General features: G+C 60.4%; 51 protein-coding genes (1 of these 51 running past the window's edge). 27 read left to right on the forward strand and 24 right to left on the reverse strand.

Annotated elements, in window-relative coordinates; translation table 11 throughout:
• On the reverse strand, window positions 1–460 hold a 460-nt coding region (locus VR71_RS19180), incomplete at its 3' end, for an IS110 family transposase (protein ID WP_045686212.1).
• 589 nt (window positions 461–1,049) lie between these two features.
• Window positions 1,050–1,469 (reverse strand): SDR family oxidoreductase, encoded by a 420-nt coding sequence (locus VR71_RS19185; RefSeq protein ID WP_296430632.1) that lies wholly within the window; start codon window positions 1,467–1,469, stop codon window positions 1,050–1,052.
• Between the two features lie 168 nt (window positions 1,470–1,637).
• On the opposite strand from VR71_RS19185, the gene VR71_RS19190 reads away from it, so the two are divergent.
• Window positions 1,638–2,546, forward strand: coding sequence for a LysR family transcriptional regulator (locus VR71_RS19190; RefSeq protein ID WP_045686213.1), 909 nt, complete (start codon window positions 1,638–1,640; stop codon window positions 2,544–2,546).
• Between the two features lie 135 nt (window positions 2,547–2,681).
• On the opposite strand, the gene VR71_RS19195 is transcribed toward VR71_RS19190, so the two are convergent.
• The gene (locus VR71_RS19195; protein ID WP_045686263.1) at window positions 2,682–3,629 is read right to left on the reverse strand and encodes a DMT family transporter; all 948 of its coding nucleotides are present in this window, start codon (window positions 3,627–3,629) and stop codon (window positions 2,682–2,684) included.
• 157 nt (window positions 3,630–3,786) lie between these two features.
• Here VR71_RS19195 and VR71_RS19200 point away from each other — a divergent pair, with 157 nt between their 5' ends.
• Complete coding sequence (locus VR71_RS19200; protein WP_045686214.1) at window positions 3,787–4,929, forward strand: HPP family protein; 1,143 nt, start codon at window positions 3,787–3,789, stop codon at window positions 4,927–4,929.
• 169 nt (window positions 4,930–5,098) lie between these two features.
• Here the strand turns inward: VR71_RS19200 and VR71_RS19205 are convergent, their stop codons facing one another.
• Window positions 5,099–6,223 (reverse strand): zinc-dependent alcohol dehydrogenase family protein, encoded by a 1,125-nt coding sequence (locus VR71_RS19205; RefSeq protein ID WP_045686215.1) that lies wholly within the window; start codon window positions 6,221–6,223, stop codon window positions 5,099–5,101.
• 467 nt (window positions 6,224–6,690) lie between these two features.
• Here VR71_RS19205 and VR71_RS19210 point away from each other — a divergent pair, with 467 nt between their 5' ends.
• The 7 genes from VR71_RS19210 to VR71_RS19240 all read left to right on the forward strand — a co-directional run bounded on the left by VR71_RS19210 (window position 6,691) and on the right by VR71_RS19240 (window position 13,684).
• Entirely contained in the window at window positions 6,691–7,992 is a 1,302-nt protein-coding gene (locus tag VR71_RS19210) for an ABC transporter substrate-binding protein (RefSeq protein ID WP_296430634.1), read from the forward strand.
• A 74-nt stretch (window positions 7,993–8,066) separates the two neighbouring features.
• Window positions 8,067–8,972: a branched-chain amino acid ABC transporter permease gene (locus VR71_RS19215; protein WP_009816063.1), complete on the forward strand. Its 906-nt coding sequence runs from the start codon at window positions 8,067–8,069 to the stop codon at window positions 8,970–8,972.
• Between the two features lie 59 nt (window positions 8,973–9,031).
• The gene (locus VR71_RS19220; RefSeq protein ID WP_045686265.1) at window positions 9,032–10,003 is read left to right on the forward strand and encodes a branched-chain amino acid ABC transporter permease; all 972 of its coding nucleotides are present in this window, start codon (window positions 9,032–9,034) and stop codon (window positions 10,001–10,003) included.
• Window positions 10,000–10,749, forward strand: coding sequence for an ABC transporter ATP-binding protein (locus VR71_RS19225; RefSeq protein WP_045686216.1), 750 nt, complete (start codon window positions 10,000–10,002; stop codon window positions 10,747–10,749). The genes VR71_RS19220 and VR71_RS19225 overlap by 4 nt, the downstream gene beginning before the upstream one ends.
• Complete coding sequence (locus VR71_RS19230; RefSeq protein WP_045686217.1) at window positions 10,749–11,429, forward strand: ABC transporter ATP-binding protein; 681 nt, start codon at window positions 10,749–10,751, stop codon at window positions 11,427–11,429. Before VR71_RS19225 ends, VR71_RS19230 begins: the two co-directional genes overlap by 1 nt.
• A complete protein-coding gene (locus tag VR71_RS19235; RefSeq protein ID WP_009816059.1) occupies window positions 11,426–12,892 on the forward strand; it encodes an aldehyde dehydrogenase family protein in 1,467 nt (488 codons plus the stop codon). The genes VR71_RS19230 and VR71_RS19235 overlap by 4 nt, the downstream gene beginning before the upstream one ends.
• A gap of 42 nt (window positions 12,893–12,934) precedes the next feature.
• Window positions 12,935–13,684 (forward strand): SDR family oxidoreductase, encoded by a 750-nt coding sequence (locus VR71_RS19240; RefSeq protein WP_045686218.1) that lies wholly within the window; start codon window positions 12,935–12,937, stop codon window positions 13,682–13,684.
• 44 nt (window positions 13,685–13,728) lie between these two features.
• On the opposite strand, the gene VR71_RS19245 is transcribed toward VR71_RS19240, so the two are convergent.
• The 9 genes from VR71_RS19245 to VR71_RS19285 form a co-directional block, all read right to left on the reverse strand.
• Window positions 13,729–15,234, reverse strand: a complete 1,506-nt coding sequence (locus tag VR71_RS19245; RefSeq protein ID WP_009816057.1) for a fumarate hydratase — start codon at window positions 15,232–15,234, stop codon at window positions 13,729–13,731.
• On the reverse strand, window positions 15,231–16,040 hold the full coding sequence (locus VR71_RS19250; protein WP_045686219.1) for a CoA ester lyase: 810 nt from the start codon (window positions 16,038–16,040) through the stop codon (window positions 15,231–15,233). The genes VR71_RS19245 and VR71_RS19250 overlap by 4 nt, the downstream gene beginning before the upstream one ends.
• A 36-nt stretch (window positions 16,041–16,076) precedes the next feature.
• On the reverse strand, window positions 16,077–16,529 hold the full coding sequence (locus tag VR71_RS19255) for a thioesterase family protein (RefSeq protein ID WP_045686220.1): 453 nt from the start codon (window positions 16,527–16,529) through the stop codon (window positions 16,077–16,079).
• 178 nt (window positions 16,530–16,707) lie between these two features.
• Entirely contained in the window at window positions 16,708–17,736 is a 1,029-nt protein-coding gene (locus tag VR71_RS19260; protein WP_045686221.1) for an extracellular solute-binding protein, read from the reverse strand.
• 29 nt (window positions 17,737–17,765) lie between these two features.
• Window positions 17,766–18,569 carry an ABC transporter permease gene (locus VR71_RS19265; RefSeq protein ID WP_045686222.1) on the reverse strand — a complete coding sequence of 268 codons (804 nt, stop codon included), beginning with the start codon at window positions 18,567–18,569 and terminating at the stop codon, window positions 17,766–17,768.
• Window positions 18,556–19,458: an ABC transporter permease gene (locus VR71_RS19270; RefSeq protein WP_045686223.1), complete on the reverse strand. Its 903-nt coding sequence runs from the start codon at window positions 19,456–19,458 to the stop codon at window positions 18,556–18,558. Before VR71_RS19270 ends, VR71_RS19265 begins: the two co-directional genes overlap by 14 nt.
• Window positions 19,459–19,460: 2 nt before the next feature.
• Window positions 19,461–20,528, reverse strand: a complete 1,068-nt coding sequence (locus VR71_RS19275) for an ABC transporter ATP-binding protein (RefSeq protein WP_296430649.1) — start codon at window positions 20,526–20,528, stop codon at window positions 19,461–19,463.
• 116 nt (window positions 20,529–20,644) lie between these two features.
• The gene (locus VR71_RS19280) at window positions 20,645–22,294 is read right to left on the reverse strand and encodes an amidohydrolase (protein WP_045686225.1); all 1,650 of its coding nucleotides are present in this window, start codon (window positions 22,292–22,294) and stop codon (window positions 20,645–20,647) included.
• Window positions 22,295–22,438: 144 nt separating this feature from the next.
• A complete protein-coding gene (locus tag VR71_RS19285) occupies window positions 22,439–24,421 on the reverse strand; it encodes an FAD-dependent oxidoreductase (RefSeq protein ID WP_045686226.1) in 1,983 nt (660 codons plus the stop codon).
• Between the two features lie 143 nt (window positions 24,422–24,564).
• On the opposite strand from VR71_RS19285, the gene VR71_RS19290 reads away from it, so the two are divergent.
• Window positions 24,565–25,518, forward strand: a complete 954-nt coding sequence (locus VR71_RS19290) for a LysR family transcriptional regulator (protein WP_296430636.1) — start codon at window positions 24,565–24,567, stop codon at window positions 25,516–25,518.
• A 115-nt stretch (window positions 25,519–25,633) separates the two neighbouring features.
• Entirely contained in the window at window positions 25,634–26,602 is a 969-nt protein-coding gene (locus tag VR71_RS19295) for an N-acetyltransferase (RefSeq protein WP_296430638.1), read from the forward strand.
• Window positions 26,603–26,634: 32 nt separating this feature from the next.
• On the opposite strand, the gene VR71_RS19300 is transcribed toward VR71_RS19295, so the two are convergent.
• Both VR71_RS19300 and VR71_RS19305 read right to left on the reverse strand, forming a co-directional pair.
• Window positions 26,635–27,924 (reverse strand): FAD-binding oxidoreductase, encoded by a 1,290-nt coding sequence (locus VR71_RS19300; RefSeq protein WP_045686228.1) that lies wholly within the window; start codon window positions 27,922–27,924, stop codon window positions 26,635–26,637.
• Window positions 27,925–27,939: 15 nt separating this feature from the next.
• Entirely contained in the window at window positions 27,940–28,605 is a 666-nt protein-coding gene (locus VR71_RS19305; protein ID WP_045686229.1) for a haloacid dehalogenase type II, read from the reverse strand.
• A 487-nt stretch (window positions 28,606–29,092) separates the two neighbouring features.
• On the opposite strand from VR71_RS19305, the gene VR71_RS19310 reads away from it, so the two are divergent.
• From VR71_RS19310 to VR71_RS19345, 8 genes are all read left to right on the forward strand, one after another.
• Entirely contained in the window at window positions 29,093–29,938 is an 846-nt protein-coding gene (locus tag VR71_RS19310) for a GNAT family N-acetyltransferase (RefSeq protein ID WP_296430641.1), read from the forward strand.
• A gap of 17 nt (window positions 29,939–29,955) precedes the next feature.
• Window positions 29,956–31,329 (forward strand): aspartate aminotransferase family protein, encoded by a 1,374-nt coding sequence (locus tag VR71_RS19315; RefSeq protein WP_045686231.1) that lies wholly within the window; start codon window positions 29,956–29,958, stop codon window positions 31,327–31,329.
• Complete coding sequence (locus tag VR71_RS19320) at window positions 31,329–32,240, forward strand: glyoxylate/hydroxypyruvate reductase A (protein WP_045686232.1); 912 nt, start codon at window positions 31,329–31,331, stop codon at window positions 32,238–32,240. The genes VR71_RS19315 and VR71_RS19320 overlap by 1 nt, the downstream gene beginning before the upstream one ends.
• A 238-nt stretch (window positions 32,241–32,478) precedes the next feature.
• Window positions 32,479–33,210 (forward strand): HAD-IA family hydrolase, encoded by a 732-nt coding sequence (locus VR71_RS19325; RefSeq protein WP_045686233.1) that lies wholly within the window; start codon window positions 32,479–32,481, stop codon window positions 33,208–33,210.
• Between the two features lie 68 nt (window positions 33,211–33,278).
• Window positions 33,279–34,892: an ABC transporter substrate-binding protein gene (locus VR71_RS19330; RefSeq protein WP_045686234.1), complete on the forward strand. Its 1,614-nt coding sequence runs from the start codon at window positions 33,279–33,281 to the stop codon at window positions 34,890–34,892.
• Between the two features lie 75 nt (window positions 34,893–34,967).
• Window positions 34,968–35,927: an ABC transporter permease gene (locus VR71_RS19335; RefSeq protein ID WP_296430642.1), complete on the forward strand. Its 960-nt coding sequence runs from the start codon at window positions 34,968–34,970 to the stop codon at window positions 35,925–35,927.
• Entirely contained in the window at window positions 35,924–36,784 is an 861-nt protein-coding gene (locus VR71_RS19340) for an ABC transporter permease (protein WP_045686236.1), read from the forward strand. Before VR71_RS19335 ends, VR71_RS19340 begins: the two co-directional genes overlap by 4 nt.
• Complete coding sequence (locus tag VR71_RS19345) at window positions 36,784–38,451, forward strand: ABC transporter ATP-binding protein (RefSeq protein ID WP_045686267.1); 1,668 nt, start codon at window positions 36,784–36,786, stop codon at window positions 38,449–38,451. Before VR71_RS19340 ends, VR71_RS19345 begins: the two co-directional genes overlap by 1 nt.
• Window positions 38,452–38,460: 9 nt before the next feature.
• On the opposite strand, the gene VR71_RS19350 is transcribed toward VR71_RS19345, so the two are convergent.
• Entirely contained in the window at window positions 38,461–38,955 is a 495-nt protein-coding gene (locus VR71_RS19350) for an Lrp/AsnC family transcriptional regulator (protein ID WP_045686237.1), read from the reverse strand.
• 160 nt (window positions 38,956–39,115) lie between these two features.
• Here VR71_RS19350 and VR71_RS19355 point away from each other — a divergent pair, with 160 nt between their 5' ends.
• Window positions 39,116–40,441: an FAD-binding oxidoreductase gene (locus VR71_RS19355; protein WP_045686238.1), complete on the forward strand. Its 1,326-nt coding sequence runs from the start codon at window positions 39,116–39,118 to the stop codon at window positions 40,439–40,441.
• A gap of 2 nt (window positions 40,442–40,443) precedes the next feature.
• On the opposite strand, the gene VR71_RS19360 is transcribed toward VR71_RS19355, so the two are convergent.
• Complete coding sequence (locus VR71_RS19360; RefSeq protein ID WP_045686239.1) at window positions 40,444–41,550, reverse strand: FAD-binding oxidoreductase; 1,107 nt, start codon at window positions 41,548–41,550, stop codon at window positions 40,444–40,446.
• A 109-nt stretch (window positions 41,551–41,659) separates the two neighbouring features.
• Here VR71_RS19360 and VR71_RS19365 point away from each other — a divergent pair, with 109 nt between their 5' ends.
• The 5 genes from VR71_RS19365 (at window position 41,660) to VR71_RS19385 (ending at window position 48,367) form a co-directional block, all read left to right on the forward strand.
• Window positions 41,660–42,544 (forward strand): LysR substrate-binding domain-containing protein, encoded by an 885-nt coding sequence (locus tag VR71_RS19365; protein WP_045686240.1) that lies wholly within the window; start codon window positions 41,660–41,662, stop codon window positions 42,542–42,544.
• 100 nt (window positions 42,545–42,644) lie between these two features.
• On the forward strand, window positions 42,645–44,720 hold the full coding sequence (locus VR71_RS19370; RefSeq protein ID WP_045686241.1) for a hydantoinase/oxoprolinase family protein: 2,076 nt from the start codon (window positions 42,645–42,647) through the stop codon (window positions 44,718–44,720).
• Window positions 44,713–46,701: a hydantoinase B/oxoprolinase family protein gene (locus tag VR71_RS19375; protein WP_045686242.1), complete on the forward strand. Its 1,989-nt coding sequence runs from the start codon at window positions 44,713–44,715 to the stop codon at window positions 46,699–46,701. The genes VR71_RS19370 and VR71_RS19375 overlap by 8 nt, the downstream gene beginning before the upstream one ends.
• Window positions 46,698–47,018, forward strand: a complete 321-nt coding sequence (locus VR71_RS19380) for a (2Fe-2S)-binding protein (RefSeq protein WP_045686243.1) — start codon at window positions 46,698–46,700, stop codon at window positions 47,016–47,018. Before VR71_RS19375 ends, VR71_RS19380 begins: the two co-directional genes overlap by 4 nt.
• Window positions 47,015–48,367, forward strand: coding sequence for an FAD/NAD(P)-binding oxidoreductase (locus tag VR71_RS19385; protein WP_045686244.1), 1,353 nt, complete (start codon window positions 47,015–47,017; stop codon window positions 48,365–48,367). The genes VR71_RS19380 and VR71_RS19385 overlap by 4 nt, the downstream gene beginning before the upstream one ends.
• 468 nt (window positions 48,368–48,835) lie before the next feature.
• Here VR71_RS19385 and VR71_RS19390 read toward each other — a convergent pair whose 3' ends face one another.
• The 7 genes from VR71_RS19390 to VR71_RS19420 form a co-directional block, all read right to left on the reverse strand.
• Window positions 48,836–49,489: an LUD domain-containing protein gene (locus VR71_RS19390; RefSeq protein WP_045686245.1), complete on the reverse strand. Its 654-nt coding sequence runs from the start codon at window positions 49,487–49,489 to the stop codon at window positions 48,836–48,838.
• The gene (locus tag VR71_RS19395; RefSeq protein WP_045686246.1) at window positions 49,486–50,910 is read right to left on the reverse strand and encodes a lactate utilization protein B; all 1,425 of its coding nucleotides are present in this window, start codon (window positions 50,908–50,910) and stop codon (window positions 49,486–49,488) included. Before VR71_RS19395 ends, VR71_RS19390 begins: the two co-directional genes overlap by 4 nt.
• Window positions 50,907–51,683 carry a (Fe-S)-binding protein gene (locus VR71_RS19400; RefSeq protein WP_045686247.1) on the reverse strand — a complete coding sequence of 259 codons (777 nt, stop codon included), beginning with the start codon at window positions 51,681–51,683 and terminating at the stop codon, window positions 50,907–50,909. Before VR71_RS19400 ends, VR71_RS19395 begins: the two co-directional genes overlap by 4 nt.
• Window positions 51,683–52,633 carry a lipoyl synthase gene (lipA, locus tag VR71_RS19405; RefSeq protein ID WP_045686248.1) on the reverse strand — a complete coding sequence of 317 codons (951 nt, stop codon included), beginning with the start codon at window positions 52,631–52,633 and terminating at the stop codon, window positions 51,683–51,685. The genes VR71_RS19400 and lipA overlap by 1 nt, the downstream gene beginning before the upstream one ends.
• 59 nt (window positions 52,634–52,692) lie before the next feature.
• Window positions 52,693–54,126: an NAD(P)(+) transhydrogenase (Re/Si-specific) subunit beta gene (locus VR71_RS19410; RefSeq protein ID WP_045686249.1), complete on the reverse strand. Its 1,434-nt coding sequence runs from the start codon at window positions 54,124–54,126 to the stop codon at window positions 52,693–52,695.
• Between the two features lie 13 nt (window positions 54,127–54,139).
• A complete protein-coding gene (locus VR71_RS19415; RefSeq protein ID WP_009815597.1) occupies window positions 54,140–55,714 on the reverse strand; it encodes a Re/Si-specific NAD(P)(+) transhydrogenase subunit alpha in 1,575 nt (524 codons plus the stop codon).
• A 128-nt stretch (window positions 55,715–55,842) separates the two neighbouring features.
• Window positions 55,843–56,325: an isoprenylcysteine carboxylmethyltransferase family protein gene (locus VR71_RS19420; protein WP_009815598.1), complete on the reverse strand. Its 483-nt coding sequence runs from the start codon at window positions 56,323–56,325 to the stop codon at window positions 55,843–55,845.
• A 73-nt stretch (window positions 56,326–56,398) separates the two neighbouring features.
• On the opposite strand from VR71_RS19420, the gene VR71_RS19425 reads away from it, so the two are divergent.
• Both VR71_RS19425 and VR71_RS19430 read left to right on the forward strand, forming a co-directional pair.
• Window positions 56,399–57,151, forward strand: a complete 753-nt coding sequence (locus VR71_RS19425; RefSeq protein ID WP_045682085.1) for an SDR family NAD(P)-dependent oxidoreductase — start codon at window positions 56,399–56,401, stop codon at window positions 57,149–57,151.
• Window positions 57,152–57,341: 190 nt separating this feature from the next.
• Window positions 57,342–57,671, forward strand: partial view of a Hint domain-containing protein gene (locus VR71_RS19430; protein ID WP_045682087.1) — the 5' portion only. 1,923 nt of this gene lie beyond the right edge of the window; only the first 330 of its 2,253 coding nucleotides appear in the window; the start codon lies at window positions 57,342–57,344; its stop codon lies beyond the right edge, outside the window.

Raw genomic sequence — 57,671 nt, forward strand, 5'->3', positions numbered from 1 at the left:
GGATGCCAAATATCTTCAGCAATCCGCGCACCTCGTTGGCCAGATCGATGGTCTTGCTGAGCAAGGCCTTCCGCGTGCTCAAAAGAGCCCGAACCCCATGCGCCTCCCGGCTCTTCATGTGAACGGGGCTGAACCAACCCGTCCGCAAGATCTGGGCGATGCCGCGAGCATCGTTGCGATCCGTTTTGTTGCGCATAGCGGACAAAGCGGCGCTCACCTGGCGCGCTTCCATGCACACGACGTCGAACCCTTCTGCCTTCAATCCGTAGAACAGATGCTGGCTCAAGGTGCCGGACTCAAACCCGATACGCTCGATCGTAACGGGAAGCGCAGTCAGGTACCCCGCGATCTCTTCGATCTCGCAAGGCAGGTCTCGCTCGTACAGAACCGTGCCTTTGCCGTCGACAACACAAACCGCGCAGGACCGCAACGATACGTCCAAGCCAGCATAATACTCCATTCGAAATCTCCCTTGTTCACAGATGTCCTGTGATCTTACAGGGAGCTCGACCTCAGTTCAGGGTCAGCCCAATTACGCATGCTTTGAGCCGGGAGTGTCTGTGATCATGTCTCCGCCTCCGTCAGGTTCGCGCCAGTGCTGCGCATGCTCGGTTTGAGCCCAACCTGCTTGTTCTAGATTTCTCAGCGAATGTCATTTATTCACCTTTACACTCGGCGGGAAGGCATCCCGCAGTGCTACTGCGTTTGACGTTATCGGTATTCAAGGCCGTTTGGCACGTCTGGGTATCATATGGGTATCATTTTCGCCGTGCTTGGCTGGCACGGTACAAGGTAACTTGAGATGGTTTGCGGCACCAAAGAGGCGTCAATTCAATCGCTTGCGGACGGTTTGAAGAGGGATGCCTCAAGTTGCATAGATTCAAAGACTTATTGAAAATCCTCGTGTCGGTGGTTCGATTCCGCCCCCGGCACAAATTTTTCCAAGTAAATACAATGCCCTAGCGTCTCGGCCGCTCTCCCTGTATAAATACGCTGTCCGCGTGGCTCTGAATCAAGCCGTCGGCACAGTCCCTCTTTCGATGACCGCTTCAGCCCCAGTGATGGTTGCCGCTCGGCCGGGCGCAAGGAGGGCGATCAGGATGGCAACTTCGGACGGCTTCGAGGGGGCCGATTGGTATGCCCCCGAGCGCCTCAATCATCATCCGCTTGCCGCCTTCGAGATCCGTGCCGGATTCTTGCGCCAGACGCTCGGCCAGGCCAACCTTGGCTTTCGTCTCGATCCAGCCAGGTGCCACACGCACGACGCGCAGTCCCTTGGGTGAGACTTCCTGTGACAGGCTCTTGCTATCGACAGAGAGCGCCGCCTTGGCTGTGACGTAAGCCGTGGTCGCGTCGGGCAGTAGCCATTGGCGCTGGATAGAGGCCAGCTGGATCACAACACCCGCGCCCTGTGCGACTAACCCCGGCCCATGCGCGCGGCTTGGGCGCACGGCAGGGAGCAGGTTCACTTCGGCCCGCCACGTCGCCGCGCCAAGTTTGCGAAACAGGGCGACGGTCGCCGCCCCTGCGCCCTATCTGCCGCCGGTGATCAATGTTGTGCTGCCAACACCATAAAGGTCGACCTCAGCCATGATAATCAGGATAAATTGGCATCTAAAGATGACTGAATCGGGACAATCAGAGACACTGGTTTAAGGGAGCTGGAGGCAGTGCTGGCCATCGCACGCCATGGATCGTTCCGGGCGGCTGCACTCGACCGAGGTATGTCGACCACGACCCTGTCCCATACCATCGGTCGGCTGGAAGCCGACCTCGGTGGGCGGCTGTTCAATCAGACGGCACGCAGTGTGTCGCTCACCGATACGGGGCGGGATTTTGTCGGGCGGAAATCCCCGGCGGTTGCTGAGATCCGTGCTGCGATGGACGCAGCCCGGTCACAGCGCGAGACGCCGTCGGACCTGTTGCGCATCAATGCGTCGGTTCAGGGGGCGCGGCAGATCGCACCACTGATGCTAGAGTTCCTGCGGCGTTATCCCGAGGTGCAGGTCGATCTGGTGACAGAAGGCAGGCTGGTCGATATCGTCGGTGAAGGCTATGATCTGGGCATTCGTCCTGCCGATTTGGAGCGCCGTGACACGATAGCACTGCCCTTGGGGCAGCCGCAGCGATATGCTGTCGTCCCCGCACCAACTTGGTTGAAAACCCACACCGCGCCGATGAGTCCTGCCGATCTTCCAGCGCAGGAATGCATCCGTGTTTACCTCCCAAACGGAGCGCTGTTTCGCTGGCAGTTCGAGCGAGATGGAGAGGTGATGCAGTTCGAAGCCAAGGGGCGTCTGACGTTAGACGACGCCTCAATCGCTCGCGCTGCGGTGTTGGATGGCGTCGGCGTCGGCTTTTTTATCGAGCAGGATGTTGTCGATGACATTTCAAGGGGTCATTTGATCCATCTGTTGGAGGATTGGACCCCACCCCGCGCGGGCTTCTGCTTATATTATCCCGGGCGTCGCAACCCTTCCGATGGCTTCGCGGCGTTCCTCGCACTGGCGCGAAGCATGGCTACGAGACACCTGCAAAGCGGGTGAGAATGATCGAGGCATGCCTCAAGTCTCGATGCGGCCGAACAGTTTGCGCGTGTTGAACCAGCCGGTGATACCTCGTCCTAACATACCAAGAGGTGCGGCAGGTATGCTCTGCCACTCACTCAGAGCCATGCCACCTCAGATCGGCGGCGCGGCGCGTTCGGTCATCAACTGGCGGGCCGTGACCCGCTCGCGGTGGATCATATAGAGCCCCGCGCCGATGATGATGGCGATGCCCGTGAGCGTGAGCGCGTTGGGGAAATCGTGGAACACCAGATAGCCGAGCAATGTCGCCACCGGCAGTTCCAGATATTGCAGCGGCGCCAGTGTGGCTGAAGGGGCGAGCGAGAGCGCATAGGTCATCATCATATGGCTCAGCGTCGCGAAAAACCCAACCCCCAGCAACCAGAGCCATGCAACCCCTTCAGGCCAGACCGGATCGAGCATCTCAATCCCTGTGCCCTCGGCCAGGATCATCACCGGCAGGCAGAGCAGGCTGGCAATGAGGCCGGTGTGAAACTGCAGGGTCACGGGATGCACCCGTCGCGATAGGCCGCGTGTCACGAGGATATAAAAGGCGAATCCGACCGCCGTGCCGAGCGGAAACAGTGCCACTGCGCCAAAGGCCGCGAAACTGGGCTGGATCACGAAGAGGACGCCAACAAAGCCCACCATCGCGGCACCCACGCGGCGCGGGCCGACATCTTCACCCAAATAGAACTTGCCCACCAACAGCACGATGAACGGGGCGACAAAGACAATCGCCAGCGCATCGGCCAGCGGCATCACCCGGATTGCGGCGATGAAGCAAAAGGTCGCGCCAAAGAGCAGCACTGCGCGAGACAGGAGTGCCAGCCATTGCTCCCGTGGTACGCGCAACGACAGCCCCATGATCCAGACAAACGGCGCCATAAGGGCGCATTGCACGATAAACCGCGCGGCGGTGATCTGTCCCACTGGCACGCTGGTGGACGCGAGCTTGGCCGCCACATCCAAGAGGGGGGCGGTCACGCAAAACCCCAGCATCAGAGCGACACCGGCAAGGATGCGGTCGGTGGGCGGGGGGACGGAGATGGTGCTTGTCATGGACCCCGCATAGGGTGTCACCTCGGGCGCGTCTATCCTTTTCACGACCCTTGATCTTGCCAAAGAGGTCAAACAATCGGTGCCAATCAGTGTCGATTGATTGAACATTTCGCAAACTGGTGAAAGTCTGCGCAGATCTGGTAGGGGAGCCGCGAATTTGCATATTCTGAGATCACTTGGTCCCGCTGTCCCTAGGGTTTCTGGGATCGAAGCCCTGCGGGCGGGCCTTGGGGCGCTGATCGGATTGGGGCTGACGGGGCTGTTTCTTTTGTCGCCAAACATTGATCTCGCGTTGGGTTTCTACCTTGTCGCGCCCTTTGGTGCGTCGGCTGTCCTGCTCTTCGCCGTCCCGAATAGCCCGCTTGCGCAGCCATGGTCCGCGATTGTCGGCAATACGGTTGGAGCCCTTGTCGGGGTGGCCGTATGCCTAGTTGTCGGAGACGTCGTCCTGCGGGTCGCCCTAGCTGTGGGTCTTGCGATCACCGCCACAATCCTGTGTCGTGCGCTCCACCCCCCTGCCGGTGCCGTCGCAATGACCGCCGCCATGTCTCCAGATGCCGTCGCACAATTAGGTTTCTGGTTCGCCCTCGCCCCCATTGCCATAGGAACGACGGCCCTTGTCGTGCTTGCGACCGGCTACGCACGGCTGACCGGGCGACATTACCCGTTCCGTCAATTCGATGACCCGAGCAAGCACCGAACAGAAGACCGAAATCCGACGGAGCGTCTCGGCCTTTCGGAAGACGAGCTGACAGGTATTCTCGAACGTTACAGCCAATCGTTCAACCTCGGGGTCGAGGATCTGGCCCGGTTGATCGGTGCTGCGGAACTGCAGGCCGCCGCGCAATCGACCGGCCCGCTGACCGCTCAGGACATCATGTCCCGTAATCTTGTCACGGCTCTCCCGGATACAACGCTTGGCGAGATTGCGGATATCTTCAGAAAACATCGGTTCACGTCGCTGCCGATCGTAGAGTCCGATACCAAGTTCTTGGGCGTCATCTTTCAGATACATCTCATCAGCCAAGCCCGAGAAGACGCGCTGCGTCTGCATCGCGGCTACCTGCCTGCCTTGAGACGGTTATTGGATCGAGATCGGGAGAAGCCTCTGACCGCGAGCGACATCATGAGCGTCGCAGTTCCCCGCGTCACGACAAACACTCCGATCGGAGCGCTGCTGCCAATGATGGCGGACGGCGATACAGATGCTGTGCCCGTTGTCGAGTATGGAAAAATCGTCGGTATAGTCACGCGAACGGACCTTATCGCCGCACTTGCGCGGCGAGCGGCTCGATCCTGACACACAAACTGACACGGTACTTGTGCCGCGATGGATCACCATCCAAGAGATACGAGGTCCAAGCGCGTCATCCATACCTTTGCCGCAGAATACCGCGAGGGAGGTCCGCGTCGTTCATCGTCGCGTGTCCCGGCAAACGCGCCGACGTATGATCCCTCGCGGCCCGTTCTCAACCGAATTCGATCACCTGTCGGATTGCCGTGCCATTCTCCAACTGATCCATCGCCAAGTTGATCTGATCAAGGCGCAAGCGGTGGGTGAGCATCTTTTCCACCGGTAGTTTGCCTTGTTGGTGCAGCGAGAACATACGCGGCAAGTCGCGTTGCGGCACGCACGAGCCGATGTAGCTGCCTTTGAGGCTGCGTTCCTCAGCGACCAGTTTGAGCGCGTTGAGCGGCATTCTTGCATCGGGATGTGGCAGGCCCGCAGTCACGGTCATGCCGCCCCGGCACGTGCAGTCATAGGCGGTTTCCAGCGCTTTGACCGAGCCTGCCAATTCTATGGCATAATCAACGCCACCATCGGTAATATCACGCACGGCCTGCACGGTGTGCGCGTTCGATGTCACCGCATGGGTGGCCCCCATGCTGAGCGCGGCGTCTAGCTTGGATTGAAAGGGGTCGATCACGACGATCTGTGCCGCGCCAGCGGCCAAGGCCCCCAACACCGCCGAAAGACCGACTCCGCCCAATCCCAACACGGCGACCTTGCTGCCGGGCATGACCTTGGCGGTGTTGAAAACGGCCCCCGCGCCGGTCAGCATCGCACAGGAGAAGAGGGCCGAGATATGCGTGGGAATGTCGGCCTCGACCTTGACCAGAGAGCGACGGGCGAGAACCGCATGGCTGGCAAAGGCAGAGACACCGACATGGTGATTGACCGGCTTTCCGTCCATCGACAAGCGGCGATGGCCGGTCATCAATTCCCCGACCCCGTGATGTTTGGCTGCCCGAGTGCAGAGCGCCGGACGACCTTCGGCACAGGGCTGGCAGGTGCCGCAACCCGGGGCAAAGATACAAACAACGTGATCGCCGGGCGCGAGATCGTCGACGCCCGGCCCAACCTCTTCGACAATTCCCGAGGCCTCATGGCCAAGCACCATCGGCATAGGTCGGGGACGGGTACCATTGATCACCGAGAGGTCAGAGTGGCAGACACCTGCGGCAGCAATGCGGATCAGAACCTCATCGCGTCCGGGCGCCTCGAGATCGACGTCGCGCACGGTTAGTGCCTTGGTCGCCTCGAAATCACTCTGGATGTTATCGCGTTCAAGAACCGCTGCCTGTATTTTCATGGTGTCATTCTCCCGTAAATTGCTCTTCGAACCTGTATAGCTCTGATAGCTGAGGCGCGGGCCTTCACGGGCGCGGGTTGCTCGTGCGGCATGCCGCGGCCATCCTATCGGCGTTATAAGGCGCTGTCGTCGTGGTTTGTACCGTGATAGTAAGAACCTATGGCCGGAATAGCGTCAAGGTATTGGCCGAGCCTTTGGCTCTCGGTCTACCATCTTTGATAGGCCAGATGGGAGGGCCTTCGCATGATGCGCCAGTCAACGACACCCTTTGTCATCATCGGCTGCTGCCTGACGGAGGGCGTTGGTGCTTCCGACAGGATTTTTGCCTCCCCGTCGCGCAGCCCGTCGAAGACCGTGCTGCGCCCCACTCACAACGGGGAACATGCCAGTCTAGAGGGCATCGTCAGATGTTCACCACCCCAATCGCAATACGCTGATTGGCTAAACTGAAAAGGGAGGACTTAATAATGAAAAACCTATTCGTGACACGCGCTGCCGCCGCCATGGTGGCCGCTGCATTGCCTCTTGCGGCAGGTGCCGCAGATAAACCCGAAAGCCTCAAGATCGGGATGACGGCCTTTCTGACCGGCCCTGCGTCGGTTTTTGGCGTCCCGGCCCGCGATGCGGCCGAGATTCTCATTGAGAATATCAATGCGGCTGGTGGCATCAACGGTGTCCCGGTCGACATCTCGTTCATCGACGAGGGTGCCGGCGCCGAGGCGCTGACTTCGGAGTATCGCCGCATGGTGGAATCGGGGGGCGCCGAGGTGATGCTGGCGGCGATTTCGTCGGGCAATTGCCAGACGCTCGCACCACTCGCCGAGGATCTGCAAGTGCCTAATCTGATGTGGGACTGCGGCACGCAGCGCATCTTTGAAGAGAACGATTACAAATACGTCTTCCGCACACAGGCCAATGCGACACCGGAAATGCTGGCGACGGTGCTCTACCTGCTCAAGACCAAGCCCGATTTCAAAACCATCGCCGTGGTGAATCAGGACTACGCTTGGGGGCGTGACAGCTGGGATATCTTCATCACGGCGCTCAAAGCAATGAAGCCCGATGTCGAGGTCGTGGCCGAGTTCTTCCCCAAGTTCGGCTCGCCCGACTTTTCCACCGAAATCTCGCGTCTTCAGGCCATGCAGCCGGATGTGATTCTGTCCACCTCCTGGGGCGGCGATCTTGACACCTTTGTGCAGCAGGCGTCGCAACGCGGGCTGATGAACACGTCGACCTTTGTTTTGCCGCTGGCGGAATCGTCGCTGGAGCGGCTGGGATCGGCGCTGCCGGACGGGCATATCATCGGTGCACGCGGGGATCACTATTTCCTCCACCCCGAGCGCCGCAATGACGAAGACTTCAAGGCCTTCATGACGCAATATGAGGAAAAGACCGGCGACGTGTCCGTCTATCCCGTGTTCCACGCCAGCCAGGCCATCGCCGCGCTCAAGGCTGCCTATGAAAAGGCCATCGCCGACAACAGCGTTGATTGGCCCAGCGAGGATCAATTGCTAGCGGCGCTTGAGGGTCTGACCTTTCAGGGGCTGGGACGTCCCGTCACCCTGCGCGAGGACCATCAGGGTGTCGAAGATCAGTTGATGGGAACGAGCGTGCAAACCGGCGAATATCCCTTTGCCACCATGCAGAACATCATGATCTTTGACGGTAACGAGCTAACAACGCCCGTTGGGCAGAACTCGATTGAATGGGTGGGCGCGCTTGATGCGGGCTTTGTCGAGAGCGTCACGGTCGATACTTTCGAGAACTGAACCACGCTTGTAAACTTGACGGAGAGGGCCATAGATTGCCCTCTCCGTGTCCTTGAAATACCCGGGATCAGCACATGAATTTCTCGATCTTCCTGCTCGCCCTGTTCGACGGTGTGGCCTATGCCGCGCTAGTGTTCATTGTGGCGCTCGGTCTCACCCTGATCTTTGGCGTCATGCGTATCCTGAACGTCGCGCATGGTTCGCTCTATGCGATCGGCGCCTATACAACGGTCTCGTTGGTGGGATATTTTCTGGCCCTCGGTTTTGCTCCGGCCTTTGCCTTTCCGCTGATGATCGTCTCGGCAATCCTCGTGGGGATCGTGATCGGCGCACCGCTGGAATATTTCCTGCTGCGCCGGATCTATCAGAAATCAGAGGTGCTCCAACTTCTTGTGACCTTCGCGGTGTTCATGATCCTTGAGGACGTGCAGCGGCTGGTCTGGGGCACGCAGCCCTATTTCAATTCCTCTGCCTTGCAAGTGCTGGGCAATGTCACCGTGTTTGGCGTGACCTATACCGCCTATCAACTGATCCTGTTGCCGTTGATCGCGGTGGTTCTGTTGCTGGGCATGCGCTTTTTCTTGCGTCACACGATTATAGGCAAGCTGATCACCGCCACCACAGAGGATCGCGAAGCGGCGCAATCCATCGGCATTGATGCCGACCGGGTGTTTCTCTTCACCTTCGTCATCGGGGCTGTTCTGGCCGGGTTGGGCGGCGCGCTGGCCTCTCCGACCACGTCGATCCTGCCGGGCATGGGGGCGGATATGATCGTGCTATCCTTTGCCGTGGTGGCCACCGCTGGGCTTGGACAGATCGAGGGCGCTGCGCTCACGGCCCTGATGATCGGTCTGGGTCGATCCTTTGCCGTTTATCTCTATCCTGAAATCTCCGTGCTTGTGCCCTATCTCATCATGGTTCTGGTCCTGCTGGTGCGCCCCGAAGGGCTGTTTGGCAGTCCAGCCGCACGCAAGATCTGAGGCCGGACATGCCCACCGGAACACAGTCAAGCAAGCCGTCAAACAAGGTGAATGCCCGCATGACATCCCCTCTTTCATGGCTCTGGATCGTTGGAATAGCGGTGATTATCGCTGTGCCCTTCCTAGTGCCTTCAATGCAGCTTTTGGTCAATTTCGCCATGGCCAAGGGGTTGGCCGTTCTGGGCGTGACCGTCCTCTTGCGGGCCGGGCAGGTGTCCTTTGGCCATGCGCTCTATTTCGGCATTGCGGCCTATGCCGGGGCGTTCCTGATGACGTCAATGCCCGCAACCGATTTCTTTGTCATTCTGATTGTCGGGGTGTTGGGGGCCATCGTGGCGGGGCTCTTTGTTGGGCTCTTCGTGGTGCGCTATCGCGGCATTTTCTTTGGCATGCTCAATCTGGCGTTCTCGATGATTTTCTGGTCGATCCTCGAGAAATTCTATCACCTGACCGGTGGCGCCGATGGCCTGCGCTTTACCCGCCCGACGGTGTTTGGTCAGGCGCTGGATCACGTCCAGTTCAATATGGTGCTCTATTACTCGGTTCTGGTGCTTGTGGTGGCCCTAGGCTGGTTCACGCATCGTTGGTTTGCCTCGCCCGTCGGGCAGCTGTTTCAGACCATCAAGACCAATGAAACCCGCCTCGAATATCTCGGCATCTCGCCCAAGCGGGCGCTCTTGTCCGGTTACCTCTTGTCGGCGGCGCTCTGCGGCGTTGGCGGGGTGATGATGGGCATGGCCCAAGGTGTCGTGACACCTGAATATGTCTGGTGGGTACGCTCGGCGGAAATGGTGTTCATCGCCGTGTTGGGTGGGGCCGGGTCGGTGCAGGGGGCCTTCCTTGGCGCGCTGATCTACGAGGTCGTGCGCACCTATGCCTCGGTCTATGCCGGTGACATCTGGCAAATGATCCTCGGGGGATTTTTGCTCATCATCATCCTCTTTGCCCCGGGCGGTCTGATTGGCATTCTCGAGTCCGCCTTTAAGCGCGATACGACCAAGCCATCGGCCAAGACAGGAGACCGCAAATGACCGAGGTTCTTCTGGAAACCCGCAACCTGACGATCAAATTCGGCGGGATCACAGCGGCGGACAATGTCTCTTTGACGATCAATGCCGGTAAAAACCTGGCAATCATCGGTCCCAACGGCGCGGGCAAGACGACGTTTCTCAACATTTGTACCGGCTGGCTCAAGCCCAGCAAAGGGCAGGTTCTCTTCGAGGGTCGGGACATCACGCCGCTGCCCCCGCGCAAGATCGTGGATCGCGGTGTCGCGCGCGCCTTTCAGATCCCACAACTCTTCACCGAGCACACAGCGCTGGAAAACCTGCTCATTGCCGCTTCGGCACGGCAGAAGCGGCGCAATCCGCTGGTTGATATGCACGCCATCCCGGAACGCACCGAAATGCTGCATCTGCTGGATATGGTGGGGTGCGCCGATGTGGCCGATGTTCTGGTTGTGGAGCTGCCCGAGGGGCAGCGCAAACTGATCGACATCGCCGTGGCTCTTGCGCTCAAACCACGCTTGCTCTTGATGGACGAGCCCACCTCTGGCGTGGCCTCCTCCGAAAAACACGCAATCATGGAAATCCTGATCGGCGCGTTGAAAGAGGCCAATGTCACCTCGGTCTTTGTCGAGCATGACATGGGAATCGTCGAGAAATACGCTGATGAGGTGGCGGTCTGGAACAGCGGTAATGTGCAGTTGCGCGGTACGCCTGCGGAAATTCTGGAACATCCCGACGTGATCCGGGACGTGATCGGAGAGGTGGTCTGATGCTGGAATTACGCAATGTGAATGCCTCGATCGGGATCATCCCGATCCTGCGCGACCTGACCTTTCGGATTGGCGCGGCCGAAACCGTGGCCTTGATCGGTCGCAACGGCGCAGGCAAGACGACGCTCTTGCGCACCATCATGGGGTTTACCACGGCCAGCGGCGAGATCCTGTTTGAAGGCCAGCCCATCAACGCCCTGCATCCGCCCAAGCGGCCCGGTCTGGGGATTGGCTATGCGCCCGAGGATCGGCGGCTCTTTGCGGCCTTTACCATCGAGGAAAACATTCTTTTGCCCGCACAGGCGGCGCGGCTGGACAAGGCCGAGACCACGCGTCGTCTGGACCGCGCCTATACCGTCCTGCCCGAATTGCGTGATTTGGCCCAACGTCCCGGCGGCACCGTGTCGGGCGGGCAGGGTAAGATGGTGGCTCTGGCGCGCGCCCTGATGCTGGGCACCAGGCTCATCATGCTCGACGAGCCGTTTCAGGGTCTCGCCCCGGCGCTCGCACAACGCTACGCCGAGGCATTGCGGACCTTGCGCGATACGGATCGTTCAATCACGCTGATCATCACGGAATCCAACCCCTCTTTGCTGCGCGGCTTTGCGGATCGTACGCTTGTGATCGAGCGGGGCGAAGTCGCCGAGGGCTCTCTTGAACCGGAAGGAACCAAGGCATGAAAGACACTGACACCAATGCAAAGCTGGTCATCCCCAAGCCTCTGAACCTGATTGGCAACGATTGGGTTCCGGCACTCTCCGGCAAGGTGATGGATGTCCTCTCGCCGATTGACGGGCTGCCCTTTGCGCAGATCGCCGACAGCGATGCCGCCGATATCGACGCAGCCGTCGCAGCGGCGCGCGCGGCCTTTGACGGCGGCGAGTGGTCCAAGCTGACGGCCGCAGAGCGCGGCCGCCTGATGATCCGCCTCTCTGAGCGTATCCTTGAGAATGTCGAACCGCTGGCGCAATTGGAGCGACGCGACAACGGCAAGCCGATCGCACAGGCCCGCGCCGACATGAAGGTCACAGCGCGCTATTTTGAGTTTTACGGCGGCGCGGCGGACAAGGTGCACGGCGAGATTGTGCCCTTTCTCAACGGCTATAACGTCGAGGTACACCGCGAACCGCATGGCGTGACAGGCCATATCATCCCGTGGAATTATCCGGCCCAAATGTTTGGCCGTTCGGTCGCCCCGGCGCTGGCCATGGGCAATGCCACGGTGCTGAAACCCGCCGAGGATGCCTGCCTCAGCGCGCTTCGGATTGCGGAACTGGCGCTTGACGTGGGCTTTCCGCCCGGTGCCATCAATATCGTCACGGGGCGCGGGGCGGTGGCAGGTCAGGCACTGGCTGACCACAAAAACATCGACTTTATCTCTTTCACCGGCTCCCCGGAGGTGGGCGTCATGATTCAGACCGCTGCGGCCAAGAATTTCATCGGCTGCACGCTGGAACTGGGTGGCAAGTCCCCACAGATCGTGTTCGACGACGCCGATCTCGACGCCGCGATGCCGTTTCTGGTCAATGCCGTGATCCAGAATGGCGGGCAAACCTGTTCGGCGGGCACCCGCGTGCTGTTGCAGCGTGGCATTTATGAGCGGGCCGTAGCCGAACTGACCGCCCGGTTCAGTGCGGTGGCGGCCTCGGATTCCGGTGAGGATGCGGTGCTGGGGCCGCTGATTTCGGCCAAGCAGAAGAAACGGGTCGAGACCTATATCGCCGAGGCCGACGCGCCGTTGATGGCGCGTGGCATTGTCCGCGAGGATGCGCCCGAGGGCGGCTATTACGTGGCCCCCGCCGTGTTTGGCCCCTGCGGTCCCAAGGCGCGGATTGCGCAAGAAGAGGTGTTTGGCCCCGTGCTCTGCATCATCCCGTTCGAGGATGAGGCCGACGCGATCTCGATTGCGAACAACACCGACTATGGGCTGGTCGCCTCGGTCTGGACCCGCGATGGCGGACGCCAGCAACGGGTGGCCAAGGCGATGCGCTGCGGTCAGGTGTTCATCAACGGCTACGGCGCGGGTGGCGGCGTCGAATTGCCCTTTGGTGGCATCCGCAAGTCAGGGCATGGCCGCGAAAAGGGCTTTGCCGCCCTGCTCGAGTTTTCGCATATCAAGACGATCATCAACAATCACGGCTGACCCGTGCCGCGCATCGCGTTACGAGACCTGAAGGAACAAGACATGAGACTGCAAGGAAAACGAACACTTGTGACCGGGGCCGCCTCCGGCTTTGGAAAGGGCATTGCCGAGACCTATATCCGCGAAGGCGCTAGGGTTGCCGTGGTCGATATGAACGAGGCTGGCGCGCGCGCCGTGGCCAAGGAACTGGGCGAGAATGCCACTGCCGTGACCTGCGATGTGTCCAAGGGCGATCAGGTTCAGGCGGCGGTTGACGCGACCGTCGCGGCCTTTGGTGGCCTCGACATCGTGGTAAACAATGCCGGTTGGACCAATGCCAACAGCCCACTGATGGACACCGATGAGGCGACCTTTCGCAAGATCTACGATATCAACGTGTTGTCGATCTTTCATATGACCAAAACCTGCGTGCCGCTCTGGCGTGCCGCCGGGGGCGGGGTGATGATCAATGTCGGTTCAACTGCCGGGATCCGCCCGCGCCCCGGTCTGACATGGTATAACTCGTCCAAGGGTGCCGTTAACCTGATGACGCGCTCGCTGGCCGTGGAACTCGCCCCCGACAAGATCCGCGTCTGCTGCATCGCGCCAGTGATGGGCGCGACCGGTCTGCTGGAGCAGTTCATGGGCATGCCCGACACGCCCGAGAACCGCGCGCGCTTCATCTCCACGATCCCCATGGGCCGCCTCTCTGAAGCCCGCGACATCGCTAACGCAGCCCTCTACCTCGCCTCGGACGAGGCGGATTTCATAACCGGCGTCGTGCTTGAGGTTGACGGCGGGCGTACGATCTAAAACAGGTTCACGACAGTTGGGGCCGGAGAAATCCGGCCCTCTTCTCATTTGGCCAGTTGCGGCACCCTCGCCCATTGCTTCGGCCCGCTGTTGTGAATCGAGGCCCCCTTGGTATCGACCGCCACAGTCACGGGCATGTCCTTGACCTCGATCTCGTAAATCGCCTCCATGCCAAGATCCTGATAGGCGACAGGCCGGGCACGCTTGATCGCCTTGGAGACCAGATAGGCCGCACCCCCGACAGCAATCAGATAGACCGCACCATGCTGGCGGATGACCTCGATGGCCGCAGGCCCGCGCTCGGCCTTGCCGATCATCACCTTGAGACCCGATGCTGCGAGCAGGGGACCCGTGAACTTGTCCATGCGGGTGGATGTTGTCGGGCCTGCCGGGCCGATCACCTCATCGCCAACGGCATCGACCGGGCCGACATAATAAATCGCGCGCCCCTTCAGATCGACGGGCAGCGGCTTGCCCTGATCCAGTTCCTCGAGCATCCGGCGATGGGCGGCGTCGCGCCCGGTATAGAGCCGACCAGACAAAAGCAGCGTATCGCCGGGGCTGAGCGAGGCCAGAACGCCATCGTCCAGCGCATCAAGATCAATCCGGCGCCCCGTGACGCCGCCCTCTTCCAGATCCGGCCAGAGTGACAGATCAGGTGGGGTAAACTCTGCCGCGCCGCTGCCATCCAGCGTGAAATGCACATGCCGGGTGGCGGCGCAATTGGGGATCAACGCCACCGGCAAGGACGCGGCATGGGTTGGAAAGCTGCGCAGCTTGACATCAAGCACGGTGATCAGACCGCCCAGCCCCTGCGCCCCGATGCCGAGCGCGTTGATCCGCTCATAGAGCTCCAGCCGCAGCGCCTCTTCGGCGGTTTGCGCGCCGCGCGCCTGTAGCTCGGTCATGTCGATGGGATCGTTCAGCGCCTGCTTGGCCATCGCCATCGCCTTGTCGACGCTGCCGCCCACACCCAGTCCGATCAGCCCGGGCGGGCACCATCCCGCCCCCAGTTTGGCAACCGTGTCCACCACCCAATCCGCCACGGAATCCGACGGGTTCAACACGGCGAATTTCGTCTTGTTCTCTGACCCGCCCCCCTTGGCCGAGACCGTGACAGACACTTTGTCACCCGCCACCAATTCGGTCTGGATCATCGCCGGGGTATTGTCGCGCGTGTTGCGCCGCGCGCCCAGTGGGTCCGCGACAATCGAGGCGCGCAGCGGGTTGGCGGCAAAGGCATAGGCGCGTCGCGTCGCCTCGTCGATCATGTCCTGCGGCGCGTGGTGCCAGTCGATGGGGGCCTCAACGCCCACTTCGAGAATGACATTCACGCTGCCGGTGTCCTGACAGAGCGGTCGTTTGTCAAAGGCCGACATACGCGAATTGACCAGAATCTGCCGGATCGCATTGCGCGCGGATTGGCTTTCTTCCGTCTCATAGGCGCGGGCCATCGCGGTGACGAAATCCGGCGTATGGTAATATGAAATATATTGCAGCGCGTCCGCGACACTGTCGATCAGATCCGCCTCAGTGATTTTACCGCTCATGCCGCACCTCCCGCGCGCGCTAGGATCTGTTGCGCGCGTTTGACCACGGGCGCGTCGATCATCTGGCCATCCAGCTTGATGGCCGCTCCGGTTTCAGAGCATGCGGCCACAACACGCCGCGCCCAGTCCAATTCAGCCTCAGAAGGGGCAAACCCGCGCCGGGCCGGGGCAATCTGCGCGGGGTGAATGATCAGCTTGCCGCCAAAACCCATCTCAACACTATACTGGCAATCGCTCAGGATTGCGGCCTCGTCATTGATGCCTTGGGTAACGCCGTCCCAAGGGGCCGGGCGATTGGCAAGGCGCGATGCCAGCACAAGCTCGGCGCGCGCGTGCAACAATGCCTCGCGGGTATGCGCGATCCCCAGATCAGCAGCATAATCAATCGAGCCAAAGGCAAGACGGGTACAGGCGCGCGCCACGCTCTCGGCGCGGCGCAACCCGAGGGCGGTTTCGATGAGGCCGATCACCGGCAGTCCCGTTTGCGCTGCGAGGACGGCGCAGGTCTCTGCGTCCTCCGCCTTGGGCAGGATCAGGCCATCAATCGCCAACCCGCCGAGAACCGCGACATCTTCGGCGTAAAACGCGCTGTCGGCGGCATTGAGGCGCACCAGCACCGGCACAGCGCCGGACCGACGCGCAGGAAGATCACGCAATGCCGCACGGGCGTTTGCCTTGTCCTCTTCGGCAACTGCATCTTCAAGGTCGAGCAGAATGGCATCCGCACCCGCGGCCTGTGCCTTGGCAAGGCGATCCAGCCGGGTGGCGGGCAAAAAGAGGGGCAGGGCAATCTGACTGATGGGCATATCTGGTCCTGAAGCAATGAGAGAAATGGGAATGGCTCAGCCGTTAACGTCAGGCACCACCAAAGGGTCGAGCAGCGCGCGCATGTTTTCGGGGATGGGTACTGGACGGCTCGTCTCGCGGTCGACATAGACATGCACAAAACGCCCCTGCGCCGCCGCAAGATCCGCCCCGGACCGAAAAATTGCCAACTCATAGGTGACGCTGCTTCTGCCGAGCCGCGCCACGCGTAATCCAACCTCAATGGCCTCGGGAAAGGCGATGGGGCTGAAGTAGTGGCATTCGCTGTGCGCAACCAATCCGGTCACGGTGCTGCGCCGGATGTCGAGCACGCCGCCCCGGATCAGGTATTCGTTCACCGCCGTGTCGAAGAATGAATAATAGGCCACGTTATTGACGTGCAAGTAAGCGTCATTGTCCATCCAGCGGGTGCTGATCGGGCAGAAATGCACATAGGCGACGCGGGGTTGTGGAACGGGGCGATTGCTCATGCTCGGGTCCGATTGTCTATACTCTCGCCGCTTTGGCTCGCGGACTCAGAGACAGACCACCATGGAACGCGCCCTCTGTCCAGTCGGGAACCTATCAGGTTTCACAATGACCGACCTCAACTGGCGCTCTGGCCTTCGGGCGCACCCCACCAGGAGAACGGGATGCGCCCGACCTTGATTACTGCAGCACCTCAGTCCAGATCTGCGATTGCAGATCGTTCACGTCCTGAGGGCAGGCTGGGCTGAACTTGCCCGCCGCCGCCAGTTCCGGCGCGACGACGATTTCCGGTGCTTCGCGCATCACCTCATCCATGAATTCCTCGGATCCGGTCACACCATTGGCGTAGCGCGCAAAGTTCGAGATCATCGCGGCATTTTCCGGCTCGAGAATGAAATTGATGAACTTCATCGCGTTTTCCGGGTTCTGGGCATCGGCCAGCACGGTCGCACTATCCATCCAGATCGGATAACCGGTTTTAGGATAGCCGTAGGCGAGATCAGCGTTTTGCAGCCGTGCCCGCATTGTCGCGCCGTTCCAGTAGATCCCGGCTGAGAAATCGCCAGCGACATGGGCATCGACCGTGCCGTAATCCAGCGCCTTCCAATGTGTTTTGGCCTCGACCAGAGTGTCACGCACCTTGCGCATCACCTCCATGTCAGTGGTGCAGGATTCTCCCCCGGCGTAGTAAATTGCAATGGCCATCACATCGGACATTTCGGGGATGACGTTGATCTTGCCCTTGAGCGCGTCCGGCGGGCTAAAGATCAGGCCTGCATCGTTGATGTCGCCATCATAGACGCTGGTATTCACGATCACGCCGGTCGTGCCCCATTGCCACGGAACCGAATATTCGCGACCGGGGTCGAAATCGACATCCACCCACTCGGGCGCGATATTGCCATGGTTGGTGACGACGGATTTGTCGAGCGGAACGATGAGGCCCTCTGAAATCCAAGTCTGCATGTAAGAGTTCGACGGCACGACAATGTCAAATCCATGGCCCCCCTGACGGATGCGGGCAAGGGCCGTGTCATTGCTGTCGTAGTCCGTCACATTGACCTTGATCCCGGTCTCTGCCTCGAACTTGGTCAGCAACTCGGGGCTTGTATAATTGCCCCAGTTGTAGAGGTTCACCACACCTTCCGCGCTCGCGATGCCGGTGGTCGCCAATAGGGCGGTCAGGCCGGTTGCTATCAATCTCTTCATTGGTCGTCTCCCTGTGGTTATGGTTGCAGTTATCCCCTTTTCCGGGTGATCAGGAAAAACACACTGACCACCACAAGCGACAGCGCCAGAAACAGCGTGGCGATGGCGTTCATTTCGGGGGTGACGCTACGGCGCAACTGGCCGAGCATGTAGGTGGGCAGCGTGTCCTGCCCGGCAGACTTCACGAACTCGGTGATCACAACGGTGTCGAGCGATACCACGAACCCAAGCATGAAGCCTGCCACGATACCGGGCACCAACAGCGGCAGGGTGACATGGGTAAAGGTCTGCACCGGGGTTGCATAGAGATCGGCCGCCGCCGTTTCCAAGGTCAGATCCATGGTTTCGAGCCGCGCGCGAATGGGCAGATAGGCAAAGGGGATGCAAAAGGCGGTATGCGCCGCCACCATATATCCCATGCCCGAGTATCCTGTCTGCACCTTGAGAAAGGCCACAAAGATCAAGAGCGCGATGCCGGTCACGATTTCAGGCACCATCAGAGGCTGGTTGATCAGCGCATAAATGAGGGTCTGGCCGGGAAACCGGCCCACCCGCGTCGTGGCCAATGCCGCCAAAGTTGCAAGTGCGGTGGCGATCCCAGCCGCGACCAGCGCGAGCCAAAGCGAGCGGATCGACACATCGACCACCTGCCTGTTGTTAAACGCCGCCTCATACCATTTCAGCGAGAATCCGCCCCAGACGGCTTGCGATTGCGACTCGTTGAACGAAAAGACCACCAACGTGATGATGGGTAGGTAGAGCATCACGAGGGTGACAATGGCAACAGTGCCAAAGCCGGGCAGGGCGCGGACGTCGAACCTATTGTTGGCCATCGCGCCCTCCTGTCTCACGGGTGGTGATGCGCAGGTAGAAAACCAGCGCCACCACGACGATCACCAGCAGCACCATCGCCAAGGCCGATCCAAGCGGCCAGTTGCGCCCCTGACCGAATTGCAAGCCGATCAGATTGCCCATCATCATCGACCGGCCGCCGCCCAGCACGCGCGGGGTGACATAGGCCCCGATTGACGGGATGAACACCAGAATGGAGCCAGCAATGAATCCCGGTTTCACCAGCGGCAGGATCACATGCCACAAGACCTGCAAGCGACTGGCGTAGAGATCATACCCCGCCTCGACCAACCGAAAATCCAGCTTGTCCATCGCCGCGTAAAGCGGCAGCACCATCAAGGGTAAAAAGACATAGCTCATGCCGAGCAACACGGCGAAATCGGTATACATCAATTCCACAGGTTCGCGGATCAGGCCGAGCCAGAGGAGAACCGTGTTCACCGTGCCGGTGTTGCGGATCAGCTCTTGTATCGCGAAGGTGCGGATCAAGAGGTTGGTCCAAAAGGGTACGGTGATCAGGAACAACCAGATCATCCGCCGGTTGACAGGGCGTGTCGCGATGAACCATGCCGTTGGAAAACCCAGTGCCGCGCAGATCAGCGTTGTTTGAAACGACAGCCACAAGGTGCGTTGGAACACCGCAAGATGATCAGCGTTCAGAGTTACATTCTCGGGGTCGAAAATATCCCGCTTGAAGAACACGCGAAACCAGGCCTCGGTCGAGAAATCCCACGACACGCCGCCCATATTGCCGGGACTGAGGACCGAGTAAATGGCAACGATCAAGAGCGGCCCAGAGGCCGCAAGGATCAGCACCACAAGCGCCGGGCTCACGAGGATCCACTTCCATCGGTGCGAGTCGCTTTTCATCCCTATCCCCGCAGAACTTGCAGCGCGCCGGGCATCAAGGCCAGGCCGATCCGCGCGCCAATCGCCGGCTCCGCTTGTCCGACCGTGTTCTGACGCCGCACCGTAAAGGTCTGACCATCCTCAAGCGTCAGATGGATATGTGTGTCGGTGCCAAAGAACACAGTGCCATTCACCGTCACAGACAGATCGCCCGAACCTGCCTCCGCCAGTTGCGCCTGTTCCGGGCGGATCACGGCGGAAACGGTCTCACCCTCCGCTGGGACCAACCCTTCTGCAATCCGTGCCAGGATGGTTCGGCCACCAGGCAAAGCGAGCTCGGCGCTGCGCCCCTGCACCGCGATCACCTGCAACGACAGAAAATTCGTCTCGCCGATAAAGTCAGCCACGAACCGCTCTTTCGGGGCGTGGTAGATGTCATGCGGACTGCCAAGTTGCAGGATACGGCCCTTGTTCATCACGGCAAGGCGGTCCGACATGGTCAGCGCCTCTTCCTGATCATGGGTCACAAAGACAAAGGTGATGCCCGTCTCCACCTGAAGGCGCTTCAACTCAGTTTGCATTTCCTTGCGCAGCTTGAGGTCCAGCGCGCTCAGCGGTTCGTCGAGCAACAGAACGCGTGGCCTCGGGGCCAAGGCGCGGGCCAGTGCCACCCGCTGCTGCTGTCCCCCGGACAATTCGGCAGGCTTGCGCATGGCCATGGCCTCCATCTTGACCAGATGCATCATCTCGGATGTGGTGGCGTCAATCTCGGAGCGGGGGCGGCCCAGCATCTTGAGGCCAAAGCCAATGTTCTGCGCCACGGTCATATGCGGGAATAGCGCGTAATTCTGAAATACCGTGTTCACCAGACGCCTGTTCGGAGCCTGCCCCACAACATCCTGCCCCTTGATCCGCAGCTGTCCGTTGCTGGGGTGCTCAAATCCGGCGATCACCCGCAGAAGTGTGGTTTTGCCACAGCCGGACGGTCCCAAGAGGGTGAAAAATTCGCCGGTGCGGATTGTCAGGTCAATCTCGGTCAGGACGTGAAACGCAGCCGCGCCCAAGCCAAAGACCTTGCTGACCGCGTCTATTTCTATCTCATTGCCGCTCTGTTGCGTACCGTCGGCCACTATGGCTTTTCCTTTTTACCCCGCAGTCGAGCGCGTGTCGCCGAGTCGTTCAAGACATTTCCGCCCCTCAAGCCTGATTAGAGGGCCGCATCCCAAACGATTCGACCGCCACAGATGGTTTTTTCAACATGCAGACTGGCGATCTGATCTGCGGGCACCGCCTCGATGTCGCCGGACAGAATCACCAGATCCGCAAGATAGCCGGGGCGCAGCATGCCTTTGCGGTCCTCGGTATGTTCGGCATAGGCCCCGCCGATGGTATAGGCGGCCAAGGCCTCGCGCAGCGTCACGCGCTCGTCTTGAGCGCCCTCATAGGGTTGCCGCGTCACCGCCGCCTGAATCGAGCGAAACGGGTTCACATCGGCCACCGGCCAATCAGACGCGAACACGATCCGCGCCCCGGCATCCCGCAGCGTGCGGGTCAGATAGGCATCGCGCCACCGGTCGCGCCCGATCTTGTCGAGGGTTGGAAACAACGGGAAATCCATGGACCCCGGTGGATGCGATGGCTGGACCGAGGCCACTATCCCCATGTCGGCAAACCGAGGAATATCGGCGCGGTCGATCAGTTCAATATGTTCGACCCGGTGACGCGCATCACGGGGCACATTGGCCGCGCGCGCAGCCTCATAGCCATCCAGCACCCGGCGCACCGCCCCGTCCCCGATGGCATGCACCGCAATCTGAAGCCCGCGCCGGTCCGCCTCGATGCAAATCTCGGCAAAGCGGTCCGCCTCATGCAATGGCTCACCGCGCCAGCCGGGTTGATCGGGATAATCGCTCAGCATCACCGCCGTGCCACTGTCCACGACCCCATCCATGAACATCTTGACGAAACCCGACGACAACCAGTCATCGTTGTAATCGGCACTCATGGCGCTGGCCTTGGCGAGGTCCGAGAGTTTGTGATCATTGCGGTAATGATAGGGCACCCGCACCCGCGCCGTCAGCTTGCCCTGATCCCGCAAGTGGTCCAGCACCTCGAGCGTGTAGCGATTGCCATCCATATTCACGAGGCTGGTAAACCCGTGGCGCGCGCAATGGCGCAAACCGCGTTCCATCGCCGGTAAATCCGCCAGCATGTCTTCATGCGTGGGTTTTGGCACCGGATCGGCCCCGGTGGCGATCCCCGCCATGATACGGTTTTCCCCGGCCAGTTTCAGCACGGGCGCTTTGGCCTCGAACTCGCGCAACTCGCCGGTCGCAAGACCGTTTTCCATGACGATCTCGTTGCCCGGACCCAAATGCGCACCCTGCAGGATGCCCGCCTGTTCAAGGGCGATCGTATTAGCCCAAGCAGTGTGATGGTCAGCGGCCAACAGGCAGACGGGCCGGTCAGACAAGATCGCATCCAGATCGTGCCGTGTCAGAGGACGATCATAGATGCCGTAGTCGCATCCTTGACCCACGATCACCTTGCGGTCTGGATTGGACGCAGCATAGGCCCGGATTGCATGCGCCAGCGCGTCCGGCCCCTTGACCCCAAGAAGCTGTAGATGCGCCAATTCCGAGCCGCCCATGAACAGATGCAGATGGCTTTCAATAAAGCCCGGAAGCACGGTCGCCCCCTTCGCGTCAATCACAGGACAGTCTGCTCCCGCCATTTCGATGGCTCTGCTGCCAAGGGCGGCAATCCTGTCGCCCGCGAGAGCCACCGCGTTGGTTTCAGGGCCGTCCGGGTCCATGGTCAGGCCGCGCGCGTTGATGATCAAGAGGGTTATATTCATCTGGCACCAAATCTTGCTCCGCGTCGACGGTAGCAGGGCGCTGCTTGCCGGTCCATTTCTTTGATCAATCGAGGTGCTCAAGGCCCCAGAATGCGCCGCGTCTGTCTTGGTTCGGGCAAAGCGATCTGTCGTCTCGGGAAACCCTCAGAGCATCCGCGCAGCGAGATGGGCCTCGCGTATCGCGGCATGAATGTCACGCGAGGCGACGGCGTCGCCAATGAGATGGACACCCCCCTCTATCATTGCTGACTTCTGCTGGTTCAAGGATGCGCGCAAATCGTTATGAAGATCAAGAACCGGCGTGGTTCCCGCCTCGATCACGACCTGATCAACGTCAATATACTGATGCTCGCCGGTGAAGGTGTGCACAAACCGTGCATGCAGTAGATTTCCGCTTTGGGTTACGTCAATCAACTCCAGATCCGTCAGGCAGTGGACCCCTTGCAGTCCCAGATTTTTGCGAAACCCCGTGCTGTCCTGATACGGCATTTCCTGTCCGACATGGCTGTCACGCGTAACCAGAGTGGTTTTATGCCCCATGCCGACCGTCGCGAGTGCGCTAGAGGGGGCTGGTTGGCGACCCGTCCCGTCATAAATCAGGATATCTGACCCCAATGGCACAGCGCCAGACAGGATGTCCCAGGTGCTGACGCAGTGAACCGCGCCCGGAAGCCAGTCCAGATCGGGGATGCCGCCTGTAGCGATGAGCACGGCATCAGGGGATAAGGCGAGGACGTCGTCGCATGTGGCCAGCGTGTCGGTTTGAATCCTGACGCCGAGCCGGTCGAGTTCTTGAACTCGCCAGTCGATAATGCCGATCAACGGAGTGCGATGGGGGGCTCGCGTTGCAAGAAGTATCTGCCCGCCAAGTTGTGATGCCGCCTCAAAAAGCGTAACGTGATGGCCACGCAGGGCGGCAACACGCGCGGCCTCGAGTCCGGCAATACCGCCTCCAACCACGACAACCCGGCGTTTGGTATCGGCCAGGCTGACGTCATGGGCGATAGACAATTCATTGCCCGTCGCGGCGTTATGCACACAGGTTGCCTTCTTGTAGAGGCAATAAGATGAGCCGACGCAGGGGCGGATGCGGTCTTCTTCTCCTGCCTCGATCCGGCGCACAATATGCGGGTCCGCGATATGGGCGCGAGTCATGCCGACGAGATCGGCGATACCCTCTGCAATCACATGGCGTGCGGTGGCGGTGTCGCGGATGCCTCCGGCGTGAATCAGCGGAAGCGTAGTTTCCGCGCGAAAGGTTCGGACGCTCTCCAGATAGGGGGCTGAGGGTTGAAAGAGGCCCGGCATGTTATCCTCAGATAGCACGAGGTCACTATCCATCCGGCCATAGATCGCGTTGAAGAAATCAACCTGCCCTTCACGCTCGAACATCTGGGCAAGGGCCATGCCGTCCGCTGCGGTCAGCCCGCCTGCGACGCCTTCGTCAATCACCAGCCGGATGCCGATCACCAGCCGGTCATCTACCGCCTCGCGCAGCGCCTCATGCACCATCAGGCCAAAGCGGGCACGGTTTTCGAGGCTGCCACCAAAGCTATCGGTGCGGTGGTTTGTCAGGGGCGACATGAACTGACCGATGAGATGCCCGCCACAGAGTGTCTCGATGCCATCAAGACCACCCTCAAGCGCACGTCGGGCGGCGCTAGCGTAATCGGCGATCACGCGATCGATGTCGTTGCGATCCATCTCACGGGGAATGCTTCGCCCCCGAATTTCACGGATGCGGGACGGTGCAATTGCCGGGCGCCAATCGCCATGCAGTGCATTGGCGCGTCTGCCCAGGTGAGAGATTTGTGTCATCACGGCCGTACCATGCGCATGGATGCGCTGGGACAGGCGTTGCAGATGCGGGATGATGCGGTCGGAGCTCATGTCCAACTGACCGCCGCCCCAGCTTGAGTCCCTCGAGACCATCGCACTGCCGCCAATCATGGTCATGGCGATTCCACCGCGGGCCTTTTCTTCGTGATAGGCTTGATACCGCTCGGTTGGCATGCCGCTTTCATCGAACATCGAGGCGTGGCTGGTGCTGATGATCCGATTGCGCAGAGTCAACTTGCCCAGGGAGAAAGGGGTGAGAAGCGGATCATTGCGGCGGGGCTGGGACAAGGGACACCTCTCATGTTGGTACGTCGGATGTTGGCAAGTGTCGCGCGGCAGAGGTGGGAAAAACAGCTTGAAAAAAAACGTGTCACTTATACGCTCAGCGTATGACAAACCTGCATCGCCTCGTATCCTCTCCAAAGTCGTTGTTGGTTTTTGAAGCCGCCGCGCGGCTGAGCAGTTTCAGCAAGGCGGCGCAGGCGTTCAACATCTCGCAACCCTCCGCCAGCCGCAATATCGCGCAATTGGAGGCGGATATTGGACAAGCACTCTTTATCAGGGGGGCCAAGGGGGCGGCGCTGACCGAGGCGGGAAAAGCCCTCTTTTTGGCCGTAAGCGGCGGGTTCGGACGGATGTCCGAGGTCATAACCCAGTTGCAGGGCCAGCAGGACAGGGCCGACCGCGAAGTGGTGCTGTCGCTCTCCAACGCGTTTGTCACGAACTGGCTTGGGCCACGGTTTGCAGAGTTCGTCGCGAGTTTTCCTGATGTAGCGCTGCGGTTTGAGTTGCTGCCGGGCACGCGTGTCGGGCTGCCCGAGGACGTGGACCTTGTGAGCTGCATCCGTGATGAAACCGCAAACGATGCGGTTCTGGCGCCCGAGGTGATCGTCCCGGTCTGCAGCCCGGCCTATCTGGCGCAGCATGGAACATTGCCGATGGGCGCCGACGGGGCGGGACATGCGTTCTTGCACCTCTCGGATCATCCCCGCGTGATTTGGGAGCCGATGTTGGGCCCGAGTGTTCGAGGTGCAGACCAACCGGGAACATGGTATGCGTTCTCCGACTATGCGGCGATCTTGCAGGCGGCGGTGGATGGCACCGGTATTGCGCTGGGCTGGGTGAATGTTGTCGCGGGTGCGTTGCGCGCCGGGCGTCTGGTGCCTGCCTGGCAGGGCGCGGCGATCAACACCGGACGCTGCATCATGCTGGTCTCGACACGTGCGGGACCAGAGCGGCCTGTTGTGCGCGAGATCGCAAACTGGCTCTGTGCGCATATGGCCGAGGATCTTGCCGCTCTTGGACGTGACGGGCTGGTCCCAGATCACGTGATGGACCGATCTGCGACACAAACTGTTGGTGGGCTTTCTTATACGGTAGAATAATTTGCGGAAATCGCGCGATAGTGTGGGCAAAGCGAAATTGCGGGAGAGGCGCATCCTTGAACGCATCTGGCGGATTGAAACAGAAAGGTGCTGAATGCAAGGCGAAGGCAGCCCCATGACGCAGACCCCGGCCCCAAACAGTATTGAGGCACAAATCGAGTCAAAGGCGCAGGCGCGCCGCGCTGCGTTCATGGCGCGGATGTCGCCCATAGATGACATTCGTCTGAAGCTGGATGCCTACGAGGCGACAATTGAGCCAATTGATGTCAACAAACGCCAGAAACTGCATGAACTGACGGTCAGTGTATTCTGGCCGCACCGGGCTGATGATCTTGATCTGTTTCTATCGCTCGGACAAGGCTATCTGGCGTTGGATGAGATTGGGCGCCCTTTGGGTTCCGCCATGTATTTCGACATGGGGGGCGATTTCGCCATGTTTGGAATGATGGTCACGACGCCACGGTTGCAGGCCCTAGGGGCCGGTCAGCGCCTGTTGCGGCGGATCATGCGCGATTGCGAGGGGCGGGATTTGCGGCTGAGCGCGACGCGGTCCGGGTATCGACTCTATGAAATGGCGGGGTTTACCCCTGTGACCACAATCTGGCAGCAGCAAGGTGTCGTGCGGTCATTCCACCTGCCGGAGTCGTTGCCCGGACTTGTGCTGCGAGAGATTGAAGCGGATGATCTGGCGCCGATCAAGGCCCTTGACGCTCATGCCTATGGCGCGGACCGTGACAGAATTCTGAATAGTTTGGTGCAGGTTTCCTCGGGTCTTGTGGTGGAGCGTGCTGGTGAGGTGCTGGGCTATGCGCTGATGCGCAAATTCGGCAAGGGCGTGGTCATCGGTCCGGTTGTCGCAGAGGATGACGCGATGGCGATGCAACTGGTGGCCCCGCTGATCCAACGCTGTGAGGGCATCTTTACGCGCTTGGATACGCCGCAGCAGAGTGAGTATTTCAAGGCATTTCTAGCGGCGGCGGGCATGGGTGTGCATGACACGGTGACGGAGATGCGGATCGGGCCCTCGCGGCGCTCTGAGTCCGGAGCGTTGACCTACGGTCTTGCATCGCATTCTCTGGGTTAGGGCGGCCAAACGGCTTCAGAGAGCGGTTTGCGTCAAGACAGGCGGTCCTTGAGCGCAAACCATTGGCCGACCAGAGGCAGGAACCAGGGCTGGCCGTTGTGCAGCGGGATGGCTGGCCAATCGAGACCGGCCAGCGGGTTGGTGTCTTCGCGTCCCAACGCCATATCGGCAAGCGCCTGCCCGATCAGTGTCGACATTTGTGCGCCGTGGCCCGAAAATCCCATGCCGTAGAGCATCCCATCCGCCTCGCCCGCGCGCGGAAAGCGGTCCTTGGTCATACCCACGAGACCGCCCCAGCAATACTCGATCTCGACGTCTTTGAGGTTTGGAAACAGCGCGGCTAGTCCGGCCCGCAAGATCGCCCCAGATTTGGCGTCGGAGCGTTGGTCAGACACCGCTGAAAACCTTGCCCTTCCTCCAAAGATCAGGCGATTGTCCGGCGAGAGGCGGAAATAATTGCCAATATTGAGGGAGGTCACATAGGTGCGGTTGCCGGGCAGGGTGGCGGCGACCTCTGCCCCGGTCAATGGCCGCGTTGCGATGATAAATGAGCCCACCGAAATGATCCGGCGCCGGAAGAAGGCGAGCGGGGCGCCGCGCACTGCGCCGGAATAGGCACCGGTGGCAACGATCACCCGCTCCGCCCGCAATGTGCCTTGGGGGGTCGTGATGTTCCATCCGCTGCCCGCGCGTGTACGGGCCGTCACAGGGGCGTTCTCCCAAATCCGCGCGCCATGTCGATGCGCGGCTTCGGCCAGACCGCTGACATAGCGACCCATGTGCATCATTGCGGATTTGCCGTACAGCATGCCGCCGTGAAACGCCTCGGGCTGGATTTCGGAACCGAGCTGGTCGCGGTCAAGCCAGCGGGTATCAGAGTCCACCTCGTTATGGATCAGTTCAAAATTGGCCTGCAGCGCCGCCACATGCGAGTGTTTGGAGGCCAGTTTCAACTTGCCAGAGCGGCGAAAGTCGCAGGATATGCCCTCTTCCGCAATCAAATCCTCGATCATGTCGATGGATCGGTCATAGGCTTTGTAGAGGCGGTGCGCGCGCTCTGCCCCAAGATGCGCCTTGGCGTCGGCATAGCCATGGGCGATGCCGTTGTTGAGATGGCCGCCGTTGCGACCCGATCCGCCTGCACCGATATGTGTGGCCTCAAGAAGGGCAACCTGCACGCCTTCGCGGGCAAGTTTGCGTGCCGCGTTGAGACCGGTAAAGCCGCCGCCGATCACGGCCACATCGAACTTTCCCTCAACTGGCCCGGCCTGGCCTTGGGCAAAGGGGGGCGCGCTGTCATGCCAATACGAGAGGTATTTCATTCTGGTCTCCTGACCTCAAAGGCCCACAACGGCGGCCAGACCCGAGATATCGGGAATCTCGGTATAGCCATAAAAAGGGTTCGCCGGCTCATGACCGCGATTGACCCATACCTTGTGCTTGATGCCCATGTCATGCGCGGTCATCAGATCGTAGCGAAAGCTGGAAGAGACATGCAGAATATCCTCCGGCCCGCAATTGAGCTGATCCAGCATGTACTCGAAGGCACGCATCTGCGGTTTGTAAGCCCCGGCGCTCTCAGCGGTGAAGACATGTGCAATAGGGGCACCAAGTTTCGCGATATTGTGCGGAATTTGATCATTCATCGCATTGGTCAGTGCCACCAACGGAATTTCTGTGGCGACCTTGGCCAATCCGGCGGGCACATCGGCGTTAGGCCCCCATGTCGGCACGCGAAGATAAATCTCCTCGGCAATCGCCGGGTCAAAGGCGATGCCATGACGCCTGCAGGTGCGTTCAAGGGAATTATGTACAACCTCGGCATAGGGTTTCCACGCTCCCAGCACCTCATCGAGCCGATAGGCAGAGAAATCCGCGATGAAGCTCTGCATCTTTTCCGGTGACAGGTGATCCGCGAAATGGTGTCGCGACGCCCCGGCCATGTCGTAGTAAATCATGGTGCCGTGGCAATCAAAGGTGATGAATTTGGGGCGAAAGGTCATTGCGGTCTCCGGTGTCTGAGTGTCCCGTTTATCCTTGACCGGTTCCGGCAACAGAGCTTGCCGCGTTTTCCGGTTTCAGAGCAGGAAATGTCGTATCCGCGCCGACGTTCGGCATGCTCTGCCGCTCTACACCCAAGATTGGTTCGGATTGCGGTGCCTCCTCAGGCAGGCTGGGTTGGTGGCTGCCATGGGCAGTCTTCCTAGCTCTGAAGGCACTCGAGTGACAGAATCCATATATAACCCCGTAAAGATGCTCGACCGATTGATCGGTTGTGCCACCATCGGCGACGCTACCAGGTCGGGCTAAAACCTCTCGGGCCATGCCGATGTTGTCTCGGCAACCGAGCCCGACTGGTGCGCTGAACACCGCAGATCATGCGGGCTTACCCACGCCTTGCAGAGCATATTGCCGCCCAAGGCGCGGTTTAGGGCATATATGCTGTGCTCACGCGCCTAGGCTGAGGCGAACAATGACGGACCTTAGACGATGACAGTGACGACACCTTCAATTCCGGATCACGCGATGCAGGCACTCGAGCTTGTGCCCTTTGCAAAAGAATACTTGCCCGGAGCGTTGCGCCTGTCGGCAGAGGCCGGCTGGCCACACCGCGCCGAAGATTGGGCCCTCAATCTGGCAGTGTCCGAGGGGGTCGTCGCGTTGGTTGGTGACGAGGTCATGGGCACCGCGCTCTGCACCAATTTTGGCGATGTGGCCGCGCTCAACATGATCATCGTTGATGCCCGCATGCGGGGCCGGGGGCTCGGCGCGCGGTTGATGGCGTGGATTATTGCCTGCGCTGGAGCGCGGGAATTACGACTGGTGGCGACAGTCGAGGGCCTGCCGCTCTATACCAAGCTCGGTTTCGTCGCGACGGGACGAATTGTGCAGCATCAGGGCACAGCGAGAGCTGCCGCACCATGTCAGTCAGTGTCAGACGGGCGCGCGGAAGACTGTGCCGCATTGGCCGCCATGGACATGGAGGCCTCAGGCATGTCGCGCGCGGCCTTGATCGCCCAGATCATTGAGCGGGCGCAGATATTGAGGACCGAAGGCGGCTTTGCGCTCTTGCGTGACTTCGGGCGGGGTCGCGTGCTGGGCCCGGTGGTGGCGCGGGATGCGGCGGGTGCGCGAGCGCTGATCGCTGAGGCCGCCACGCGCTGTGCGGGAACGTTTCTGCGGATTGATCTGCCCGAGGTGGTCGGCCTATCAGGCTTTGTTGAGGATCTGGGACTGACCCATGTGGGTGGCGGAACCGCAATGGTTTGTTCGGCACGAACGCAAAATCAAAGAGACTTCACAACTTATGGCCTCGTCTCGCAAGCACTTGGCTGAGCTTAACGGAGAGCAAAATGCTGACCAATTCGATTGCAGAGCTGGATCGCCAGCACTTGATCCATCCGGTATCGTCCTTTCGGGGACATGAGGCGCGAGGCGTGCGCCTGTTGAAATCGGGCAAGGGTGCGATCGTGACGGATGGCGAGGGGCGCGACCTGATCGACGGCTTCGCCGGGCTTTGGTGTGTGAATGCAGGTTACGGGCAAGAGAGCATCGTTGCCGCCGCCGCTGCGCAGATGCGCCAATTGCCCTATGCTACGGGCTATTTCGATCTCGGGACTGAGGCCCCGATCCGGTTGGCGGCTGCCTTGGCGGACCGAGCGCCGGGAGACCTGAACCATGTCTACTTCACGCTGGGTGGCTCGGATGCAGTCGATAGCACGATCCGGTTCATCCGGTACTATTGGCACAGCTTGGGTCAGCCCGACCGCGACCAGTTCATTTCGGTCGAGCAAGGCTATCACGGATCAAGCTCGCAGGGGGCGGGGCTGACGGCTCTGCCGGTGTTTCACGACGGATTTGGCCTGCCGTTTTCATGGCAGCACAAGATTTCGTCGCATTATGTCTATCGCAACCCGGTTGGGTCGGATCCGCAGGCGATTATTGATGCCTCTGTGGCAGAGTTGCGTGCAAAGGTGGCGGAGATCGGCAAAGACCGGGTTGCTGCCTTTTATGTCGAGCCGATCCAAGGCTCGGGCGGCGTTCTGGTGCCCCCCAAGGGATGGATCAAGGCGATGCGCGCGGTCTGTGCGGAATATGGCATTCTCTTTGTCGCAGATGAGGTCATCACCGCTTTTGGCCGTACCGGACCGCTCTTTGCTTGCGAGGATGAAGGAATCGTGCCGGATCTCATGACCACCGCCAAGGGATTGACCTCGGGCTATGTGCCGATGGGGGCGGTTCTGATGTCTGATCATGTTTATGAGACGATAGCTGATGGGGCCGGGTCCAAGGCGATTGGCCATGGGTTCACGTATTCGGCACATCCAGTCTCGGCGGCGGTCGCGCTGGAGGTTCTGGCGCTCTATGATGGTGGTCTGTTGGAGAATGGCCGCAAAATGGGCGCGCGACTTTTGCAAGGCCTGGGCACGCTGCAAGATCATCCGCTGGTCGGCGATGTGCGCGGGCGTGGCATGCTGGCGGCAATCGAATTGGTTACAGACAAAAAACTGAAAACCCCGTTGCCCGCGTCGGTCCAGCCCGCCACGCGGCTGTTTGACCGGGCTTGGGACAACGGACTGATTGTTCGGAGCTTTGCGCAAGGCATTTTCGGATACGCGCCGCCGCTGTGTTGCACAGCGTCAGAAATCGACGCCATCGTCGAGCGCACCCATGCGGTACTCGACCAGACGCTCGATGACCCCGATGTACGCGAAGCGTTGCGTTGATGGCGCTTTTGTTTCTCTCCTTGCCTGAGCGGGCTGCGGTCTGGGCACCGATTTTCGAGGCGGCTGGCGAAGAGATGGTGATTGGCGAGGCAGCGGTCAGCGATCCAACCGCAATCACCCATATCCTGTGTTGGCAACCGCCCAAGGATATTTCGCGCTATCCGAACCTCAAGATTCTGATCAGCAGCGGTGCCGGGGTGGATCAGATGCCCGCCTTGCCCGAGGGTGTTCAATTGTCACGCACTGTCGCCACGGGCATCGAAGAGATGGTGCGCGATTGGGTCGTGATGGCGGCCCTCATGTTGCACCGGGACATGCCCACCTATTTGAAACAGGCGGCTTGCGGCGACTGGCGTGTACATATGACCCGCAAGACAAGTGCCACCCGCGTCGGCGTCATGGGGCTCGGGCGGATCGGAAAACTGGCGGCGCGGACATTGGCTGATCTTGGGTTCCAAGTCGCAGGCTGGAGCCGCTCTGGCGCCCCGGTCGAGGGGATCGAGGTCTTTGGTGGCGCTGATCTTGGCGCGTTCCTCGGGCGCACGGATCTCTTGATCTGCCTCTTGCCGCTCACGCCCGAGACGCAGGGCCTGATGGACACCGAATTTCTGGCGCGTCTGCCGCGCGGAGCGATGCTGGCCCATGCCGGGCGCGGTGCTCAGTTGGATATGACCGCGCTTAGGCACGCGCTGGACGCAGGGCAGATTTCAGCGGCGATGCTGGATGTCACAGACCCCGAGCCGCTTCCGCAAGATCACTGGGTCTGGGCCGATCCCCGCGTGATCGTGACACCGCATGTCGCATCGGAAACCGATCATGCCGAAGGGGCAGAGCATGCGTTGGCTGTGATCCGCGCCACACGCGATGGCCTTGCACTTCCCGGCTTGGTCGATCCTCGGCGGGGGTATTGAGGTCGGACGCTTTGCGCGACGTGTTATGCGGCGCAACGGCTTAAAATAGAAGAATCTGCCGCCACCTCCGCCAGTTTCGGCATTTCGTCAAGGGATTTTGGGGAGATGCTGAAGACAAGACATAGTCGAAAACGATGCACAATCTGCATGAGGCCTTGAGACAAATATTCGGATGCGTGGATCTACGCGGCAGGTTGGCCGGTTCGTCACGGGCAGGATTCGGGAAGGGAGTATTGACATGGCAGTCGAGACAGATGTGAAACCGCTGACCGGGTTCGACTATATGACCTTTGATGTGGTTGGCACGCTGATTGATTTTGAGGCCGCGATCACAGATGCGCTGACCATGATTGCTGAAGCTGAGGGCGTCGACTTGGACGCCGAAGCGGTTCTCGCGGTCTATCGGGATGCGCGCTACGAGGCGAATGCCGGTCTCTTTCCCGATGATCTGGGCCGGTGTTACGCCCGCATAGCCGCAATCTTCGGCCTGCCGGATACGTCAGAATACCGCCAGGCGATGATTGACGCAGTCGGCGAGGCAAAGCCCTTTGCGGATAGTGTCGAGGCGCTGAAACGGCTGGGGCGGCATTACAAACTGATTGCCATGACAAATGCGCAGCGTTGGGCGTTCGAGAAATACGAGGCCAAGCTGGGACATCCTTTCTGGGCAGGGTTCACCACCGATGACACTGGCACGGAAAAGCCCGACCCCGCCTATTTCCATCACGTCTTTGCCGTCGTCGAGCAGACCGGCGGCAGCAAAGATCGCATTCTGCACACCGCGCAGAGCCAGCATCACGACATCGGCATTTCACGCAAATTGGGCATGACGAATGTCTGGATTCAGCGCCGCCATGGGCAAGCGGGCTATGGCGGCACCATCGAGCCCAAGGAATACACTGAACCGGATTACCATTTTCACGCATTGATCGAATTGGCCGAGGCGACAGACAAAGCCTTTGATGTGTGAACCCGAGCGGACCTGACGCGGCACACAAGACTGCGCAGGTTCATCAACCTTCAACAGGGAACTGTGACATGACAAAGAACAGCACAACCAACTGGACCCATCGCGATGACGCGATGGTTGAACATATGATCCGTCGGGGTGCGACGCGCCGCGATCTCTTGCGGATGCTGATGGCCTCGGGCGTTGGTATGGTGGCAGGCAGCTCATTGCTGCTGCGCGCCTCTCAGGCTTTTGCCGCCACCCCGGTAAGCGGCGGGACCCTCAAAGCGGCGGGTTGGTCCTCTTCAACCGCCGATACGCTTGATCCGGCCAAGGCCTCGCTCTCGACCGATTATGTTCGCTGCTGCGCCTATTACAATCGCCTGACCTTTCTCGATGAGGCCGGCGCGGCACAGATGGAACTGGCGGACGAGTTCGTGACCGATGATGCGCAGACTTGGGAGATCAAGCTCAAGTCCGGCGTCACCTTCCATGATGGCAAGGCGCTGAGCGCAGATGATGTCGTCTATTCCATGAAGCGCCATCTGGATGAGGCCGTAGGTTCCAAGGCCAACTCGATCGCCAAACAAATGATCGAGATTTCCAAGCTGGATGATCTGACGGTCAAGATCGTGCTCTCGGCCCCCAATGCCGACCTGCCGACCATCCTGTCGCTGCATCACTTCATGATCGTCGCTGATGGCACCACCGATTTCAGCACTGCGAATGGCACAGGGGCCTTTGTCAGCGAAGTGTTTGAGCCGGGCGTGCGATCAGTCGGTGTGAAAAACCCCAATTACTTCAAGTCGCAAGGCGCCTATCTCGACAGTTTCGAGTTCTTCGCCATTCCCGACAACAACGCGCGGGTGAATGCGCTTTTGTCGGGGGATATCCACCTTGCCGCAGCCGTCAACCCGCGCTCCATGCGAATGCTGGAAGGACAAGAGGGCGTGCAGACCTCGATCAGCACCTCCGGCAACTACACCAATCTTAATATTCGCCTTGATACTGAACCGGGTGCCAAACTCGATTTTATCGAGGGGATGAAACATCTCATCAACCGGGAAATGATCCAGAAATCGGTGTTGCGCGGTCTGGCACAGATCGGCAATGATCAGCCGGTTTCCTCTGCCAACCGCTATCATAACCCGAATCTCAAGCCGCGCGATTTTGACCCGGAAAAGGCCAAGTTCCATTTTGAAAAGGCGGGTCTCCTAGGTGTGGAAATCCCGATTGTCGCCTCTGATGCGGCCTCGTCTTCGGTCGATATGGCAACGGTTGTGCAACAGGCTGGGGCAGAGATCGGCATGAACCTGACGGTTGATCGGGTGCCGTCGGACGGATACTGGTCGAACTACTGGCTCAAGGCACCGGTACATTTCGGCAACATCAACCCCCGCCCGACGCCAGACATCCTGTTCTCGCTGCTCTATTCCTCGGACGCACCCTGGAACGAGAGCCAGTATAAATCCGAGAAGTTCGACACCATGATGGTTGAGGCGCGCGGCGCGCTGGATGAAGAAAAACGCACGGCTATCTACTGGGAGATGCAGGAAATGATCGCCAATGAGGCAGGCACGATCATCCCAGCCTATATCTCGAACGTCGATGCCCTGTCGACCAAGTTGGGCGGATTGAAAGCAAACCCGCTGGGCGGCATGATGGGCTATGCCTTTGCCGAATATGTCTGGCTCGACGCCTGATCCCAAGACAAGGACTGGCCCCGCCCCCAAAAGGGGCGGGGCTGTGGCTGACCACATCCATCAATGAGGTGCGGATTGCGACTATCAAACTTGCCATGGGTCTTGGTCCTTCAGCGGCTTGGCATTGCGGTGCTGACACTGATCATCGTGTCGTTTGCAGTGTTCTTTGCGACTGAACTTTTGCCTGGAGACGTCGCTGAGATCCTCTTGGGTCAGGCCGCCACCCCCGAGGCAGTGGCGGGGTTGCGCTCTGCAATGGGGCTGGATGAGCCAGCGGTTTCCCGGTTTCTCGACTGGCTGATCGGGCTGGCGCGGGGGGACATGGGCATCTCTTACGTGAACAATATCGAGGTGGCCGAACTGGTTGGCGGGCGGCTGGTGAATTCCCTGCGGCTGGCCGCTGTGACGACCGCCGTTTCCGTGCCGATTGCGCTCTGCCTCGGGATTGGTGCGGCGATGTGGCGGGGTTCGCTCTTTGATCGCGTTGTGTCGGTGATGACGATTTCGGTGATTTCTGTCCCCGAGTTCATGGTGGCGACACTGGCGGTTCTGATCTTCTCGGTTTGGTTGGGATGGCTTCCTGCGCTCAGCTTTGGCGCCAATGTCGACTCGCTCTCGGCGATGCTCAAGGCCTATGCCATGCCGGTGATTACCTTGTCCTTTGTCGTGTCAGCGCAGATGATCCGCATGACCCGCGCTGCGGTCATTGACACGATCAACACGCCCTATGTCGAGATGGCGCTGCTCAAGGGGGCGTCACGATCCCGCATGGTGCTGCGTCATGCCTTGCCCAATGCGCTTGGACCGATTGCCAATGCGGTGGCGCTGTCGCTCAGTTATCTGGTGGGCGGGGTCATCATCGTCGAGACTATTTTCAACTATCCAGGTGTGGCGAAACTAATGGTGGATGCGGTTTCGACCCGTGATCTGCCCCTTATTCAGTCCTGTGCCATGATCTTTTGTGTCAGCTACCTGAGCTTGATCACCTTGGCGGACATGATTGCCATTCTGTCAAATCCGAGGTTGCGGCAATGAAGCGAGAACACCCGATCGCCGCATCGCAACCTGAGCGAAATGCCCGCGGCTATACCTTTGGCTGGGTGGGACGCATTGGCCTCTTGATCATCCTCTTCTGGGCGCTGGTCGCTCTGATCGGCCCCGCGCTTGCGCCTTATCCGCCGGGAGAAATTGTGGATTGGGACTATTTCGGCCCCGTCAGCGGCAAATACTGGATGGGGACGGATTATCTTGGCCGAGACATATTCTCGCGGATTCTGATGGGCGCACGCTATACCGTCGGCATTGCGTTCTGTGCCGTAGTGCTTGCCTGTACTGGTGGCGTCTTTATGGGGATGATCGCGGCTGTCATGGGCGGCTGGTTCGACATGATCCTGTCGCGGTTACTGGATGCTTTCAACGGCATCCCGTCGCTCCTGTTTGGCCTGGTGGTCGTGGCTGCGGTCGGATCGTCGATTCCGGTTCTGGTGCTGACGCTCGCGGCGATTTACATGCCCGGTTCCTACCGGTTTGCGCGGGCATTGGCGGTCAATGTCAACACGATGGATTTTGTCACCGTGGCTCGGGCACGCGGCGAACAGACCGGATATCTGATCTTGCGCGAGATATTCCCTAATATTCTTGGCCCGGTGTTGGCAGATCTTGGCCTTCGCTTTGTCTTTATCGTGCTGGTGCTGTCCGGACTGTCTTTTCTCGGCCTCGGGGTGCAGCCCCCTTATGCTGATTGGGGCGCATTGGTGCGGGAGAACATCGAAGGTCTGAGCCTTGGGGCACCGGCGGTGATCTTTCCGTCGATTGCCATCGCCTCACTGACCATCTCGGTCAACATGCTGATCGACAACCTCCCCAACAAAATACGTGACAGGAGGGAATGATGACCGATGCGCCACTTGTAACAGTCCGGGATTTGCGGATCGGGGCCACCACGGATTCAGGCCGAAAGGTGGAAATCATCAAGGACGTGAGCTTTGATGTCGCACCGGGTGAGATCGTCGCGCTGATTGGCGAATCCGGTTCTGGCAAGACAACCATTGCTTTGTCGCTGATGGGACATACGCGGAGCGGCTGCGACATCACCGGCGGCACGATCACCCTCGGGGAGGACACCGTTACCGCGATGACCGAGCGAGGACGCGCGCGCTTGCGGGGCACCAAAGTGTCTTATATCCCACAATCGGCGGCAGCGGCATTCAACCCGTCAAAGCGGATCATGGATCAGGTGACGGAGATCAACGCCATTCACAGGCTCATGCCGCGCAGCGCGGCCGAGGCCAAGGCCGTTGAACTCTTTCGCGCCCTTGCTCTGCCAGAGCCCGAGACAATTGGCGAGCGTTACCCACATCAGGTGTCGGGCGGGCAGTTACAGCGCCTCTCGGCGGCGATGGCGCTGATTGGGGGGCCAAGTCTTGTTATTTTCGATGAACCAACAACCGCGCTCGATGTGACCACGCAAATCGAGGTTTTGCGCGCCTTCAAGTCGGTCATGCAAGCGGGCGGCATTGCCGGGGTCTATGTCAGCCATGATCTGGCGGTCGTGGCGCAAATCGCGGATCGAGTGATTGTGCTGCGCGGTGGCGAGATACAAGAGGAAGGCCGCACAGATCAAATTCTGCGGTCGCCCACCCATGCCTACACCAAGCAGCTTGTCGCCGCGTTCGATCCGGTGCCGCATGCGTCCGTTGCGGCAGAGACGGGCGTATCCGCCAAACCGCCCATTCTAGAAGTAACCAATCTGCATGCGGGTTATGGCGCTATTCACAACGGAGAGCCTACGTTCAAGATCCTCAAGAACATCAATTTTCGTCTGGAGCGCGGGCGCAATATGGGCGTTATCGGCGAGTCCGGGTCCGGCAAATCGACCCTCGCGCGCGCCATAGCGGGAATTTTGCCACCCTATCAGGGGACTATCCTGCTGGATGGTCAAGAGATGCGTGGCGCGCTCAAGGGCCGCTCCAAGGACGAATTGCGCCGCGCCCAGATCGTGTTCCAATTGGCCGATACAGCCCTCAACCCGGCCCATTCCATAGGAAATATTCTGGGCCGCCCCCTGACCTTTTACCACGGACTGAAGGGGGCTGCCCGCGAAGCGCGGGTGATCGAACTGCTCGACATGGTGCATTTGCCCGCCACGATGCGTCACCGCCTTCCGGGCGAATTGTCAGGCGGGCAAAAGCAGCGGATTAATCTCGCCCGCGCGCTTGCCGCCGAACCCGAGCTGATCCTTTGCGACGAAATCACTTCGGCGCTCGATACCGTGGTCGCGGCAGCGATCCTCGATTTGCTCAAGGAATTGCAACAGGGTCTCGGCCTCAGCTATCTGTTTATCAGCCACGATCTTTCGACGGTCGAGGCGATTTGCGACGATGTTCTGGTCATGCTGATGGGGGAGGTCGTCGAGGCACTGCCCGCGGCCGATATGTCCGAACAGGCGACCCATGCCTATTCGCGGCTGCTTATCTCGTCGGTGCCGCGACTTGATACCGGATGGCTCGCGGGGCTGGAGCAAGACCCGGCACTGGTTGCTCAATTCGCCAAACGGTGACGTGCAATCTTAGACCTTGTCCGCAAAAAGACGGGTCAGGGGAATCTGGGTTTTCACAAAGGGCGTCTTGATCACGACAAAGCTGAAATACTTGTCGATCCCCACGTCCCGATCAATCAGCGCCTCAATGATGTCCTGATAATCGGTGATGCTGGCGGTCACGAATTTCACGAGATAATCATAGCCGCCCGACACGAGGTGGCATTCAACACAACTGTCGATCTTCTCCAACGCCTCTTGAAAGCGGGCAAAGTCGATCTGGCGATGGTTCTTGAGGGTGAACTCTGTAAATACCGTCAGGGTCTCACCCAATTTGGCCACGTCGATCTTGGCGGTGTAGCCGGTGATATATCCCGCCTGCTGCAGTTTCTTGACGCGGATCAGGCAGGGTGACGGGGACAAATGCACCAGATCGGCCAACTCGACATTCGTGATCCTGCCGTTGCGCTGCAACTCGGCGAGGATCCTTACGTCGATCCGGTCAAGTTTGTAGCCAGATGTCATACTGTCACCTTCTTAGGTCGCACGGCCGTTTCCTTTCTGTGAAAGCCAGCGGGATCATCAAGTCAACTACATTCGACAGGAAATGCCGCCAAGCCCTGGTGATCCGGCACAAGCATCTGAGCACATTGGCTTAGGCTCTGGGAAACAATTGGAGGATTCAATGCGCGCCCCCCTGATCCAGATCGGCACCGGCACAACCCTGCCAGATCATGCCGATTGCGTTGTGATTGGCGCAGGTATTGTCGGTGTCAGCGCGGCCTATTGGCTGGCACGCGCCGGGCAAAGCGTCGTTCTTCTGGAAAAGGGCCGTGTTGGGGCGGAACAATCCAGCCGCAATTGGGGGTGGTGCCGTCAGCAAAATCGCGACGCGCGCGAATTGCCGCTGTCCACGGTCAGTCTGCGGCTTTGGGAAGAGATGGCTGAGGACATTGGCGAGGATCTGGGGTTTCGCCGCTGCGGGCTTCTCTATCTCTCGGATGATCCCGCAGAGATTGACGGCTGGGCCAGATGGGGCCGCTTTGCACAGGGCGAAGGCGTGGATACGCGCATGTTGACCGCAGCTGAGGCCACCGGCCGGGGGCACACCACGGGTAAGCCTTGGGCCGGCGGTGTGTGGTCGCCCACCGATGGCACCGCCGATCCCTCGCGTGCTGCGCCGTTGATCGCCAAAGGTGTCCTGCGGCATGGCGGCACCGTGCTCCAATCCTGTGCGGCGCGGGGCATCGAGACTTCGGGTGGCGCGGTCTCGGCGGTCATCACAGAGCGTGGTGTGATCCGGACCAGGAATGTCGTGCTGAGCGGCGGCGCCTGGGCTGCAAGTTTTCTGCATCAATCCGGAATCAGTTTTCCTCAGGCTTCGGTGCGTAGTTCGATCCTGTCGGTGGCTCCGGGTGCAGAGGGCCTGCCGGCGGCATTGCATACCTCTTCCGTATCGGTCACCCGGCGTGGTGATGGCGGCCATACATTGGCCATATCGGGGCGCGCGAACCTTGATCCGACACCGGGGGCAATTCTTGGCGCGCGCCACTTTTTGCCGATGTTCGCCAGCCGATGGCGGGCCCTGTCGCCCGGTGGGCCGCAGGCGTGGCAGGCCGGGTTCGAGACGCGGCGCAAATGGGCGCTGGATCGGCGAACCCCAATGGAAGAGATGCGTATTCTTGATCCGCGCCCTTCGGAGCGCCTGATCTGGGAAACCCTGCGCCGAGCGCGCGCCTTGCTGCCCGCCTTGCAGGATGTGCCGGTGCAGGCGACATGGGCGGGTTACATTGACAGCACCCCTGACGGCGTGCCTGTGATTGACGCGGACATCGGCATAGGCGGGCTGACGCTTGCAGCGGGCCTGTCGGGCCATGGGTTCGGCATCGGGCCGGGGGTTGGGCATCTAGTGGCCGATTTGCTGCTGGGGCGCGCGCCCATCACGGAAACCGCGCAATATCGGCTGGCGCGCTTTAATGCGTCGCAATGGGGAAAGGTGGCGGGATTCTGAGGTCATCTGGCAAAACGCGAGATATGGAACGGGACAAGCCGGGTCTCGCACCGCCCCGTTGCGATCAGCTCTGCCAGAGCATCGCCGACCCCCGGTCCCAGTTGAAACCCATGACCGCAAAAGCCAAAGGCATGAAACAGGCCGGGTTGGGTGCCCGAGGGCCCAATGACGGGCAAGCCGTCGTCGACATAACCCTCGCAGCCCGACCATTGGCGTATGATTGCCACATCACGGAGTGCGGGCAGCAAGCGAACCACCGAGCGCAGTTGCGCCGCCAATGCGCCCGGATTAACAAACGCATGACCTGGGTCGAGCGCGACGGGCACGCGCGGCACCCCACCGCCAAAGACGATGTTGCCGCGCTCGACCTGTCGCAGATAGCTGCCATGCCCGCCCGACCACATGCCGACCACCGGCAGGATACGGTGCGGCAGGGGTTCGGTTACGCCCATCTGCGGCCCATAGGACGCAAGCGGCACCGGCTCTTTGAATTGCGCGGCGATGCCTGCCCCCCATGCCCCGGCACAGTTGAGCAAGATGGCGCTCTCAAACATGCCCCGGCTGGTCTGAACGGCGAATCCCGCATCGGTTGCGTGCACAGAAGCGACGAGCGTGTGAGGCATGACCTCTGCACCAAGTCGTGCTGCGGCATCTGCAAAGGCAGGGGCGACAAGGCGCGGGTTGGCCGATCCATCCTCGGGCGAGAACGATGCGCCGATGGCATCCTGCCCGAGGCCCGGATAACGGCGTTGGAGGTCTGTGGCGCCCAACTCCTCGATCTCCAGCCCCCAAGGGCGTGCATCCGCCGCATAGCGGCGCATCTCGCTGCGTCCGTCCGCGTCAAAGATCAGCCGAAGATGGCCCGTTGCACGAAACTCCACATCGCGTCCAAGCATCTGCTCCGCATCCCGCCAGAGGGCAAGCGATCTGTGCGCAAGGGGCAGTTGCGGCAGATAGCGTCCGGTCCTGCGGATATTGCCAAACGAGGCGATTGTCGCCCCGGCCCCAATTGGGCCGCGTTCTATGAGACGGGCGCGGATACCGCGACGCGCGAGGAAATACGCGGCAGAGCATCCCATCAAGCCTCCACCCAGAATGGTCACATCCATTCCGCTCTCCTGTCCCATCCGCGCCGTGGAGATTATAAGACGCCAATTCAGGCCGCGCGGTCAAAGACGGGAAAGGAATGCGCCCATAAGTCCAACCTATGGAGGTGCCATGCGCGCGCGTCAGCTTGAAGTCTTTACTGCCGTAATGCGGGCAGGAACCGTAACAGAGGCGGCGCGGATGCTGCACATCTCGCAACCGGCGCTGAGTCAGATATTGCTCCATTGCGAGGATGAGCTTGGGTTTCGCCTCTTTGACCGCGAGAAAGGCCGCCTGCGGCCAACCCCGGAGGCGATCGAGCTCTATCCCGAGGCAGAGCGGCTCTTTGCCGGTCTCGAAGGCTTGCGCCGCAAGACGCAGGATTTGCGGCTGGGGCGGGCTGGGCTGGTCCGGGTCGGGGCCTCGGCCCCTCCGGCCATGGCGATCCTGCCCACGGTAATGGCGCGGTTTCGGACACACCATCCGGATATCCTCTTGCGCTCCAACGTGGCACCGATTGCTGCGTTGGTTGCGATGCTCAGGGCGGGCGATACTGCGTTCGCGCTGGCGCTCGACGATCATCTGCCGCCTGACATTGACGTTGAACCGATGGGGACGACCGGATTTTGTTGTCTTATGCGTCGGGACAATCCGCTGGCTGAGAAAGACCAGATAACTTTTGCCGATCTCGAGGCGGAAATGGTGATCTCTTATCGGGGCGCCACCCGCCCCTATGATGAGTTGGATCAGGCCGCGCGTCGGGCGCAGGTGCGTTTCCTGCCCGAGTTGGAAATAGACGTGTCCATCACGGCGGTCGGATTTGTGCAGGCGGGGCTTGGGGTGGCCGTTGTCGATGCGTTGCTGCCTTGGGGGCAGTTCGAGGGCATCATGGTGCGTCCACTGGCGGGATCTCCTAGTCTGCCGCTCTCGCTCTTGACCCTGCGCGGAACGGTGTTGTCCCGAGCAGAAGATATGTTGCGCGCGCAGATCCGCAGCGTCTGTCGGGAGATACTATAAGCCGCGCTTATGCGTGGGCCAGCCATGCGTCTTGGACCGCTGGGCGATTTTCTGGTCCGATTGAGGCCAAGGATAACCCCAGCAAAAAGGCAGGACCAACATGGATGGCACGAGCCCCCCGCAGACGGCCGAGGCAGATTGGAAGATCGGCGTCGATATCGGCGGCACCTTCATGGATTTCTGCGCCTTCGAGACCCGCTCGGGACGGATCGCATCACTCAAAGTGCTGACAACGCCCGATGATCCGGGTGCCGAACTTTTGACCGGGCTCGACCTCTTGGCCAAGCGCGAGGGGCTGGACCCCGCCGCGATCACCCGGTTCGTGCATGGCACCACCGTGGGTATCAATACGATCATTCAGCGCAAGGGTGCAAAGCTCGCTTTGATCACCAACGTCGGCTTCGAGGATGTGATCGAACTGGCGCGTTTGCGGATGCCCGAGATGTATTCGCTTTTTTGCCATAGACCAGAGCCGCTGATCCCGCGCGACCGAATCTTTGGCATCGGCGCTCGTTTGCGTTCAGACGGTTCCGAGACCTTCTCCCCGGATATCACGGAAATCACGCGTGCGGTTGAGGCCGCACAGGCAGTCGGGGCCGTGGGGATCATCGTCGCTCTGCTGCACAGTTGGCGGGACGGAGCACAGGAACAGGCGATCAAGGCGGAGATCGAGAAACGGGCGTCGGATCTGTTTGTCTTCACCTCAGGCGAGGTCTGGCCCGTCATCCGTGAATATGAACGGACGTCCACGGCGATCCTCAACGGCTATGTGCATCCGCGTGTCGCAGGCTACCTTGGCGCGCTTGAAGAGCGATTGACGCTAAGAGATGTTCCGGCGCGCGCCCTGCTTACCAAGTCGAACGGCGGCGTGATGACGGCCAGCGAAGGCCGCCGCGATTGTGTCTCAATGCTGCTCTCCGGCAGCGCTTCAGGGGTGATGGGGGCGGCATGGCTGGCGCGGCAGGCCGGAGAACGGCATGTCCTGACCCTCGACATCGGCGGCACATCGGCGGACTTCGCCCTAATCGTCGATGGCGCGGTGCAATTCGGCTCTGACGAGAAGATCGGGGAATTTCCGCTGCATATCCCGTCGGTGTCCGTCAGTTCTATAGGGATCGGTGGCGGTTCCATTGCCGCGGTCGACGCGCAGGGCGTGCTGCGGGTGGGGCCTGACTCTGCCGGTTCCTTGCCGGGCCCTGCCTGTTACGGGCGCGGCGGCACCGCCCCCACGGTGACGGATGCGATGGTGGTCTGTGGCTGGCTGGGTCATTCCGGCATGGCCTATGGACAGTTGCAGATGGATGTGGGGCGCGCCCGAGCGGTTGTGGGCGATCTGGCCCTGAAACTGGGGCGGCAGATCGAGGAAACCGCCCAGGCCATTCTCGATATCGCCGTGTCCGAGATGTTCGTCGAAGTGGAAAAGCTGTCCTCGCGCGCAGGTGTTGATCTGCGGGATTTTGTTCTGATGCCCTTCGGCGGTGGTGGCCCGATGCTGGGCGCGTTTCTGGCACAAGAGCTTGGGTTGGCCCGCGTCATGGCGCCTCGTTGGCCAGGTGTCGTCTCGGCTTTGGGCGGGTTGGTCGCGGACCTGCGGGGCGATTTCATCCGCACGGTCTTTGCCGAGTTGGACGAACAGACTGTAGGAGCGCTCAGACAGGTGTTTCAGGACCTCAGCCAAGAGGGGCGCGCATGGCTGGTCTCGCAGGGGCATCGGGGCGCGGCTGACCTAATCCTGTCGGCGGATATGCGCTATACAGGTCAGAGCTATGAGATTGAGGTGATGCTGGACTCAGACTGGCTGGCAGAACCCGCGAGCATTGCCGAGGCGTTTCACGACACGCACCACCGCATCTATGATTTCGCGGATCCGGGCGCGCGGATCGAGATCGTCAATCTGCGCCTGTCGGCGGTGGGGGCGGGCCCCAAGCCCGAGTTCCCTACAGTGCCGGGCATTGGTCAAACGGTTGCACCTGCGCGAGAGGTTCAGGTGTTTCACGGTTGCTGGCGCGCGGTGCCGCTTTTCGAGCGAGCATCGCTTGCGAAAGGGGGTACATTCGACGGCCCTGCCATTGTGGCGCAGGAGGATACCACCTTTGTCATCCCCGCCGGGACCAAGGCCCGAGTCGACGACCATCTGAATATTCACCTCAGCCTGACGGAGCGCACCGATGTTTGACCGAATGACCCTGCAGGTGCTGGCCAACCACGCCCGTGCCGCTGCCGAGAATATGGCCCATACCCTGCACCGCACCGCACACTCGGCTTTTGTCAAGGAAACACAGGACTTTACCGTCATGCTGATGGACCGGCAGGGCGATACCTTTGCCGTGCCGATGGAACTGGGCGCGACATGGTATCCGGGGCTGACCTATGGTCGGGTCATCGACATGGTGGGCGATTACCGTCCCGGCGATGTGGCCTTTACCAACGATCCCTATTCCGGTCATGTTGCAACCCATGCCCCCGACACGCATCTGTGGAAGCCGGTCTTTGTCGAGGGCGAAATCGTCGCCTGGACGGGCGGGCATATCCACAACACGGATATGGGTGGGGCTGTGCCTGCCTCGCTGTCGCGCTCGCTGACCGAGATCCATCAGGAAGGCATACGTTTCCCGCCGATGAAGCTGGTGCGAGAGGGCAAATTTGACGATATGATCCTGCGGATCATGGAGACGAACGTCCGCAAACCTTCGTTAAATATTGGCGATATCAAGGCCTTGGTCGGCGCGCTCAACACCGGGGAACGCAAGGTTCACGCGATGATCGACCGATTTGGCCGCCAAGGATTTCTCGATGGTGTGGCGGCGCTCAAGGATCAGGCCGAGGCGCAGGCGCGGGCAATCCTGTCGGAGATTCCCGATGGTGAGTATATCTTTGCCGATTATGCCGATGAAGACAGCGATCATGCCAACCCTTGTCGGCTTAAGCTGAGCCTGCGGATCAAGGGCGATAGCGCCGTTCTGGATTTTACCGGATCGGACCCGCAATTGGGCTCGTCGCTCAACGTGCCTTCGGGGGGCGATCCACGGCATACGATCCTGTTGGTGGGGGTTTATTATGTGCTCTACACGCTCAATCCGCGCATCCTGCTCAACACTGGTTTGACCCGGCCATTTAGCTGCATCGCACCGGAAGGCACGGTTCTCAACCCCGTGGCCCCGGCGGCGGTGGGTATGCGGTCCCTAACCTGTGCGCGGCTACGGTCGGTGATTTTTGGGGCATTTGCGCAGGCGATACCGGAGCGAATGCCAGCCGCACCGGCCGGAAATAACTGTATAATCAACGTGATGACCCGTGATGAACGCAGCCAGAAGACGGTCATTGCGGCAGTCAATCCGGTGGTCGGTGGCGGCGGGGGAATGCCGCATCGCGATGGCACCAACGGATCGGGGGCGGATGCGGCCTATCTCAAGAATACCCCCATCGAGATCACTGAAACCGAAGTGCCGGTCGAATTTCTGCGCTATGGGCTGGCGCGGGACAGCGGCGGGGCGGGACGTTGGCGGGGTGGATTGGCGACCGAGATGGCGTTTCGGGTCTTTGCCCCCGACACCCGGATCACGGCGCGCAATCGGGACCGATCGTTCTTTCGCCCTTGGGGTATTCTTGGGGGATGCGCGGCGGGCCTGTCGGATATGGTGGTCAATCCGGGCGCGGCGGACGAGCGGCGGTTGGGCAATGTCGATACGGCGGTGTTGCAGCCGGGGGATGTGTTGCAGATCCGATCCGCCGGTGGCGGCGGGCGCGGTGCGCCGCAAGAGCGCGAACCGTGGCGCGTGGCGCGGGATGTCACCTGCGGCTATGTATCTGTTAATGCTGCATATAATGACTACGGCGTGGTGATGGACGGGGCGCGGGTGGATGAGGATGCGACGGTGAGGCGGCGTGCTAAACTACCGCGTCATGATGGGCCATTCCACTTTGGGCCCGAGCGAGAGAGGTATGAACGCCGCTGGACGCCGGAGGCGTATAACCGGCTGACCGGGATTCTGATGGGTCTGCCGGTTCACTGGCGGTTCTTCACCAAGACGGAAATCTTCCGACGCATGACAGAGGGGCGGGTTGGGCGAGCGGGGGTTGAGCAAGCCTTCTCCGAAACCTGTCTGCGGTTTCCAGACTTGCCGCGTCCCTTAGAGGTTGCAGAGGCGGCGGAATGAGCGGTGTGGGGCGGTTTCTACGGCTGGCCGAGGAGGGGCGGGTGTCGGTGGTGTTCCACTTTGACGGGGAAATTACGATTGCAAAACAAGGTGATACGGTCATAACCGCGATCCTGATGTCAGGGCAATCTCTCAGACCTTCGGACAGCGGGCCAGAGCACCGTGCCGGGTTTTGCCTCATGGGGGCGTGTCAGGATTGCTGGATCTGGCAGGAGAGCGGACCGCGTTTGCGGGCCTGCACCACTGAAATCATTGACGGAATGCGCCTAACGTCTAAGGCCCCAGTGGGGTGGCCCGATCTGGAGCGGTCGCGATGAGCCGGGTTTTGATCGTTGGTGCGGGGCCTGCGGGGGTGCGGGCAGCAGAAACTCTGGTGCAGGCGGGGCTGCGTCCGGTGGTGGTTGATGAGGGTCTGCGCGCCGGTGGCCAGATCTATCGACGTACGTTTGTGCGGTCAGAGCGTACGTCCCGAACGCTCTATGGGGCAGAAGCCGACAAGGCCGAGGCGGTGCATGCGGTGTTTGACCGTTTGGTGGCTGATGATCACGTGAGGTTTCACAGTCAAACCTCGGTCATCGCCCTGCAAGACGGGGTGGCCTATCTCTTGGGTCCAGAGGGCGCCATAACGTTTGCCTATGACCGCCTGATCCTCGCGACCGGGGCGATGGACCGGGTCATGCCGCTGCCGGGCTGGCAGGGGGCGGGGGTCTATACCCTTGGGGCGGCGCAGATTGCGCTCAAGTCGCAGGGCGTGGCGCTGGGGCGTCGGATGGTGCTGGCGGGATCGGGGCCGCTGCTGACACTTGTCGCGGTGCAATTGATCAAGGCCGGGGGCCGGGTCGAGGCGGTGCTGGATACTGCGCCCCTACGTACGCAGCTGCGGGGCGGCTTGGGCATGGCGCTTGCGCGGCCTTGGGTGACGTTGCGCGGCGCGATGATGCGCGCGGGGTTGGGGCGGCGCTATCATGCTGGGGTGCGGCTTGACCGGATCGAGACGGATGCGACCGGTCCGGTGGCCTTGCATTGGCGCAATGCGCGGGGAGAGGCGCGGTCGAGCCCTTGTGACGCGGTGGCGCTCGGCTGGCATCTGCGGGCCGAGACCCATCTGGCGGATCTGGCGGGGGTCTCGTTCGAGTGGAATGCGGTCTATGCCCAATGGCTTCCGAAGAGTGACGAGATGGGGCGCGCGGCAGAGGCGGTCTATCTCGCTGGAGATGGCGCGCGCCTCTTGGGGGCGGATGCGGCAGAGAGTGCCGGGAGAGTGGCGGCAACGGCCTGTTTGAGGGATATGGGACGCCCGGCGAGTGATCTGGCACCAGACCTGCGCCGCTTGCGTCGGTTGGCGCGGTTTGCCGCATCCCTGCAACGTGCCTTTCCCTGGCCTGCGGAGATGGCGCGCGCGCTACCGGATGACACCGTGCTGTGTCGTTGCGAGGGGATCAGTGCCGGGGCATTGCGGGCGACGGTCGACTTGTCGGGACCAGAGGCGAACCGCGCCAAGTCCCTGAGCCGGGTTGGCATGGGGCGCTGTCAGGGGCGCTATTGCCAATTGGCGGCGGCAGAAGTGATCGCGGGCCAAGCGGCCATGCCGGTGTCCGAGGTTGGACGATTGCGCAGCCAGCCGCCGGCCAGGCCCGCGCCAGTCAGTGCGTTTCTCGGGCGGTGAGGGTCAGTGCCACATAGGTCCGCTGTTCTCCGGCCACCTACAGCGTTTCGACTTAAAGTCCTGATTTTTGACGTGCCCGCTTGGGACGTCGCGCCCTCGGCGCTCCATTATTGCCAGATCGTTGTCCTGCCGATCTGAGCGGTCGTTCGGTGCGTGACACGAGGAGGGCGGTAGCGGACAGAGATTCTATTCGCTACATAGACGCGAAGGTCTGTTCTGAGTGCCTTTGCGGATCTTCGGCGCAAGCTGCACGCAGAATGCCCGCTAAGTGGATGCACTGATCGCTCTTGGCGGGGAGATCCGTCCGATCCTTCATTGGGCATGCACGCGATTGTTTGCATCCCCTCTTTTTTCTGCTTGGCTCATCATCTGGATACGATCCTAAACTTACACGCCAATCGTGAGATCGCCCCAGCAGTTGCTGACTGCGCAGGTTCGATCTTATGTTAAAGTGTTGATATTAATGACTTAATCTAAGGCTATAACAATGTGCATATATTTCGGGCCATGGGCGCCACGCACGTTCCTGGCTTCGATATCGGCGGTGCCGCTCGTTCCAGTGATAAGTGTCAGCAGACGTGATTGAGGCGCAGTTCGGCCGCCCAAGAGCGGCCAAAGATCCTCAGAATACGCAACCAATGTAGACGCCCGCAGAACAACAATATGATAGAGTGGAAGGAAGTTCAGAAGTATCGGACTGTCAGCACCAGATCGACACACAATTGAACCTGTCTCAGCAATTCCGTATTCAGCTAAGGTTACGGCAATACCGCCGTCCTCGGCCAAGTTGGATACACGGTTCAGGCTTGACCAATCCATATGATCCAATACGTGACAGTCTTGCACAGCGACAGGACCGGTTTGACCGACCTCTGTCAGATAGCACGACACCGCCGTTGGAATCTCGGCCATTGTGGTGACCCGATCCACTGTCGCCGTCACACGCTCTGAGGTTGCCTTGGCCACAAACCGGTCAAGCAACGCCGCGCCGTCAAATGCGGGCTGGATTTTTTGGGGAATGGCGACCAATTGAGCCGCCTCTTCGGCGATCTGATCTGCAGAAAGTGCCGGTGCGCGATTTGCAGACTTGATTGCGCCAAATATGGCTGAACGGTCGCTCATCTCCGGCTCCTTATCCCATGCTCGGATGCATTGTATTGCTGCATAAAGCTGCCCTTTTCAGGGCGCGGCAAGTCGCGGTGTTTGACCCATCCCCCTGCAAAAGGCATGCGCCGAATGCGGTTGCGGCCAAAGGCCCAGACCCGCAGGCCATGAACGCCCAAACCCGTCACCAGATGATATAGCTTTGGTCGGCGGGCCATAAAACCCCATCCGGCGAGCGCGACTTTGGTTAATGGGGAGGCCAGCTTTGCGTCCCATTGCCGAGCCCGCAGGTTGCGCAGCATATCAGGCAGTGGGATGTTCACCGGACAGACCTCTTTGCACCGCCCGTTCAGGGTACAGGCGTTTGGCAGATCCTTCGCGGCCTCCAAAGACGACAAGGCGGGTGTCAACACCGATCCCATCGGGCCGGGATACACGGCACCATATGCGTGACCACCGACGGCGGCATAGACCGGGCAATGGTTCATGCAGGCACCACAGCGGATGCAACGCAGCATTGGTTGCAGGTCACTGCCCAACATCTCCGTGCGGTGATTATCAACCAAAACGATATGATAGGCCTCTGGGCCATCTGCATCGCCGGGCCGCTTTGGACCGTTATAAAAGGTCGTGTATTGCGTGATTTCAGCGCCGATGGCCGCGCGGGACAACAGCCGTAAAAAGACGCTGGCATGCGCCATGCCCGGGACAATCTTTTCGATTCCCGCTGTCACGATATGCACTTTGGGCGGCGTGCATGTCAGTTCCGAATTGCCCTCATTGGTCACAGTGACAATCGCCCCGGTCTCAGCAATCAGAAAATTAGCCCCGGAAATTCCGACATCCGCGCTCAGAAACCTCTGGCGCAATTCACGCCGGGCAGAGCCGACCAGATCGGGGATATCGTGGCTGTCGGGCGCAATGGTGTGTTTGTCATCAAACAGGCTTGCGACCTGCTCGTGGGTTTTATGCATCGCGGGCATGACAATATGACTGGGAGGGTCCCCTGCCAGCTGAATAATGTGCTCGGCCAGATCGGTTTCGATCCGCTCCACACCGGCGTCCGTCAGCGCGTCACCAATACCGATTTCCTCGCCCAGCATGGATTTGACCCGCGTGGCGGTCTTTGCCCCCGCAGCCGTGCAGATATCAGACACGATCCGGCGCGCCTCGGCGGGGGTTTTGGCCCAATGCACAATCGCCCCGTTGGCCGTTGCGTTGGCTTCGAACATTTCAAGGTAGTGATCGAGATGTCTAAGCGTGTGATCCTTGATTGCAGTTGCCCGTCTGCGGGCCTCAGCGTATTCGCCGTACTCATCAATAACCTGTCGGCGGCGCGACTGGAGCAGGCCCGTTGTGCGGGTCAGCGCGATTTTCAGGTCATTGTCTGTTAGGGCACGCGCCACATGGTCGCGAAACCGATCAGAGGTCTGAATCATTCCCCATCCCCACAAATACCACCGTCGTTTGCCATGCCCGCCAGAACTTCTATTGTGTGATAGGTCTTTACCTTGTGGCCGTCGCGCGACAATTTACCAGCCATATTCATCAGACATCCCAGATCACCGGCCAGAAGTGTATCGGCCCCCGTCGCCACAATATTCTGCGTTTTAGCAGAAACGATCGCATCCGAGATGTCGGGATATTTCACACAGAATGTCCCACCAAATCCGCAACATGCGTCGTTGTCTTTCAACGGCGTCATGCGCAGCCCTTCGACACCCGCCAACATGTTTCGGGGTTGATCATGAACCCCCAGATCGCGCAGCCCGGAACAGCTGTCATGATAGGTGACAACACCTTCGTAGTGAATGCCGTCAGGCTGATACTGCATCACATCTGATAGGAAGCTGACCACCTCCCAGGTCTTGGCCGACAGCGCGGCCTGGCGTTCTATCCAATCAGGCTGATCTGTAAAGACATCCCTGTAATGGGTACGGATCATGCTTGCGCAGGAGCCGGAGGGCACGACAACGTAATCGTAGGGTTCGAAATTCTCGATGATCTGCTTGGCGATCGCGCGCGTTGTGGCGTCATCGCCGCTGTTGAAAGCCGGCTGACCACAGCATGTCTGGGCTTGCGGCACCTCAACCTCACACCCCGCCTCTTCGAGCAACTTGAGGCAGGCAAATCCGATATTGGGGCGCATGGCATCTACAAGACAGGTCACAAACAGACCGACGCGTGGCTTTTGAATGTCTGCGCTGTTCATCAGCGTGCTGCTTTCTTTTTGTTGCGCGCGGCCCTGAGCCGGTCGAAATCATCGCCCGCGTGATAGCTTGAGCGTGTCAGCGGCGTGGCCGAAACCAGCAGAAACCCCTTACCATAGGCTGCTGTTTCGTATGACGCGAATTCGTCCGGGGTCACAAACCGTTCTACACTATGATGCTTTGGCGTTGGTTGCAGGTATTGACCGATGGTCAGGAAATCGATGTCTGCGGCCCGCATATCATCCATGACCTGCAAGACTGATTTTCGATCTTCGCCAAGACCGACCATGATCCCCGACTTGGTAAAGATCGAATGGTCCAGCTCTTTCACCCGCTGAAGCAGGCGCAGCGAATGAAAGTACCGCGCGCCGGGGCGGACGTCCGGGTAGAGGCCGGGCACGGTTTCAAGGTTGTGGTTGAACACGTCAGGGCGCGCCGAAACCACAGTTTCCAGCGCGGCAGAGCTGCATTTCAGAAAGTCAGGTGTCAGGACTTCAACCGTCGTCTCAGGGCTGCGATGCCGCACTGCGCGGATGGTTTGGGCAAAATGCTCGGCGCCACCGTCGCTCAGATCATCGCGGTCCACACTGGTGATCACGACATGTTTCAGCCCAAGTTTTTCAACCGCATGCGCCACCCGCCCCGGCTCGAACGTATCCAACTGATCAGGACGCCCGGTTGCGATGTTGCAAAAGGTGCAGCCGCGGGTGCAGATTTCACCCATGATCATCATCGTGGCATGCCCCTGAGACCAGCATTCACCGGCATTGGGACAGCCCGCTTCTTCGCAAACCGTCACAAGGTTATTGTCCCGCATGATCTTCCTGGTATCGCTATAGGCTTTGCCGGTTGGGGCTTTGACACGGATCCAACTGGGTTTCGCCGATTGAGGAGTGTCAGGCTTGCGCGCTTTTTCGGGGTGACGCTGTTGGGGAATTCTGAGATCGCGCATGTTTGGTGCCTTCTTCATTTTATGTGGCTTCGGGCGCCGATTGCGCCCGAGGCAAACCGTTAGTCGATCTTGGGCAAGAGGCTCGACAGGCTCGCCTTGGCGTCGCCGTAGAACATGCGGGTGTTGTCCTTGTAGAAGAGCGGGTTCTCGATCCCCGAATAGCCGGTGCCCTGGCCGCGTTTGGAGACAAACACCTGCTTGGCCTTCCAGCATTCCAGCACCGGCATGCCGGCGATGGGCGAGTTGGGATCGTCCTGCGCCGCCGGGTTGACGATGTCGTTGGAGCCAATCACGATCGCCACATCCGTGCTGGGGAAATCCTCGTTGATCTCGTCCATTTCCAGCACGATGTCATAGGGCACCTTGGCCTCGGCCAGGAGCACGTTCATATGCCCCGGCAGACGGCCTGCGACCGGGTGGATGGCAAAGCGCACGGTCTTGCCCCTGGCCCGCAGCTTCGAGGTCAGTTCACTGACCGCCCCCTGCGCCTGCGCCACCGCCATGCCGTAGCCCGGGATGATGATGATGCTGTCGGCCTCGTTCAGGGCTGCGGCGACGCCATCGACGTCAATCGCGATTTGCTCGCCCTCAACGGCCATCTGTTCGCCCGCCGGGCCGCCGAAGCCGCCCAGAATGACCGAGATGAACGAGCGGTTCATCGCCTTGCACATGATGTAGCTCAGGATCGCACCGCTTGAGCCGACCAAGGCACCGACCACGATCAAGAGGTCGTTGCCAAGGCTGAAGCCAATGGCCGCCGCCGCCCAGCCCGAGTAGCTGTTGAGCATCGAGACCACCACGGGCATATCCGCGCCGCCAATGCCCATGATCAGGTGATAGCCGATGAAAAACGCCAGAAGCGTCATCACCACCAGCGTCCAGAGGCCTGCGTCGTTGAAATACATCACCCCCAGAACCACCGACAAGAACGCCGCCCCGGCATTGAGCATATGCCCACCCGGCAGCTTTTTGGCGGCGGTATCGACCTTGCCCGCCAGCTTGCCAAAGGCGATGATCGAGCCGGTAAAGGTCACGGCCCCGATGAAGACGCCGAGGAACACCTCGACCCGCAGGATTGCCACCTCGACACTGGTTTTCTTGGCCAGCACGGCGGCAAAGCCCTCAAGCCCCTTGCGCGCGGTCTCGTCTATCGCCAGCACGCGGCCCAGTTCGAGATCGGCATTAAAGCCGACAAACACCGCCGCCAGACCCACAAGACTGTGCATCGCCGCCACAAGCTGCGGCATTTCGGTCATCTGCACCCGCGTGGCGACGACATAGCCGATCCCGCCCCCGGCGGCGATCAGCACCAGCGACAAGAGCCAGAGCCCGGCACCGGGGCCGATCAGCGTGGCGACAACCGCCAGCGCCATGCCTGCCATGCCATACCACACCGCGCGCTTGGCGCTTTCCTGCCCCGAGAGCCCACCCAGAGAGAGGATGAAGAGGATGGCCGCCACCACATAGGCGGCCGTCGTGAAACCGTAATCCATGATCCTCTACTCCTTATGACTTCTGGAACATGGCGAGCATGCGCCGGGTGACGAGGAAGCCACCGAAAATATTGATCCCGGCCATGAACACCGACAGCGCCGCCAGCACGATCACGAGGAAAGACCCCGATCCGATCTGCATGAGCGCGCCCAGAATGATGATCGACGAGATCGCGTTGGTGATCGCCATCAGCGGCGTGTGCAGCGAATGCGACACGTTCCAGATCACCTGAAAGCCCACGAAAACGGCCAGCACGAAGACGATGAAATGCTGCATAAAGCTGGCCGGGGCCACCAGACCCACGGCGAGAAGCAGGGCCGCACCGACCACAAGCAGCGTGACCTGGTTCTTGGTCTGCGCCTTGAACGCCGCCAGTTCTGCCGCGCGCTTCTGCTCAGAAGTCAGTTCCTTGACTTTTTCCTTGGGCTTGGCCGCCGCAATCGCCGCAACCTTGGGCGGCGGTGGCGGGAAGGTGACCGCACCGGCATGGGCCACGGTCGCGCCCCGGATCACGTCATCCTCCATGTTGTGATTGACCTTGCCGTCCTTGTCGGGCGTGAGGTCGGTCATCATGTGGCGGATGTTGGTGGCATAGAGCGTCGAGGATTGCGCCGCCATCCGGCTGGGGAAATCGGTATAGCCGATGATCGTCACGCCGTTGTCGGTGACGATCTTGTCGTCCATCACCGTCATTTTGCAATTGCCGCCCTTTTCCGCGGCAAGGTCGACGATGACCGAGCCGGGCTTCATCGCCTTGACCATATCCTCGGTCCAGAGCTCGGGGGCTTCGCGGTTGGGGATCAGCGCCGTGGTGATGACGATATCCATCTCGGGGGCCAGTTCGCGGAACTTGGCCAATTGCGCCTCCCGGAACTCGGGGCTGGAGACAGAGGCATAGCCGCCAGAGGCGGCCCCGTCCTGCTGCTCTTCCTTGAAATCGAGATAGACGAATTGCGCGCCCATCGATTCGACCTGCTCGGCCACTTCGGGGCGCACGTCGAACGCGTAGGTGATGGCCCCGAGGCTGGTCGAGGTGCCAATCGCCGCGAGGCCAGCAACCCCGGCCCCGACGATCAGAACCTTGGCCGGGGGCACCTTGCCCGCCGCCGTGATCTGGCCGGTGAAAAAGCGGCCAAAGTTATTGCCCGCCTCGATCACCGCCCGATAGCCGGCGATATTGGCCATGCTTGAGAGCGCGTCCATCTTCTGCGCGCGGCTGATGCGCGGCACCATGTCCATGGCGATGACCGACGCGCCTTTTTCGGCGAGCTGTTTCATCTGCGCCTCATTCTGCGCAGGCCAGAAGAAGGAAATCAGAAGCTGGCCTTCGGTCAGGCGCTTGGCCTCTGTCTCATTGGGGGGGCGGACCTTGGCCACCACATCGGCGGCCTTGTAAAGCGCCGCGGCGGTCTTGAGCACCTCGACGCCAGCCTCCTTATAGGCGGCGTCCGAGAACCCGGCCGCAGCGCCTGCGCCGCTCTCAATCGCGCAGTCATATCCCAGCTTTTGCAATTGCAGCGCCGAGTCGGGCGTCATGGCAACCCGGTTCTCGCCCTCAAGCACTTCCTTTGGCGTTCCGATCTTCAATGCTGTCTCCCCCTCTGGCAGATGACGTGTTCTGATGGCCCCGCATCTGCGGCATGCCGGTTTCTTTGTCCCGAAGGTCGTTATTTCACACTATTTCGTGAGTGACGAGATCAAGATTGTCGCGGTTTCTACAACCAACGTCTGGTTTTTTCACAGTATCGGGCAAAATCCATGCGGAATTTGCGCCGCATACGGTCCTCTTCCGGGATAATGAAGCGTTTTTCAATCACCCAGACGAAAATGGGAATCAGCGGCAGCGCCAAAACGGCGTCCCAGCGCAGAATCAGCCCGGCGAGAATCAGGGTGTCACCGAGATAGATCGGATTGCGTGAGCGGCGAAAGATGCCGGACTGGATCACCCGCTCTGGCGTCTCATGCGGGACGATGGTGGTTTTATGGCGGCGAAATTCCAGTGCGGCCATCGCCACTAGCAAAATCCCCCCGCCGACCAGCAGCCCCCCCAAGAGATCGGCCCATGTCTCGCCAAAGCTGAGACCCATGGCGTACCGACTGGACTGCGCCCAGGCCACGGCCAAAAACCCCACAAGCCAGACCGGTGGCATGTCGATCCATTTCAGCACTGGCCATTTCAGCATGGGCCATTTCAGCATGGGCCTGCGGTCCTCTCGTGGTTGTCTCTGGAGCAAGAGCGGGTAGAGTAGCGTGAGATATGGCGGAGGCAAGATGACAATAGCGGGCAAGCACGCTTTGGTGACGGGGGGCGGCAGCGGCATTGGCCTCGCCATCGCCCGCGCGCTCGCCGGGGCGGGTGCTGAGGTGACGATCACCGGACGCCGTGCGGCGGTGTTGGACGAGGTGGCAGGCGCGGGCCTCTACCCGCTGTCCATGGATGTGACCCAAGAGCATGAGGTCGCAGCGGGCGTGGTCGCCGCGGTCAAGGCACGCGGCCCGGTGCAAATCTGCATCCCCAATGCCGGCATCGCCGAAGGCCGCGCCCTGCACAAGACGGATGCCGCATTCTGGCGGCAGATCATGGCCACCAATCTCGACGGCGCGTTTTATACGGTGCGCGAATGCCTGATCGGCATGCGCCAGACCGATTGGGGGCGGGTGATCGCAATTTCCTCGATTGCCGGGATCAAGGGGCTCAAGGGGGCTGCGGCCTATAGCGCCAGCAAACACGGGATGATCGGCCTGATCCGCAGCTTGAGCGAGGATTATCTTGGCACAGGTCTGACCTTCAATGCGATTTGCCCCGGCTATGTGGACACCGAAATCATCAGCCGCAATGTCACCGCCATCTCCGCGCGCGCAGGCGTATCAGAGCAAGAGGCGCGCGCCATGATGGTCGAGGCCAACCGCCACAAGCGCCTGATTACCCCCGACGAGGTGGCGCAGGCGGTGCTCTGGCTCTGCGGTCCGGGATCATCCAGCATCAATGGCCAAGCGCTTGAAATCGCGGGCGGACAGGTCTGATCCATCCCCGGCCCTCTTGGCTTTTTCTTGGCTGAAATACTCCGGGGGGTCCGGGGGCAGCGCCCCCTGCCTTGCGACACGTCGAACGCGTCCGAATTTGGACACACTCGTCTAAATTTCTCCTGAATCCGCGCCCATTGCCGCCGCAGACGCTGTGTATCCAGTTTGGAAACAACAGGGTGCCAATACAATGCCAACGACCTTCAACTGGATTTTTTTAGGCAACGAGCCGATAATTCTCGATCCGACCGAAGGCAACAGCAATGCCGAGAACGCAGGCCTGTTCGTCAACCGCACCTATGGCACCGCGATTGATCCGCTCTACCAGAACGTGACGCGCGTCACCACCATCGACAATGGTGGGGCGGCGGGCGCGCTGGATATGAACAATACCGCCTCGAATGATCAATTCTCGACCGACATCGGCAGCGGCACGCAGACCTTTACCTTTGACGGCCTGTCCACATTCAACGCCACGCTGACCTATACCGATGGCACGACGGCATCGTTTCTTGCGATT

It is taken from the genome of Roseovarius sp. BRH_c41, from assembly GCF_000961715.1.
Classification (GTDB): domain Bacteria; phylum Pseudomonadota; class Alphaproteobacteria; order Rhodobacterales; family Rhodobacteraceae; genus Roseovarius.

Excerpts from the sequence above, each read along its gene's own strand:
- VR71_RS19410 (WP_045686249.1), bottom strand. The coding sequence starts at position 54,126 with ATGGATTACGGTTTCACGACGGCCGCCTATGTGGTGGCGGCCATCCTC.
- VR71_RS19310 (WP_296430641.1), top strand. The coding sequence starts at position 29,093 with ATGACAGTGACGACACCTTCAATTCCGGATCACGCGATGCAGGCACTC.
- VR71_RS19225 (WP_045686216.1), top strand. The coding sequence starts at position 10,000 with ATGACCGAGGTTCTTCTGGAAACCCGCAACCTGACGATCAAATTCGGC.
- VR71_RS19205 (WP_045686215.1), bottom strand. The coding sequence starts at position 6,223 with ATGAAAATACAGGCAGCGGTTCTTGAACGCGATAACATCCAGAGTGAT.
- VR71_RS19350 (WP_045686237.1), bottom strand. The coding sequence starts at position 38,955 with ATGACATCTGGCTACAAACTTGACCGGATCGACGTAAGGATCCTCGCC.
- VR71_RS19365 (WP_045686240.1), top strand. The coding sequence starts at position 41,660 with ATGCGCGCGCGTCAGCTTGAAGTCTTTACTGCCGTAATGCGGGCAGGA.
- VR71_RS19245 (WP_009816057.1), bottom strand. The coding sequence starts at position 15,234 with ATGAGCGGTAAAATCACTGAGGCGGATCTGATCGACAGTGTCGCGGAC.
- VR71_RS19215 (WP_009816063.1), top strand. The coding sequence starts at position 8,067 with ATGAATTTCTCGATCTTCCTGCTCGCCCTGTTCGACGGTGTGGCCTAT.
- VR71_RS19395 (WP_045686246.1), bottom strand. The coding sequence starts at position 50,910 with ATGATTCAGACCTCTGATCGGTTTCGCGACCATGTGGCGCGTGCCCTA.
- VR71_RS19360 (WP_045686239.1), bottom strand. The coding sequence starts at position 41,550 with ATGGATGTGACCATTCTGGGTGGAGGCTTGATGGGATGCTCTGCCGCG.
- VR71_RS19230 (WP_045686217.1), top strand. The coding sequence starts at position 10,749 with ATGCTGGAATTACGCAATGTGAATGCCTCGATCGGGATCATCCCGATC.
- VR71_RS19240 (WP_045686218.1), top strand. The coding sequence starts at position 12,935 with ATGAGACTGCAAGGAAAACGAACACTTGTGACCGGGGCCGCCTCCGGC.
- VR71_RS19420 (WP_009815598.1), bottom strand. The coding sequence starts at position 56,325 with ATGCTGAAATGGCCCATGCTGAAATGGCCAGTGCTGAAATGGATCGAC.
- VR71_RS19265 (WP_045686222.1), bottom strand. The coding sequence starts at position 18,569 with ATGGCCAACAATAGGTTCGACGTCCGCGCCCTGCCCGGCTTTGGCACT.
- VR71_RS19345 (WP_045686267.1), top strand. The coding sequence starts at position 36,784 with ATGACCGATGCGCCACTTGTAACAGTCCGGGATTTGCGGATCGGGGCC.
- VR71_RS19425 (WP_045682085.1), top strand. The coding sequence starts at position 56,399 with ATGACAATAGCGGGCAAGCACGCTTTGGTGACGGGGGGCGGCAGCGGC.
- VR71_RS19195 (WP_045686263.1), bottom strand. The coding sequence starts at position 3,629 with ATGACAAGCACCATCTCCGTCCCCCCGCCCACCGACCGCATCCTTGCC.
- VR71_RS19280 (WP_045686225.1), bottom strand. The coding sequence starts at position 22,294 with ATGAATATAACCCTCTTGATCATCAACGCGCGCGGCCTGACCATGGAC.
- VR71_RS19385 (WP_045686244.1), top strand. The coding sequence starts at position 47,015 with ATGAGCCGGGTTTTGATCGTTGGTGCGGGGCCTGCGGGGGTGCGGGCA.
- VR71_RS19295 (WP_296430638.1), top strand. The coding sequence starts at position 25,634 with ATGACGCAGACCCCGGCCCCAAACAGTATTGAGGCACAAATCGAGTCA.
- VR71_RS19400 (WP_045686247.1), bottom strand. The coding sequence starts at position 51,683 with ATGAACAGCGCAGACATTCAAAAGCCACGCGTCGGTCTGTTTGTGACC.
- VR71_RS19235 (WP_009816059.1), top strand. The coding sequence starts at position 11,426 with ATGAAAGACACTGACACCAATGCAAAGCTGGTCATCCCCAAGCCTCTG.
- lipA (WP_045686248.1), bottom strand. The coding sequence starts at position 52,633 with ATGCGCGATCTCAGAATTCCCCAACAGCGTCACCCCGAAAAAGCGCGC.
- VR71_RS19210 (WP_296430634.1), top strand. The coding sequence starts at position 6,691 with ATGAAAAACCTATTCGTGACACGCGCTGCCGCCGCCATGGTGGCCGCT.
- VR71_RS19300 (WP_045686228.1), bottom strand. The coding sequence starts at position 27,924 with ATGAAATACCTCTCGTATTGGCATGACAGCGCGCCCCCCTTTGCCCAA.
- VR71_RS19315 (WP_045686231.1), top strand. The coding sequence starts at position 29,956 with ATGCTGACCAATTCGATTGCAGAGCTGGATCGCCAGCACTTGATCCAT.
- VR71_RS19255 (WP_045686220.1), bottom strand. The coding sequence starts at position 16,529 with ATGAGCAATCGCCCCGTTCCACAACCCCGCGTCGCCTATGTGCATTTC.
- VR71_RS19220 (WP_045686265.1), top strand. The coding sequence starts at position 9,032 with ATGACATCCCCTCTTTCATGGCTCTGGATCGTTGGAATAGCGGTGATT.
- VR71_RS19380 (WP_045686243.1), top strand. The coding sequence starts at position 46,698 with ATGAGCGGTGTGGGGCGGTTTCTACGGCTGGCCGAGGAGGGGCGGGTG.
- VR71_RS19305 (WP_045686229.1), bottom strand. The coding sequence starts at position 28,605 with ATGACCTTTCGCCCCAAATTCATCACCTTTGATTGCCACGGCACCATG.
- VR71_RS19325 (WP_045686233.1), top strand. The coding sequence starts at position 32,479 with ATGGCAGTCGAGACAGATGTGAAACCGCTGACCGGGTTCGACTATATG.
- VR71_RS19355 (WP_045686238.1), top strand. The coding sequence starts at position 39,116 with ATGCGCGCCCCCCTGATCCAGATCGGCACCGGCACAACCCTGCCAGAT.
- VR71_RS19340 (WP_045686236.1), top strand. The coding sequence starts at position 35,924 with ATGAAGCGAGAACACCCGATCGCCGCATCGCAACCTGAGCGAAATGCC.
- VR71_RS19270 (WP_045686223.1), bottom strand. The coding sequence starts at position 19,458 with ATGAAAAGCGACTCGCACCGATGGAAGTGGATCCTCGTGAGCCCGGCG.
- VR71_RS19320 (WP_045686232.1), top strand. The coding sequence starts at position 31,329 with ATGGCGCTTTTGTTTCTCTCCTTGCCTGAGCGGGCTGCGGTCTGGGCA.
- VR71_RS19370 (WP_045686241.1), top strand. The coding sequence starts at position 42,645 with ATGGATGGCACGAGCCCCCCGCAGACGGCCGAGGCAGATTGGAAGATC.
- VR71_RS19260 (WP_045686221.1), bottom strand. The coding sequence starts at position 17,736 with ATGAAGAGATTGATAGCAACCGGCCTGACCGCCCTATTGGCGACCACC.
- VR71_RS19375 (WP_045686242.1), top strand. The coding sequence starts at position 44,713 with ATGTTTGACCGAATGACCCTGCAGGTGCTGGCCAACCACGCCCGTGCC.
- VR71_RS19330 (WP_045686234.1), top strand. The coding sequence starts at position 33,279 with ATGACAAAGAACAGCACAACCAACTGGACCCATCGCGATGACGCGATG.
- VR71_RS19250 (WP_045686219.1), bottom strand. The coding sequence starts at position 16,040 with ATGCCCATCAGTCAGATTGCCCTGCCCCTCTTTTTGCCCGCCACCCGG.
- VR71_RS19390 (WP_045686245.1), bottom strand. The coding sequence starts at position 49,489 with ATGAGCGACCGTTCAGCCATATTTGGCGCAATCAAGTCTGCAAATCGC.